The organism is Paenibacillus oryzisoli, from assembly GCF_001653565.1.
Lineage (GTDB): Bacteria > Bacillota > Bacilli > Paenibacillales > NBRC-103111 > Paenibacillus_E > Paenibacillus_E oryzisoli.
This window is the reverse complement of the sequence record NZ_LYPB01000091.1, coordinates 1-57671: the sequence shown is the minus strand read 5'-3', so window position 1 is coordinate 57671 and position 57671 is coordinate 1. Positions and strand designations below refer to the sequence as shown.

Annotated in this window: 48 protein-coding genes (1 of these 48 running past the window's edge); 41 read left to right on the top strand and 7 right to left on the bottom strand. The window is 44.8% G+C overall.

Features of this window, described 5'->3' with window-relative positions; translation table 11 throughout:
- Nucleotides 1-1394, top strand: partial view of a hypothetical protein gene (locus A8708_RS30450; RefSeq protein WP_068670117.1) — the 3' portion only. Its footprint begins 760 nt before the window's first position; 1394 of the gene's 2154 nt are visible here — the last part of the coding sequence; its start codon lies beyond the left edge, outside the window; it ends in the stop codon at nt 1392-1394.
- Between the two features lie 54 nt (nt 1395-1448).
- On the opposite strand, the gene A8708_RS30445 is transcribed toward A8708_RS30450, so the two are convergent.
- Nucleotides 1449-2027, bottom strand: coding sequence for a beta-class carbonic anhydrase (locus A8708_RS30445; RefSeq protein WP_068670115.1), 579 nt, complete (start codon nt 2025-2027; stop codon nt 1449-1451).
- Between the two features lie 51 nt (nt 2028-2078).
- A complete protein-coding gene (locus A8708_RS30440; RefSeq protein ID WP_068670114.1) occupies nt 2079-2402 on the bottom strand; it encodes an iron-sulfur cluster biosynthesis family protein in 324 nt (107 codons plus the stop codon).
- Between the two features lie 224 nt (nt 2403-2626).
- Between A8708_RS30440 and A8708_RS30435 the strand changes: the two genes are divergently transcribed.
- Nucleotides 2627-4147 carry a carboxypeptidase M32 gene (locus A8708_RS30435; protein WP_068670113.1) on the top strand — a complete coding sequence of 507 codons (1521 nt, stop codon included), beginning with the start codon at nt 2627-2629 and terminating at the stop codon, nt 4145-4147.
- Nucleotides 4148-4245: 98 nt separating this feature from the next.
- On the opposite strand, the gene A8708_RS30430 is transcribed toward A8708_RS30435, so the two are convergent.
- Nucleotides 4246-4698, bottom strand: coding sequence for a helix-turn-helix domain-containing protein (locus A8708_RS30430; RefSeq protein ID WP_068670111.1), 453 nt, complete (start codon nt 4696-4698; stop codon nt 4246-4248).
- A 677-nt stretch (nt 4699-5375) separates the two neighbouring features.
- Between A8708_RS30430 and A8708_RS30425 the strand changes: the two genes are divergently transcribed.
- The 16 genes from A8708_RS30425 (at nt 5376) to A8708_RS30350 (ending at nt 25054) form a co-directional block, all read left to right on the top strand.
- Nucleotides 5376-6389, top strand: coding sequence for an ABC transporter substrate-binding protein (locus A8708_RS30425; RefSeq protein WP_068670109.1), 1014 nt, complete (start codon nt 5376-5378; stop codon nt 6387-6389).
- A 55-nt stretch (nt 6390-6444) separates the two neighbouring features.
- Nucleotides 6445-7218, top strand: coding sequence for an ABC transporter ATP-binding protein (locus A8708_RS30420; RefSeq protein WP_068670107.1), 774 nt, complete (start codon nt 6445-6447; stop codon nt 7216-7218).
- Entirely contained in the window at nt 7211-8056 is an 846-nt protein-coding gene (locus tag A8708_RS30415) for an ABC transporter permease (protein ID WP_068670105.1), read from the top strand. Before A8708_RS30420 ends, A8708_RS30415 begins: the two co-directional genes overlap by 8 nt.
- A 77-nt stretch (nt 8057-8133) precedes the next feature.
- Nucleotides 8134-9093, top strand: a complete 960-nt coding sequence (locus A8708_RS30410) for an aromatic acid exporter family protein (protein WP_068670103.1) — start codon at nt 8134-8136, stop codon at nt 9091-9093.
- A 114-nt stretch (nt 9094-9207) separates the two neighbouring features.
- Entirely contained in the window at nt 9208-9777 is a 570-nt protein-coding gene (locus tag A8708_RS30405; RefSeq protein WP_068670101.1) for an outer spore coat protein CotE, read from the top strand.
- A gap of 152 nt (nt 9778-9929) precedes the next feature.
- The gene (locus A8708_RS30400) at nt 9930-11399 is read left to right on the top strand and encodes a putative amidoligase domain-containing protein (protein WP_068670099.1); all 1470 of its coding nucleotides are present in this window, start codon (nt 9930-9932) and stop codon (nt 11397-11399) included.
- A 248-nt stretch (nt 11400-11647) separates the two neighbouring features.
- On the top strand, nt 11648-14287 hold the full coding sequence (mutS, locus tag A8708_RS30395) for a DNA mismatch repair protein MutS (RefSeq protein WP_157265125.1): 2640 nt from the start codon (nt 11648-11650) through the stop codon (nt 14285-14287).
- Between the two features lie 88 nt (nt 14288-14375).
- The gene (locus A8708_RS30390) at nt 14376-15821 is read left to right on the top strand and encodes a S41 family peptidase (RefSeq protein WP_068670097.1); all 1446 of its coding nucleotides are present in this window, start codon (nt 14376-14378) and stop codon (nt 15819-15821) included.
- Nucleotides 15822-15825: 4 nt separating this feature from the next.
- Nucleotides 15826-17922, top strand: a complete 2097-nt coding sequence (gene mutL / locus A8708_RS30385; protein WP_068670095.1) for a DNA mismatch repair endonuclease MutL — start codon at nt 15826-15828, stop codon at nt 17920-17922.
- 4 nt (nt 17923-17926) lie between these two features.
- The gene (locus A8708_RS30380; protein WP_068670093.1) at nt 17927-18703 is read left to right on the top strand and encodes a class I SAM-dependent methyltransferase; all 777 of its coding nucleotides are present in this window, start codon (nt 17927-17929) and stop codon (nt 18701-18703) included.
- Entirely contained in the window at nt 18694-19665 is a 972-nt protein-coding gene (gene miaA, locus A8708_RS30375) for a tRNA (adenosine(37)-N6)-dimethylallyltransferase MiaA (protein WP_068670091.1), read from the top strand. The genes A8708_RS30380 and miaA overlap by 10 nt, the downstream gene beginning before the upstream one ends.
- A gap of 67 nt (nt 19666-19732) precedes the next feature.
- Nucleotides 19733-19972 carry an RNA chaperone Hfq gene (gene hfq, locus A8708_RS30370; RefSeq protein WP_056620871.1) on the top strand — a complete coding sequence of 80 codons (240 nt, stop codon included), beginning with the start codon at nt 19733-19735 and terminating at the stop codon, nt 19970-19972.
- A 244-nt stretch (nt 19973-20216) separates the two neighbouring features.
- Nucleotides 20217-22802, top strand: coding sequence for a transglycosylase domain-containing protein (locus A8708_RS30365; protein WP_068670089.1), 2586 nt, complete (start codon nt 20217-20219; stop codon nt 22800-22802).
- A gap of 181 nt (nt 22803-22983) precedes the next feature.
- A complete protein-coding gene (locus A8708_RS30360) occupies nt 22984-23631 on the top strand; it encodes a peptidylprolyl isomerase (protein ID WP_239696907.1) in 648 nt (215 codons plus the stop codon).
- 44 nt (nt 23632-23675) lie between these two features.
- Nucleotides 23676-24335 carry an alpha/beta hydrolase gene (locus A8708_RS30355; RefSeq protein WP_068670085.1) on the top strand — a complete coding sequence of 220 codons (660 nt, stop codon included), beginning with the start codon at nt 23676-23678 and terminating at the stop codon, nt 24333-24335.
- 5 nt (nt 24336-24340) lie between these two features.
- Nucleotides 24341-25054 (top strand): YdcF family protein, encoded by a 714-nt coding sequence (locus A8708_RS30350; RefSeq protein WP_239696906.1) that lies wholly within the window; start codon nt 24341-24343, stop codon nt 25052-25054.
- 47 nt (nt 25055-25101) lie between these two features.
- Here A8708_RS30350 and A8708_RS30345 read toward each other — a convergent pair whose 3' ends face one another.
- Nucleotides 25102-25968: an SDR family oxidoreductase gene (locus A8708_RS30345; RefSeq protein ID WP_068670083.1), complete on the bottom strand. Its 867-nt coding sequence runs from the start codon at nt 25966-25968 to the stop codon at nt 25102-25104.
- A gap of 39 nt (nt 25969-26007) precedes the next feature.
- Nucleotides 26008-26814 (bottom strand): GNAT family N-acetyltransferase, encoded by an 807-nt coding sequence (locus A8708_RS30340; RefSeq protein ID WP_068670081.1) that lies wholly within the window; start codon nt 26812-26814, stop codon nt 26008-26010.
- A 113-nt stretch (nt 26815-26927) separates the two neighbouring features.
- Between A8708_RS30340 and A8708_RS30335 the strand changes: the two genes are divergently transcribed.
- The 11 genes from A8708_RS30335 (at nt 26928) to A8708_RS30285 (ending at nt 40287) form a co-directional block, all read left to right on the top strand.
- Nucleotides 26928-27407 (top strand): GNAT family N-acetyltransferase, encoded by a 480-nt coding sequence (locus tag A8708_RS30335; RefSeq protein WP_068670079.1) that lies wholly within the window; start codon nt 26928-26930, stop codon nt 27405-27407.
- Nucleotides 27408-27420: 13 nt separating this feature from the next.
- Nucleotides 27421-28422 carry a lipoate--protein ligase gene (locus tag A8708_RS30330; RefSeq protein ID WP_068670077.1) on the top strand — a complete coding sequence of 334 codons (1002 nt, stop codon included), beginning with the start codon at nt 27421-27423 and terminating at the stop codon, nt 28420-28422.
- 125 nt (nt 28423-28547) lie between these two features.
- Nucleotides 28548-29525, top strand: coding sequence for an AAA family ATPase (locus A8708_RS30325; protein WP_068670075.1), 978 nt, complete (start codon nt 28548-28550; stop codon nt 29523-29525).
- A 183-nt stretch (nt 29526-29708) separates the two neighbouring features.
- The gene (locus A8708_RS30320) at nt 29709-31196 is read left to right on the top strand and encodes an FTR1 family iron permease (protein ID WP_068670074.1); all 1488 of its coding nucleotides are present in this window, start codon (nt 29709-29711) and stop codon (nt 31194-31196) included.
- Nucleotides 31197-31223: 27 nt separating this feature from the next.
- A complete protein-coding gene (locus A8708_RS30315; protein WP_068670073.1) occupies nt 31224-32390 on the top strand; it encodes an EfeM/EfeO family lipoprotein in 1167 nt (388 codons plus the stop codon).
- Between the two features lie 19 nt (nt 32391-32409).
- Nucleotides 32410-33669, top strand: coding sequence for an iron uptake transporter deferrochelatase/peroxidase subunit (efeB, locus tag A8708_RS30310; RefSeq protein ID WP_068670072.1), 1260 nt, complete (start codon nt 32410-32412; stop codon nt 33667-33669).
- 211 nt (nt 33670-33880) lie between these two features.
- The gene (gene hflX / locus A8708_RS30305; protein WP_068670070.1) at nt 33881-35209 is read left to right on the top strand and encodes a GTPase HflX; all 1329 of its coding nucleotides are present in this window, start codon (nt 33881-33883) and stop codon (nt 35207-35209) included.
- 31 nt (nt 35210-35240) lie between these two features.
- Nucleotides 35241-36461, top strand: coding sequence for a methionine gamma-lyase family protein (locus A8708_RS30300; protein WP_420848641.1), 1221 nt, complete (start codon nt 35241-35243; stop codon nt 36459-36461).
- 95 nt (nt 36462-36556) lie between these two features.
- Complete coding sequence (locus tag A8708_RS30295; protein ID WP_047676992.1) at nt 36557-36967, top strand: MerR family transcriptional regulator; 411 nt, start codon at nt 36557-36559, stop codon at nt 36965-36967.
- 45 nt (nt 36968-37012) lie between these two features.
- Entirely contained in the window at nt 37013-38353 is a 1341-nt protein-coding gene (gene glnA, locus A8708_RS30290) for a type I glutamate--ammonia ligase (protein WP_068670067.1), read from the top strand.
- A gap of 695 nt (nt 38354-39048) precedes the next feature.
- Nucleotides 39049-40287: an aminopeptidase gene (locus tag A8708_RS30285; protein WP_068670065.1), complete on the top strand. Its 1239-nt coding sequence runs from the start codon at nt 39049-39051 to the stop codon at nt 40285-40287.
- A 72-nt stretch (nt 40288-40359) separates the two neighbouring features.
- Here the strand turns inward: A8708_RS30285 and lexA are convergent, their stop codons facing one another.
- The gene (gene lexA / locus A8708_RS30280) at nt 40360-40977 is read right to left on the bottom strand and encodes a transcriptional repressor LexA (RefSeq protein WP_068670063.1); all 618 of its coding nucleotides are present in this window, start codon (nt 40975-40977) and stop codon (nt 40360-40362) included.
- 150 nt (nt 40978-41127) lie between these two features.
- On the opposite strand from lexA, the gene A8708_RS30275 reads away from it, so the two are divergent.
- The 3 genes from A8708_RS30275 (at nt 41128) to A8708_RS30265 (ending at nt 42688) form a co-directional block, all read left to right on the top strand.
- Nucleotides 41128-41523, top strand: coding sequence for a LysM peptidoglycan-binding domain-containing protein (locus tag A8708_RS30275; RefSeq protein WP_204787676.1), 396 nt, complete (start codon nt 41128-41130; stop codon nt 41521-41523).
- A gap of 143 nt (nt 41524-41666) precedes the next feature.
- Nucleotides 41667-41852, top strand: coding sequence for a DUF896 domain-containing protein (locus A8708_RS30270; RefSeq protein ID WP_056620911.1), 186 nt, complete (start codon nt 41667-41669; stop codon nt 41850-41852).
- A gap of 41 nt (nt 41853-41893) precedes the next feature.
- A complete protein-coding gene (locus A8708_RS30265; RefSeq protein WP_068670059.1) occupies nt 41894-42688 on the top strand; it encodes an HAD family hydrolase in 795 nt (264 codons plus the stop codon).
- Between the two features lie 86 nt (nt 42689-42774).
- Here the strand turns inward: A8708_RS30265 and A8708_RS30260 are convergent, their stop codons facing one another.
- Entirely contained in the window at nt 42775-43314 is a 540-nt protein-coding gene (locus A8708_RS30260; RefSeq protein WP_068670058.1) for a 1,2-dihydroxy-3-keto-5-methylthiopentene dioxygenase, read from the bottom strand.
- A gap of 215 nt (nt 43315-43529) precedes the next feature.
- Here A8708_RS30260 and metH point away from each other — a divergent pair, with 215 nt between their 5' ends.
- The 9 genes from metH (at nt 43530) to A8708_RS30215 (ending at nt 57536) form a co-directional block, all read left to right on the top strand.
- Nucleotides 43530-46967, top strand: coding sequence for a methionine synthase (gene metH / locus A8708_RS30255; protein ID WP_068670054.1), 3438 nt, complete (start codon nt 43530-43532; stop codon nt 46965-46967).
- Nucleotides 46968-47067: 100 nt separating this feature from the next.
- Nucleotides 47068-47997, top strand: coding sequence for a ribonuclease Z (gene rnz / locus A8708_RS30250; RefSeq protein ID WP_068670051.1), 930 nt, complete (start codon nt 47068-47070; stop codon nt 47995-47997).
- 305 nt (nt 47998-48302) lie between these two features.
- Complete coding sequence (locus tag A8708_RS30245) at nt 48303-51551, top strand: discoidin domain-containing protein (RefSeq protein WP_068670049.1); 3249 nt, start codon at nt 48303-48305, stop codon at nt 51549-51551.
- 159 nt (nt 51552-51710) lie between these two features.
- Nucleotides 51711-52484 (top strand): GNAT family N-acetyltransferase, encoded by a 774-nt coding sequence (locus A8708_RS30240; RefSeq protein ID WP_068670047.1) that lies wholly within the window; start codon nt 51711-51713, stop codon nt 52482-52484.
- Between the two features lie 17 nt (nt 52485-52501).
- A complete protein-coding gene (locus A8708_RS30235; protein ID WP_068670045.1) occupies nt 52502-53425 on the top strand; it encodes a lysophospholipid acyltransferase family protein in 924 nt (307 codons plus the stop codon).
- A gap of 17 nt (nt 53426-53442) precedes the next feature.
- Nucleotides 53443-54438, top strand: coding sequence for a metal-dependent hydrolase (locus A8708_RS30230; protein ID WP_068670043.1), 996 nt, complete (start codon nt 53443-53445; stop codon nt 54436-54438).
- 188 nt (nt 54439-54626) lie between these two features.
- Entirely contained in the window at nt 54627-55187 is a 561-nt protein-coding gene (locus A8708_RS30225; RefSeq protein ID WP_068670041.1) for a prepilin-type N-terminal cleavage/methylation domain-containing protein, read from the top strand.
- Entirely contained in the window at nt 55171-55707 is a 537-nt protein-coding gene (locus tag A8708_RS30220) for a PulJ/GspJ family protein (RefSeq protein ID WP_068670039.1), read from the top strand. The genes A8708_RS30225 and A8708_RS30220 overlap by 17 nt, the downstream gene beginning before the upstream one ends.
- Nucleotides 55708-55718: 11 nt before the next feature.
- Nucleotides 55719-57536: a hypothetical protein gene (locus tag A8708_RS30215; RefSeq protein ID WP_068670037.1), complete on the top strand. Its 1818-nt coding sequence runs from the start codon at nt 55719-55721 to the stop codon at nt 57534-57536.
- Nucleotides 57537-57671 lie beyond the last annotated feature (135 nt).

The following is a 57671-nucleotide window of genomic DNA, read 5'->3' as shown; positions in this document are numbered from 1 at the left end:
CAGCTGTACCTGCTTCACTGGATACGAATAAATTATCATTGTTGTTCTCGCCTAAAGGAAAAGTGAAAACAGCGCTTCTTGGTACGCTAAATGCAGCCAAAACGTTCTCAGTAGCTCGTCTTGGGGACAAAGTTACTTACCCGAACAAGGATGATAGCGGTGCATTGAATGGGCTAGTTATGTCCACTACATGGGCAGCAGCCATTCAGCAAACGGATGGATTACATGTACAAGCGAATGTGACACTAACGAACACGAGTGATGGCATTGTTTCAGTTCCTGCCTTGACCGGTGAATTCCAGGCGAGTCGTAGTAATGTTGGCGTAACTTCGAGTGATAATGCTGTTCGTTCTGCCTATTTATCTCCGAATGAGTCGACAACGTTTCATTTCCAAGGTATCATTCCTGCCTCGCTGAATGCTGAAGCCTTACAACTGGTGGTACTAGAGAAACAAGGCACGACAGCGTCAACAACAACTGGGACAGGTACGGGATCAAGTTCTGGATCTGGTACAGGGGCTGCTGGCAACAACTCGGATACTCCGAAGCAAGGGACATCCTTGCCCGTCGCAGTGACTTCACTTGCAGGTGCAGGCGTTGCTGGTGAAGCGACAACGTATGCTGCCGCGCAAGCATATAAGATTGGAGATCCATTTAAGCTAGCTGCTACGAATAGTATGGATTCGAATATGGATATGTCACTTGTTGAGCTTGGGATGAGTGTAAACACAGACTTCGGATATAAGACCGTTGTTGCGAAATATAAATTAACGAATAAAAGTACGACAACATTGGCTTTGCCTGATTTCCAAACCGAACTGACGAATGAAGAGGGCTACACCTATACAGGAGTTCGTCAAACCAATGTGGCCAAAAATATTGCACCAAACACAAGCTATGTGTTGAATTACTCTTACATGGTACCTGACACTGAGGATGCAGATAAACTTGCACTCAATCTGTATGACACGAATCGTTTGGCTATGGGGTCCTATAAAACCGAAGTGCAGCCAATCCCAGCAACGGGACCTATCTCTGTGTATCCATTTACAATCGACTTCGATGATTACTCACTTAGTGCTACCTACAACAAAGATAATTCCTATAGCTATCGACTGCGATTAGATCTAGATGTACAGCGACAAGCACAAGTCATCACGGATGCGAATTTCTCTTCGCTTGTGTTTGAGGTGGTGGATACGGAAGGACGCCTGCTGAGCTCCAAACCAATGACCTTTACGGGTCAGCAACGTATATTGTCCGGCGTTCAGTTCCTGGAATTTAACAATATTAGGTCTGAGCAAATTACTTCAGACTCGTATTTCAATATTTATGAGGTCATTACCACGCCAAATGGTGAAGCGAAACGCTTGATTCGTACGATTAGACCATAAGGGTTGCAAATAAAAAAGAGTAGATCCAGGAAGTAATTGGATCTACTCTTTTTATTATTCAAGCTCTGATTCAAGGGGATATGCCGAATCGATAAGATCTATGCGACCTGTTTCTGGGTCGATAATCATGCCGTGCACTGGTAAATTTTTGGGAAGTAAAGGATGATTCCGAATGATATTAACACTTTTCTCGATGCCCTCGCGCACATGCTCGAAACCAGTGAGCCAGCGTTTAAGATCAATGCCAGCATGTCCCAATGTTTCAATGACATCGTCAGAGATTCCTCTACTTTTTGCGTTGGCAATGACTGTTTCCGAGTTAAGACCTGTCATGCCGCAATCATAGTGCCCAATGACGAATACTTCATCCGCTTCCAGTTGATAGACAGCGACGATAATACTGCGCATTAGACTACCGAAGGGGTGAGAGATAATAGCACCGGCATTTTTCAGAATTTTGGCATCCCCGTTATGTAGATTCATGGCCTTAGGGAGTAATTCAACTAACCGCGTATCCATACATGTGACAACGACCATTTTCTTGTCCGGAAACTTCGTGGTTAGAAATTCTTGATATTGCTTCGTTTCTACGAAATCCTTGTTGTAGCTCATAATCTCATTGACTAAAGACATGGTATTCCCTCCAAGTAAGTTGATGTGCTGCATGTCTATGTTTGTGCAGCTTTATCGTTTATCGACTAAGCTCATACCCGCATTGTAAATCTGATTATTACTCTTCAGTATATAGGATTTATTGCCTTCGTGGAAGTCGATTTTCATATTGTCCTCGAAAAAAATCTCATCCTTGGCTTTATATATCAAAGGAATCGAATCGGTTACAGCGGAGGTATCATCTCCTTGAGCCTCTGAAACTAGCCACAAGGTGGGTACGCCATTCACGGAGCAGCCGCATCCTTCGGTATCAAAAACGAGCTTAAGCAACGTGTTATCGGTTTCTAACCACGGCGTTAATCGCTGCTTTGCAGTATCGGTAAATGTAATGTTCATAGGTCATCTCCTCACATAGTTGCTGATCATCCAGAATGTCAAATCAAGACTACCCTTTATTCTACCACAATCCCTTTGGAATTTGATTCTAACCTTAGTTGGAAGTATGATAATTATGAAACATTTGGAGCGATTGCTTCCGATGCTGGTTTTTCTATCGAAAAACTTTAAGTGATGCTTACGATGTTAGTTTTCTATCGAAAACTTTAAGGAGATGAACACACATGAGTGTTGGTGTTGTAAATGCCAAGTTGGCATCGTTCAAAGCTTATGTTCGTAAAATGAAGCAGTACGAAGAGGCGATCTCTTTGATCTATTGGGACATGCGGACGGGTGCTCCTAAAAAAGGGATCGAAACGCGTTCGGAGGTTGTCGGTGAGCTTTCCACCGAAGTATTTCGCATGTCTACGTCAGATGAGATGGGCGACTATGTGACATTCTTCATGCAGCCAGCTGAACTGGAGCAATTGGATCCCATTTCCCGCAAAATGGTGCAGGAATGCAAAAAAGAATATGATCGTAGCAAAAAAATTCCGGCTGACAAATATCAAGCCTATGTCGTGTTAACCTCACAAGCGGAGTCAGCATGGGAAGGTGCGAAACATAATTCAGATTGGGCTTCTTTTCAGCCATATTTGGAGAAAATCGTGGCAACTACGCAGGAGTTTATTGAACTGTGGGGCTATGAGGGGCATAAATATAACACATTGCTGGATATGTACGAACCAGGGATGACGGTTGACAAACTAGACGAGGTATTCGGTACGTTACGGGAAAAAGCAGTTCCGCTGCTTCAGCGAATTGCGGCTTCGCCGAATCAGCCGAATCGTTCGTTCTTAGATCAACAATTCGATATCGGCAAGCAGAAGCAATTCTCCCTTTCTATTTTGAAACAAATGCAATATGACTTTGAAGCGGGTCGCTTGGATGAAACAGTTCACCCATTCGCAACTGCTTTGAATCCAGGCGATGTGCGGATTACGACGCGTTACTTACCGAATGACATCACATCGGCATTGTTCGGAACGATCCATGAAGGTGGACACGCACTGTATGAGCAAAATATTTCTACTGACCTTGTCGGTACCAACTTATGCTCAGGTACCTCCATGGGCATTCACGAGTCGCAGTCCCGCTTCTGGGAAAATGTCATTGGCCGCAGCAAACAGTTCTGGGATCGCTATTACAGTGAACTTCAGACGACTTTTGCCGGGCAAATTGATGAAGTTGGGGTAAACGATTTCTATCGTGCGATTAACCACATTGAGCCTTCCTTGATTCGAATTGAAGCGGATGAGCTTACGTACAACCTACATATCATGATTCGTTATGAACTGGAAAAAGCATTATTCAGCGGCACACTTGCTGTGGCAGACTTACCTGCGGCATGGAATGCGAAATACGAGGAATATTTGGGAGTTACACCACCAAACGACGGTGAAGGCGTCCTGCAGGATGTGCACTGGTCTGGCGGTGCATTCGGTTATTTCCCATCGTATGCGCTTGGCAATATGTACGCGGCGCAATTCACGAACACCCTTCGCAAGGAGCTGCTGAACTTTGATAGCCTCATTGCCGAAGGAAACCTAGCACCAATTAAAGAGTGGTTAACGGAGAAAGTGTACCAGCACGGTAAACTGTTATCTCCGAACGAAATCATTCAACAAGTAACAGGTGAGCCGTTGAATCCGGCGTATTTGGTGGCGTATCTGGAAGAGAAATACTCGCAGGTTTACGGAATTTAATCATTTCGGAGCTCTATCGTAAGACCTATAACGCGTGAGATTGAACAGCTTTTTCCGACGAGGTTTCGTGGGGGAGCTGTTTTTTTGTTGTCGTTTGATTAGTCTTGTTTATATTTTTCTTTCATCATACCGGAGCCGATTCCCCCGACAACCATGAGAATCAAAGAACCGAAGTTCCAAAAGAAGGACCCGCCGTACAAGGTAATATCGAGCGTCGTCACTTTGTTAAGAACGAGGACAACGAGTTTGATCACTAACACTACAAGGCCTATTGAAACGAGTACATCAAATAGAAACTTCATTCTCGGGTAAGCCAATTGCTTGCTTGTTTTGATCACAGTTTTTGTCAACTCCTCGTCACTCTTTAGTAACTCATCGATCGTTATCCCAAATAGATCACTTATTTTAATTATGATTTCAATACTTGGGTAGTTTTGACCATTCTCCCATTTCGAAACCGATTGCCGGCTAACAAACAACTTCTCGGCCAATTCTTCTTGTGACCAACCCTGCTTCGTTCTTTCCGATTTTAACTTTTCCCCAAAGACCATAGCAGCAACTGCCTTTCTGCAATTTATAAGCCTATATTGGATCAAATACCTGCCGAAGTAAAGATCGCTATGGTTGCGCGGCCCCGCAACCTCACGTTGCGATCCATTTTAAGCTTGTAACGGGGGGGGCGTCACTCTAACGAATATGCATGTTGTGCACCCACTATCACGCTCCACGCACTTTCAAGTTCGAATCAGAACCCAACCCAGTGCTCAACAACGCCAAGGGCCAGTCACCAGTCACCTCCAAGCTCCCCATACCACCAAGCAAACGTCAAAGTTGCAAATAAGCATCTTTTTGTAGCTTCAACAGGCGGTTTGAGCGAAATTGATACAAATAGGCACTTATTTTTGCAAATATAACCATTTTAGATGGTATTGTTGGAAAATAGTTGCACTTTTGCACTTATTTCAATTTGACCCTCACAAAAGTAGGAAAAGGTGGCACTTTTGCACTTTAGCCGCAGGAGAGGGGAACTTCACCAATGAAACTCTCCGATTAGCTATCCTTGCAGGTATCAACCCCAACAAATCTTCGTGCATAGACACAAAAACTTCAGCTTTTTCGTCACAAAATCCAAATTTTATAACCACCACTAGCTTTTCTAGTAGAACCATTAACCGACGTCTGGGCACTTGCATAGGATACATTACATTTCAAATCGGAGGGACGTCCTATGAACAATCGGAAAAGATGGGGATTCACATTATCCGTCGTTCTGCTCTTAAGCTTAATCGCTTCAGCGTGTGGAACGAAGACGGAGGAAACAACCAAGGTGCGCATTGGTGAGGTAACGCGTTCCTTGTTCTATGCGCCACAGTATGTCGCGTTATCACAGGGATTTTTCAAAGAGGAAGGTCTCGATGTAGAGTTGACTACAACTCCTGGTGGGGACAAAACGATGACGGCGCTGCTCTCGAATGCGATTGATGTCGCGCTTGTAGGTTCAGAAACGTCAATCTATGTGTCTCAGCAAGGATCGGATGATCCTGTTATCAATTTTGCCCAATTGACCCAAACAGACGGTACCTTTCTTGTTGCTCGAACAAAAGTAGATAAGCTGGACTGGAATGCACTCAAAGGGAAAGTGTTCCTAGGACAAAGAAAAGGTGGCATGCCGCAAATGGCTGGCGAGTTCACGCTGAAGAAGCACAATATCGATCCACAGAAGGATTTGCAGTTGATACAGAATATTGATTTTGCCAATATCGTATCGGCATATGCTTCAGGAACTGGTGAGTATGTACAGCTATTTGAACCGCAAGCATCGATCATTGAGAAAGAGGGCAAGGGCTATGTGCTTGCATCTTTCGGTGTAGAGAGCGGGCAGCTGCCGTATACCGTGTTTATGTCGAAGCAAAGTTTCATCAAAGCCAACCCGGCTACGATTCAGAAGTTCACAAACGCGGTTCAACGCGCACAGCTCTGGGTTGCCGCGAAAAGTGTGGATGAAATTACAGAGGCGGTATTGCCGTATTTTAAAGATATCGATGTTGCGATTGTGAAAAGTGTTGTAAAACGTTACAAGGATCAAGGCTCCTTCGCAACGGATGGCATTGTGGACGAGAAAGAATGGAATAACTTGCTTGACGTGATGACTTCTGCTGGTGAATTGAAAGAGAAAGTGGCATGGAGCAAACTAGTGAACAATTCTTTCGCAGAAAAAGCGAAATCAACCGTAAAGAAATAAACGTATTGGCTATAGGTGCTTACCCATGATGAAGATAAGAGGAGGTTAGGGTACCATGGACAGGGCTGTGCATGTTGGAGATGTCACACAGGTTTATGTAACAGAGGAGCGGGCAACGCTTGCCCTGCAAGGAATATCATTTGACATTGCGAATGGTGAGTTCGTCAGTCTGATTGGACCTAGCGGTTGTGGCAAAACAACCCTCTTATCCATCATTGCGGGGCTACTTCCACCAACGTTAGGCGAGGTTACTGTGGCAGGGCAATACGTTGAGGGACCCTCGTCCAAAGTGGGTTACATGCTGCAGCAGGACTACTTATTCCCTTGGCGGACGATTGAAGCGAATGCATGTATGGGATTGGAAATCGCAGGTACTCTGACGAAAGAGAAGAAGCAGGGGGCGCTTCATTTGTTGGAGGAAATGGGTCTGCTCGCATTCAAAGATTATTATCCTGCACAATTGTCGGGAGGCATGCGTCAGCGAGTTGCCCTTGTACGAACGTTGGCAACCGAACCTGAGCTGCTTCTATTAGATGAGCCTTTCTCGGCATTGGATTACCAAACGAAGCTGCAATTAGAAGATTTGGTAGTAGAGACGCTGCGTGCCAAGAAGAAAACAGCGATTCTCGTCACACATGATATTTCAGAAGCAATTGCGATGAGTGATCGGATTATCGTGCTGGCTCCGAATCCAGGTCGAATTCGCAAAACCTTCCAGATGACTGAGGCAGTAAAGGCTGCTGTGCCATTCCAAGCGAGGGAATTGCCCGAATTTCATGTGCTATTTCGACAAATCTGGCAGGAGTTCGGAGGTGTGCAGCATGATTAATCGCGATGATCCCCCGTACATCCCATCCAGCCGATCTGATGAGCAATTAAAGCTGGACGTACACCAGCGGTTTTTGAAGGCGAGGAAGAGAGAGACGAAGTGGGTCCGACTCCTTCAAGCGGTTATCTTGATCGTGTTTTTATCGCTATGGGAACTGGCGGCACGTTTGAAATGGATTGATGTCTTACTTTTTAGCTATCCGACCAAAGTATTCGCGCTCTTGTGGGAGAAATTACTCGACGGGACACTCCTTCCACATGTTGCGGTTACCGTAGAAGAGACGATTATTGGATTTTTCTTGGGAACGATTCTGGGAACGGCACTAGCGGTAGTTATTTGGTGGTCGCCATTTCTATCGCGTGTGCTGGATCCCTACATTGTCGTGCTGAATAGTATGCCGAAGGTTGCTCTTGGACCTTTATTTATTGTTGGATTTGGTCCTGGTTTGCTTTCCATTATCGCAACAACCCTGTCCATCACGGTCATTATTACGACGCTTGTTGTTTATGGCAGCTTCAAGGAAGTTGATCATAACTATGTTAAAGTCGTGAAATTATTTGGAGGCAATCAGCGTAAAGTATTTCTCAAGGCGATTCTGCCATCCTCGTTTCCTGCAATTGTCTCTACGCTGAAAGTCAATGTAGGCTTGGCCTGGATCGGCGTCATTGTTGGCGAATTTCTAGTGTCCCAGAAGGGGCTGGGGTACTTAATTATATATGGCTTTCAAGTCTTTAATTTCACCTTAGTGATATCTACCCTATTCGTAATCGCAATCGTTGCAACGGTGATGTATCAGCTTGTAGCCAAATTAGAGAAGAAATTAACGAAGCATCGGTAATTAGGAAAGGCTTGCCATAACACTATGCAAAATGAAATAATGAGCCCATAGCAAAACCTGTAAAGAGGTGAAATACTATGGGCTTTCGTGTGCTCAAAACGGCGGTTGCGGTCATTATCGCTATGTATCTGGCGTATATTTTTGGCATTCACACGCCTGGAGCAGCGGGGCTTCTTGCCATCCTGGGCATTGAAGTGACGAAGAAGAAAGGCATCCAGAGTGCCTTGCACCGTATCGCGGCATCCATTCTGGCATTACTCATCGGTTCGGTCTTATTTAACCTTCTTGGGTTCCATATATGGGTCGTTAGTTTATTTATTCTACTTGTATTTCCAGTTCTTGTTCGACTGCGAATTACGGAGGGTGCTGTAACCGGTGCAGTTGTGATGCTGCATCTATATGCATATGAGTCCGCGGACTGGGCATCCGTTCTCAATGAACTAATTTTGCTCGTGATTGGCTTGGGTTCAGCGACAGTGATCAATATTGCCTATATGCCTAAGGCTGATGCCGGACTAATGGCGCACAAGAAACAAATCGAGCGATTATTTTCTGACATATTTGTCAACATTGCCAAGCATCTACGGGATAATACAGTGATTTGGGATGGTAAAGAGCTTCTTGAAGTCAGTGAAGAAATTGAACGCGGAGCGAGCTTGGCCAAACGGTCGATGGACAACACCTTGTTATTTGGCTGGGATCCCTATTGGCGAGTTTATTTCTTCATGAGAGGCGAGCAGCTTGATTCCATCCATCGCATGATTGATCTCGTAGCTGGCGTGTATCAGACACTGCCCCAAGGAGAACTAGTCGCTGCGATCTTCGAAGATATTAGCCAAACTGTGAAGGAAGACTATTATACAGGGGAAGCAGAGAAAGAATTACAAGAGCTGAATGCCCGTTATAAGGGGATGCCTCTGCCAGAGAGTCGGGAAGAATTCGAAGTGAGATCAGCGATTTTACAGCTTAACAGAGAGTTAATGCAGTACTTAGCGATTGCCAAAAAGCAAAAAAAGCACCGTCCAGAAGCGGGTTGACTCTGACAGATATCCATATTTTTAAATGCTAAAAATAATATAAAATAATTGTCACTCTAGACTACTGTCCTGCATACACTTGTAATGAATGATTGTATGGAGGAGGTTGAAAGGATGTCATTAGATAAAGATTTGCAATGCAGAGAGATCATTACAAAGGCTGTCTGCGGTAAAGGGCGCAAATTTTCTCATGTAAGTCATACCGTGACTCCGCCTTATTCTCCAACCAGTATTTTGGGCGCTTGGATTATTAATAACCAATTCGAGGCTGTCCATTCATCTGGAGAGGGCGTAGAGGTAGTTGGTACTTATGATATCAACATCTGGTATTCTTACGATCGTAACACCAAAACAGACGTAGCAAAAGAAACCGTATCGTATGTAGAAATCGTTGGACTAAGCTACTTGGACAAAAAACATAAGTCGACGACAGCCGAAGTCTCCGCTGTCGCCACGCAAGAGCCCAACTGTGTAGAGGCTAGTATCTCTTCAAGCGGCGACGGCGTCATTATTCGGGTGGAACGCGAGTTTCAAGTTGAGCTCATTGCCGAAACAAAAGTCTGCGTAGTCGTTTGCAGTGGCGGCTGCAATGACTTCGACGACAAGCACGTGGATTTCGATGACAGTGGCGATGGTGATTTTGAGGATCTGGACGCCGATCTGCTCGAAGATGAATTGGATTAGGGGATCTTATACGCCATTATATGCGGGCTAAAGAGGTTCGGCAGAGGGCATTTGCCCTCTTTTTTGTTGTATTCGCACAATTGGGCATTGCCTATGCATGAAGCGCGGTCAGCGTCAATGACAGTGTGAATAGGTGATCGGGAGGTGTAAGCATGGAAACCTTCTTCCTGCACGCACAGGAGAAAGATGCACGGGAGTTAGCTGAACGAATCCATATTCCGAGTGGGAGCAGGCTCCCCGAGAATTGGCAGGGGCGGATGATTATTCATTGGGGTGCCGCACATGATGAATATCCGAACCAACTGGCTCTGCAGCCCATTAAAGCCATCATACGCGCGCAGAATCGAAAGAAGCGGGACGATTTGTTACAGCTGCACGGTTTGAAAACGATCGCGACACAGGCAGCCAACGCTCGAGGGAAAAAGGAATCTGTCCTTTTTACCCATAAATACAAAGTAGCCCTGTTTCATCTGCAAACCCTTCTTATATATGAGAAAAAGGAGACCGTTCTGCTTTCAGAGAAATCCTTACAGCATCAAAGACAAGGAAATGAGAATGCTCCTTACATAGAGGTAGGACCTGGTCAAATCAATTTCCACGCTCGCAGGGCAAGTCGTGAATCCGTCAAAGCGATCTATGCACTTGGCTTGGATTATGGCCTCGTGACCATCGGCATCACACCAACGGGGCATACGCTCGTGCTTGACGTCGATCCCGTTCCGAAGCTGAACGGGAGAATGGCGCAGCTCTTCGCGCAAGCGATGGATCTCTACGATCAATCGCTTGCGAAAGAGCTGGAACGCAAAGAGCGAGCGATGCTCGGCTGCGATCCCGAGTTCCTGCTCGTTAACCCGCAGGGCAAGGTCGTCTTCGCCGACCGCTTCCTAACCCGCGATGGCGCTGTTGGCAGCGACGCCATCGTACTGAGCGGCCATCGCGTGATTCTGCCGCTGGCTGAGCTGCGCCCGCAGCCTAGCGTGGACCCGCTTCAGCTCGTGAAGAACGTGCGGGTAACCATGGGGCTCGCCGCACGCAAGATCACAGACCAGAGCCTCGCCTGGTGCTCAGGCGGCATGCCCGTGCGCGGCTATCCGCTAGGCGGCCACCTGCATTTTAGCCGCTGCTGGATGAATGGGCATCTGCTGCGTGCGCTGGATAATTATCTCGCGCTACCGCTGATCTTGATCGAGGACGAATCCACACGTGGTCGGCGCCCCCGATATGGGTATCTGGGAGACTTCCGTAAGAAGTCGCATGGAGGGTTTGAATACCGGACATTACCAAGTTGGCTGGCTTCTCCAGTCATCACGCGAGGCGTATTCGCGTTAGCGGCGCTTATCGTGAATAACTATTGGCTGTTAACCCAGAAGCCACTGCAAGAACCAGATATCCAAGCAGCGTATTACAACGGTGATAAACGAAGGCTTCAAAGTGAAGTAGCACAGCTTTGGAAGGACTTAGAGCAACTTAAGGGGTATGAGCTCCATGCTGGCATATTGGAAGGTCTTCGTTCTCAAATTACCTCGATGTCGTCCTGGGACGAAAAGGCGGATATTCGGCTTACTTGGAAAATTGCACCCGGGGTGCGGAAAGAAGCTTTTGAGGAAGGAATCATGTTATAATGGATTATCTATCTTATCATAGAGTTAGTGAAGTTTAAGAGATGATTAGTAGTTGGAAATCGTGTTGACAAAGTATGAAATGTGAAGGCTGTACACGAATTTCGTTGTTCTGCTTGTTAGAAGCCACTAGGGCACGCTGCAAGCAGAATGACTTCTATTACACTGATATTGGATGAAAAAAAGAATGATAGTTTCATAGAGTTCACGACTATCACTACTCATTACGGAATAGGTTGGAGGAACACAAGTTGGCTACATATACGCCGATGATTCAGCAGTACTTAGCCGTGAAGGCACAGGTTCCAGATGCATTTTTATTTTTTCGTCTCGGCGATTTCTATGAGATGTTCTTTGAAGATGCGATCAATGCTTCACGTGAATTAGAGATTACTCTAACAGGCCGTGAAGGTGGCAGTGAAGAGAAAATTCCGATGTGTGGTGTCCCTCATCACGCGGCGGAAAATTATATGTCCCGTTTGATTGAAAAAGGGTACAAAGTTGCCATCTGTGAACAGGTGGAAGATCCTGCTGAGGCCAAGGGTGTAGTACGCCGTGAAATTGTGCGGATCGTAACACCAGGGACCGTGATGGACAGCAAACTGCTAGGTGAATCCGTCAATAACTATATCGTGTCTTTGGTCAACCAAGCGGATGGCTATGCATTTACAGCCTGTGATATTTCGACAGGTGAGCTCTATACAACGCAGTTAGCTAATTCCTGGGAACTCGTCGTCGATGAGTTGAATGTTTATAATCCTTCTGAAATTGTGACCAATCAAGCGTTGCTAACAACAATTCGCGAGTCCGGTGCTGCATGGGGCCGCAATATGGTGCTAACGGAGTGGACAACAGCGGATGAAACCCTGTTAGATGAGCATTTTGCAGAAGACACTGCCCTATCGAACTTATCTAGCATCAGTCGGCAAGGTGTCGCTTCGTTGCTTGCTTATTTGAAAGAAACTCAAAAAAGAGCGTTAACGCACGTGAAGCACATTCGTATCTATGAACCCGATCAATTTATGACCATGGATCCATTTACACGTCGTAATTTGGAACTAGTTGAAACCGTTCGTGAGCGTGCCAAAAAAGGGTCGTTATTGTGGCTTTTGGACAAAACGGTAACGGCCATGGGCGCGCGTATGCTGCGCCGATGGATCGAGAAGCCGCTGATGAACGTAGCTCGGATTGAGGAACGATTGGAAGCCGTAAATTTACTCTACAATCAATTGATTGTGCGCGAAGATGTGAAGCAAGCCCTGAAGGAAGTCTATGATTTGGAGCGTTTGGTTGCTCGTATCTCGTATGGCAATGCCAATGCCCGCGATATGATTGCGCTGAAGCACTCCTTGCAGCAAGTTCCGATGCTTCAGCAGTTATGTGCGGCATCTGGGTCCGAAACGCTGCGCAAACTCGTTGAAAATATGGACGTTTGTGATGACGTGATGTCTTGGATTGCTGGTGCTATTGAGGATGAGCCGCCGGTTTCCATTCGTGACGGTGGAATGATCCGCGAAGGATACCAGCCTTACCTGGATCAGCTTCGTGAAGCTAGCAAGAACGGGAAACAGTGGATTGCCGAGCTGGAGCGCCAAGAACGTGAAGCAACGGGCATTAAGTCACTCAAAATCGGCTACAACAAAGTATTTGGTTACTTTATCGAAGTGACCAAAGCCAACATGTCCGCCCTGCAAGAGGGGCGCTATGAGCGCAAGCAGACGCTTGCGAATGCAGAGCGCTATGTGACGCCAGAGCTCAAAGAGAAAGAAGCGCTCATTCTGGAAGCGCAGGATAAAATGATTGATCTGGAGTATGAGCTATTCACGGAGCTGCGCGACCGGATCTCGAAACATATCTCCAGATTGCAGAAACTGGCGGAAGTCATTGCTACCGCCGATGTGTATCAATCGCTGGCGGCGGTCTCCGCGGCGCATCACTTCCGCAAGCCGGAGATCGGCGAAGGCTTCGATCTTGCGATTGAAGACGGCCGACACCCCGTGGTGGAGGCTGTCATTCAAGACGGCTCGTTCATCGCGAATGGGACGAGCCTGCTGCAAGAACAGGGCCGCATACTACTCATAACCGGGCCGAATATGGCCGGGAAGAGTACGTATATGCGGCAAGTCGCCGTGATCTGCCTCATGGCGCAGATCGGCTGCTTCGTGCCTGCGAGAAGCGCACGTATTCCCGTCACGGACCGGATCTTCACGCGGATTGGTGCTGCCGATGATCTGATCGGCGGTCAGAGTACATTCATGGTCGAGATGATGGACATTCAGGTCATGACGGAGAAAGCGACGAATCGGAGTCTTGTCATTATTGACGAGCTGGGCCGTGGTACTTCGACAGGGGAAGGCATGGCGATCGCTCAGGCGGTCATTGAATTCCTTCACGATCGGATTGGCTGCAAGACGCTCGTCTCGACGCATTTCCATGAGCTCGCCCATTTGGAAGAGAGCCTTGCCCATCTGCGCAATCACTGCATGGCCGTCAAAGAAAGCGGCAGGCAGGTAACCTTCCTGCGCAAGCTCATCCCTGGAGCAGCCAGCACGAGTTACGGCATCTATTGTGCCGAAATCGCCGGGTTGCCTGACGCGATCATTCAGCGTTCGTATGCGTTGCTGAATGGCTTTGAAGAGCGTGCTGCTGCGGCAGCTGTCCCGCAAGCCGCTGCGACGGCTGCGGTTGCCACAGTTGCAGCCACTTCGGCAGCACCCATCCGCCAGCTGTCCCTCTTCGAAGAGGACAGCTCAGCTGAAGTTGCCGTCAAGAAGAAGCCTGACAGCAAATCCCAAGGCGTGCTTGACCAGTTGAAGGGGATTGATCTCATCAATATGACGCCACTTCAAGCGCTTAATTTAGTCTATGAATGGAAGCAGAAGCTGCAATAAACGAAGATGGCCTAATGCAATTATTTTAAGAACATTACGCTCCATTACTTGCCATTGATAGTAGATCATACCGAACGGAGATACCTATATGAGATTGAGATTATCAACATTGAACAAGAAAGCTGTGAAAGCAACTTTGGCGCTCGCATCGGCTCTAGCTGTCGTGATACCTGTAAATGCCATGGCACAAGAGGATTTGCAAACCGTTATGGTAAGAAAAACACTGGTCGAAAACCATGTGAGCGGTGTTTCCCTCGAAGCACTGGAAAATCAGACCATCGAACAGATGATTGCTGGTTTGAAGGATCCTTATACCGTGCTGTTCACACCTCAAGATTACGGTCAATTCTCCAATTCACTTGAAAACAGTTTTGAAGGGATTGGCTGTGTCATTGGTCTTGATGATCAAGGTGTATATGTGACGAGAACAATTCCTGGTTCCCCAGCAGAAACTGCGGGGCTGCTCCCTGATGATTATATAAGAGCCGTGGACGGTGTTCCTGCCTCGACGACTTCGATTGATGCGGTTCGGGATAAAATTATTGGCGTCGCAGGTACGAAAGTGAAGGTTACCGTGTTGCGTGGAGATAAAGAAATAACGTTCGAGCTTACTCGCCAATCCGTCAATTCTCCGGAAGTGTACAGCAAAAGCTTCTCCAATGGCGTAGGTTACGTTCAAATCACGGATTTCTCGGATGAAGCTGATGAAGAATTTGATAAACAATTAAGTGAGTTGCAAGCTAAGGGACTGAAGTCGTTAATCCTTGATGTTCGAGATAATCCGGGTGGTTATCTAGAAACAGCTCGTAACATTGCCAAGCATTTTGTCAAAGAAGGCGTCCTTATTCATACACAGAACCGCGAGGGTATCGATGATCCAGTGACGATTGCAGGGGGCAATCCACTTGCCATACCTGTTTATATTTTAGCCAATGAGAATAGCGCAAGTGCGTCCGAGGTGCTCTCAGGTGCCTTACAGGATTACGGAGTAGCCAAAGTGATTGGTATGCAAACATACGGCAAGGGAAGTGTACAGCAGCTTTTCGAGCTTCCTGATCAAAGTGTTTTGAAGGTTACAGTTGAAGAATACTTAACTCCCAAAATGCGAAAAGTGAACAAAGTTGGCATTACCCCTGACTTGAAGGTTGATGGTGTGGCGGCACAGCTCATTACTGCACTACATGAAACAGGCATTTCGGATATCCAAGTATCGTTCTCCAAACATAATGTTACGTACAACGGTGTTGATCTTGGGTTTGGTTTTGGCAGTTTCAATGAAAAAGGTCACTTCTATGCTTCAGCACGTGGGCTAGCAGCGCTTATCGGGGCTACAATCACATGGAACGATGTGAATCATACGGTGGATATCACAGATAGCAAGGGAACACAGGCATTTGCGATTGAAGCTGATAAACTGATGATTGTTAACGGCATGAGCTATGTGAACGTCGATGTATTCAAGGATTCTTTCCCGCAACTGAAGGTTAGTCATCAAGGGGAGAACGTTTCTATACAGGCTACAAAGGGGAATTGAGACCATGGGTAAAATTCAGCTCTTAAGCGAGCATATTGCGAACCAAATTGCAGCAGGTGAAGTGGTAGAACGGCCTTCATCGGTCGTGAAAGAGCTGGTTGAGAACTCAGTTGATGCGGGGAGTACCCGTGTTGATGTCACGATTGAAGAAGGCGGCCTCACCTTAATTCGGGTAACGGATAACGGCTCAGGCATGGCGCTTGAGGATTGTGAACTAGCATTCCAACGGCATGCGACGAGTAAAATAGCAACGAGCAAGGATCTGTTCTCGATCCGCACGCTGGGCTTTCGAGGTGAAGCCTTGCCAAGTATTGCTTCTGTCTCCAGGCTGGAGTGTGTAACCAGTGCGACGGATGATGGGTTGGGACGCAAAATCATCATCGAGGGCGGCACGATTCGCGCAGTGGAAGAAACGGCGGCATCGCGCGGAACGGAAGTGACGGTGCGTGATCTATTTTATAACACACCTGCTAGATTGAAATACATGAAAACGATCCAAACGGAGCTTGGTCATATTTCCGATTATTTATATCGTCTTTCGCTCGCTCATCCCGGTATTGCATTCACGCTCAAACATAATGGAAACGTGCTGCTCCAAACGCTGGGCAATGGCGATCTGCTCCAAGTCATTGCGGGCATCTATGGCACCGCAATTGCCAAGCAAATGCTTCCTCTCCAAGTGGAAAGCTTGGATTATACAATTTCGGGCTTCGTGGCCAAGCCCGAAATGACGCGCGCGAATCGCGGCGGCATCTCGACCATTGTCAATGGTCGGTATGTGCGCAACTTCGCGCTGAATCAAGCCCTGCTGCAGGGGTATCACACCCTGCTGCCCATCAACCGCTTTCCCGTGGCTGCGCTGCACATCGGGATGGACCCTGCGCTCGTGGATGTCAACGTACATCCATCCAAGTTGGAGGTCCGCTTCAGTAAGGAAGCGGAGCTTACTGCTCTGATCGAAGCCGAAGTGAAGCGGCTATTCGGCAGGCAAGTGCTGATTCCTACAGGTGTCAAGTCATCAGCACCGAAAGGTGCTTACGTGCAGGAACAATTGGAGCTCACGCGTACCGTGGAGCCGCCAAAAGAACCCCGTAGTCCCTCTATGGAACTCGATGCCGAGTTTTATAGGGACCACAAGGAAACAGAAGAGATGAAGGGCTTGCCGATTGTACATAAGGAATCACTGCCTAGTCAGAGGGCGGATGATTCCAAGTGGATTCTCCCTCAGATCAAAGAAGCCCCACCTGAGTATCGTCAGGCAGCGCCTGTTCCATCAACGTCACCATCAACAACGTCAGCTTCACAAAAGCTGCCGTTTGAGGTGCCTACTGCGAGAACAGTTTCACCTTCCGTTAACGGTAGTGCATCCCAAAGAACGCCAGCGGCTAGTCAGAGCTACGCACCTGTACGTGATGCAGCGTTCCGGAATACCTCCATTCAACAGCAACGACGCACGAATGAGGCCTTCATGGATCTAATGCCATCGAGTTCGGAGGGCGATGCCCCTAAGCTTCCAACGTTTCCTCGATTGGATCCGATCGGACAAATGCATGGCACCTATTTGATTGCTCAGAATGAAACAGGCTTGTATTTAATTGATCAACATGCGGCGCATGAACGTATTAATTATGAATATTTTTATGAGCATTTTGGCAATCCTGCTGAGGCGAGCCAAGAATTGCTTGTTCCGATAACGTTGGAATTTACACCGTCTGAAGCAGGTGTTATTGCGGATAAGCTGGCTTTATTTGAACAAGTTGGCGTGTATATGGAAGCCTTCGGCGGCAACACATTCCTGGTACGTGCGCATCCTCATTGGTTCCCGTCTGGGGAAGAGAAAGCGATCGTCGAAGAGATGTGTGAACTCATTATTGCTGATCGTAAAGCATTGGATATCGCCAAACTGCGAGAAAAGGCAGCAATTATGTGCTCGTGTAAGGCATCCATTAAGGCGAATCAAAGTCTAAGTATGTTAGAGATGGAGACATTAATCGATCGTCTCGCAAGCTGTCGCAACCCCTATACGTGTCCGCATGGACGGCCAATCGTCGTAAGTTTTACAACCTATGAGTTAGAAAAAATGTTTAAGCGAGTGATGTAACCCTGTGTTAGTAACAACTTCATATAACCCGTCCGCTGAATTGGCGGTGGAAGCCGCACGCCTATCAGCTTTATATGGTGGCCGAAATGTGCCCCGGAAGAAGTATTCTTTGGAACTTCTTAGGAGAAATTATAAGGATAGTTCTGTTCTGCTTGTGACGAGAGAAGAGATCAGGTACTATGAAGAAGACCACCCTGCAACTTTTTTCCACCCAAGTATGTCTCTCGTTCGTGTGAAACGGATGCAGAGAGGGGAGACTGACTTACTCATTGAGGCATCAGGAGCAGCTTCCGGCGATTCTGTTATGGACTGTACAGCGGGACTCGCGTCCGATGCCATCGTATTCTCTTATGTGGTGGGTAGGGAAGGGCGTGTTACAGCGCTTGAAAGCGAGAAGATTCCGGCTATGTTAATCCAAGAAGGATTGGTACAGTATCAATCGGAAATACCGGAATTAAATGATGCAATGAGACGCATTGAGGTTAGGCATACGCATCACCTACCCTATTTGCAACAGTTAGACTCGCAGAGTGTGGATGTGATCTATTTTGATCCCATGTTTCGCAGTCCGATTGAGGAATCGCAGGCGATATCCCCACTTCGGCATCGTGCGAACGATGAAGCCGTAAGTTTGGCTTCGATCGCTGAAGCAAGACGCGTTGCCCGCAAAAGTATTGTGCTTAAGGAAAACCGAGACAGTTCTGAATTTGCTAGGCTCGGGTTCGAGCATGTACTACGTTCAACAACGAAAACAACGTATGGAGTGATTCGATTGTGTTAGCCCCATCTTCCAAGCCGAAATTACTCGTGCTACTTGGTCCTACTGCTGTTGGCAAGACGAAGCTTAGCTTGGAAATTGCACAGCGCTTTAATTGTGAAATTATTTCCGGTGATTCGATGCAAGTGTATCGTGGCATGGATATCGGTACCGCCAAAGCAAGCCAGGCGGAACAACGAATCGTCCCGCATCATTTGATTGATATTCATGACCCATCGTATTCGTTTTCTGCTGCAGAGTTCCAAGAGCGAGTAAAGGGTTTAATTCAAGACATTCACTCGCGTGGCAAGCTGCCTTTTATTGTAGGCGGCACAGGATTATATATCGAATCCGTTTGTTATGACTATCAATTTACGGATGTCAGCATGGACGAGGCGTTCAGGCAATTGCAGGAAGAATTCGCAAATACGCATGGAGAAGAAGCTCTTCATGACAAGTTGCGTCAAATTGATCCAACGAGTGCCGACCGTCTGCATGCAAATGATCGTAGGCGGGTCATTCGAGCTCTTGAGATTTTCCATATATCTGGAGAAACCATGACCGCTCATTTGGCCTCCCAGAAAAAAGAATCTCCTTACGAACTATGTATCATTGGATTGTCCATGGACCGAGCGCTGCTCTACAAGCGGATTGAAGAACGCATCGATGCTATGATTCAGGAAGGTTTAGTTGAGGAAGTACAGGCGTTACTCGCTAGTGGTACTCCGAAGTCTGCCATCTCGATGCAAGCCCTTGGTTACAAGGAGATCGTCAGTTATTTGGAGCATGAGCTCAGTTTTGAAGAAGCCGTGATTCTGCTCAAGCGGGATACACGTCGATTTGCGAAGCGTCAATTGTCTTGGTTTCGGCATATGAAGGACATTGATTGGATGGATGTGACAGATACAGCAAATTTTTCTGCCCATTTCCAAATGATTAGTGATATACTAGCAGGAAAGTTTGTACATAAAATAGAATATAATTAACCCATATCACCAACAGAAAATAGCGCCGTTTGGGCGAAAGTTTCATTCCATTAAGGGGGACATACTGATGAACCGATCCATTAATATTCAGGACAATTTTCTAAATCAGCTGCGTAAAGAAAGCATTCCCGTAACCGTATATTTAACGAATGGCTTTCAAATTAGAGGACTTATTCGTGCATTTGATAACTTCACCATCATTATTGACAGCGAAGGCCGTCAACAAATGGTGTACAAGCATGCGATCTCTACCTTCACACCACAGCGTGCTGTTTCATTAATGGCGGCTGCAGAAGCAACGGAATAATCCCCATATCGCTTCAATTTTGCAACTTTTTAATGGACTGAAACGTCTAACCGAATAGAAACTTTTGGGAGCAACCTTGTATAAAGGTTGTTCTTTTGTTGAAATTCAGAAGATTTTTCTTTTGGATATGATAAGAAGACTACATTTATGGGTAAACATATTCGACTGATAAGGTCGGTATATGTGTTTATTGCAGTTCCAACATCAATCTAGAGAGAAATGAAACGTAAGGGAGTTGGTGATTATGGATAAACCTACTAGAAATCCATCCACGCCGCAAACCAAGCCAAGGGAGTCCACACAGAGCAAGAAGAAGGGACCTAAGAAGAAAAAATTTAATGCACGCAAACTCATTATGGGCTCCATCATTGCTGCAATTGTTGCTGTTATCTGTGCAACAGGGATCTATATTATTGTCATCATGAGCGGTTTCAAAATTTTGGATGCGAATATTGATAAAATTATTTCTACAACAGAGTCGACCCTTATTTATGCCCAAGAAGAAGGTAAAGATAAGGATGGGAAAGATAAACCAGCGACTGAGATTTCGAAAATTTATCGGGGTGAAAATAGAGAAAGCGTCAATATCAAGGATGTTCCCGAACGGCTGAAGCAAGCATTTATCGCTACGGAGGATCGTCGTTTCAAAGAACACTCCGGAGTTGATTTAAGAGCAATCGGTCGCGCATTAGTCACGGATATCATCCACATGAGTGCAGTTGAAGGCGGGAGTACCATTACGCAGCAACTTGCCAAGAATGTATTCTTAAGCTCGGAGAAGACAGCTTTCCGTAAAGGTACGGAGATGTCGATTGCGTTCGCGCTCGATGAGCGGTTTACTAAGGATGAGATTCTAGAGAAATATTTGAATCGCATTTTCTTCGGTAGTAACGCTTATGGCATTAAAGCGGCAGCCAAGGTGTACTTTGGCAAATCGAATTTGAACGATCTGGAAGTGTGGGAGATGGCGACACTTGCCGCGTTACCTAAAGCGCCTTCCCGTTACTCGCCATTAACCCATCCGGATTTATCGAAAGAACGGCGAGCAGTCGTTCTGAGGCTGATGACGGATCAAGGTTACATCACAGAGGCAGAGCGTGCCAAAGCCGCAGCAGTCGATTACGTGCCACCAACAACAGGAAGTACGGGGACGAAAGAGTATGCTTCTTTCGTGGATTATGTCGTGAATGAAGCGGAAGATATGTATGGCATCGAGGAAGATGAGTTGTTGACCAAAGGTTACCGGATTTACACTACGATGAACATCACAGCTCAGAAAACCATTGAGCAAACGTATGCGGATCCGAGTTTCTTCCAAAAGGATGCTGCAGATGGACAGAAAATTCAGAGCTCCATGGTTATTCTGGATAATAAAACTGGCGGTATTATGGGATTAATAGGTGGCCGGGATTATAAAACCAAAGGGTTTAGCCGTGTGTATTCCAAAAGGCAACCAGGGTCGTCTTTTAAACCAATTGCTGTCTATGCACCTGCTTTAGATAGTGGGAAATATACACCGTATTCGTTATTGGATGACACGCAGACGTCTTTCGGTTCCTATACGCCACAAAACTATGATCGCCAAACTCACGGGCAAGTTACGATGTTTGAAGCGGTTAAGAAATCCTACAATTTAGCACCTGTTTGGTTACTGAGTAAAATAGGCGTGGGGACGGGAATCTCATTTGCCAATAAGCTGGGTACCACCCTGAATCCTCAGAAGGATCAGAATTTAGCTGTTGCACTAGGTGGTCTGACGGATGGTGTATCGCCACTGCAAATGGCTGGAGCTTACACAGCTTTTGCGAATGCAGGGAGTCAGAACAAAACGCATGCAATTTTACGTATAACCGATGCACAAGGAAAAGAAATTGCGGCATATAAGCCGGAGAAGAAGCAAGTTATGCAGCCGAGTACAGCCTACTACATGACTCTGTTGCTACAGGGTGTTGTGGAGACAGGTGGTACGGGTGTGAAAGCGAAGTTCAACCGTCCGGTTGCTGGGAAGACAGGATCAACAGGACTTGATATTAAGGGGATCGAACAGTACGATCGGGATGTATGGTTTGTTGGCTATACCCCTGAATGGACTGCGGCTGTCTGGGAAGGTTTCGATAAAGTCGACTCCAAACATTATGTGACGGTGGGAAGCGGCAGCACGGCTGCAATTTTCAAGACAGTCATGTCAAAAGCGCTAGCAGACAAGCCGATTACAAACTTCGTTAAGCCAGCCAATGTGGACGATTTGAAAGAACCGCCTAGTGGCATTTCAGATGTTACGGCCACTTATATTCCAGAATCAAAACGTGTTAAAATTGAATGGACCTCTCTTGGAGATAAAGTTAGTTACGAATTGTATCGTAAAGGTTCGACGGAGCCTGAAGCAAAAATGATAATTCAAACACCGAAAGTAATGGTCGAGGATACGACGATAAATAGCGCAGAAACTTACCAATATTATGTAGTGCCACTGGCGTCGGATTCGAATACACCAGGTGCGAAGTCAAATGTTGCTACAGTCGTCATTCCGAAGGACGATTCACTTCCGAATGGTGGAATTACGTCACCATCTCCGTCGGTATCGCCGTCACCATCGCCAGGGAACGGGGGGAATAATCCGAATCCATCCCCATCACCTAGTGGAAAACCTGTTCCTTCGACTTCACCAGGGGCAACGATTAAGCCAGGTACGGGCACAGATACGGGAACAAGTCCAACACCTTCTCCAACGCCAACGCCAAGCCCATCTCTAAATCCTAAGCCGAGTCCAACTCTCTCTCCACCACCGGTAAATTTGCCGAATGAGGAGAAGCCAAAGATTGGTACTTAACTGAAGTGAGAGCATTATGGAGGCTCAGAAAGAGTCTCCTGGCTCCCGCAGGTCAAGGCGGACAAGCCGTAATCATTGCTATGTAATGGCATTTGATTGCATGTCCACACTATTGCAACTGATGAGATGATAACAACCAAAATGAACTGGAGGAAATACAATGAACCTAGCTGCCAAATCCATGAAAACCAAAATGCTTCTGACTGCTTCTTTACTTACATTAACCCTTATCGCCTCCGCGTGTGGTAACAAACCTGCGGAAACTCCTGCGGCATCGACATCGACAACAGGTGCGAAACAATGGAGTCAAGCACCAGAGATGAAGATTGATACGAACAAAACATATCAGGCAGAAGTAACAACGTCCAAGGGAACATTTACAATCGATTTGTACGCTAAAGAGGCACCGAAAACGGTGAACAACTTCGTCTTTTTATCCAAAGAGGGATTCTATAACAACGTGACGTTTCACCGCATTATCAAAAACTTCATGATCCAAACGGGAGATCCTCAAGGAACAGGCAGAGGGGGTCCAGGTTATAAATTTGCTGATGAACTGAAAACAACACATAAGTATGAGCCAGGTACGGTGGCAATGGCAAACTCAGGTGCGAACACGAATGGCAGCCAATTCTTCATTTGTTCAGGTGCGGATTGCGCTAATTTGAACAGTACGCCGAATTATTCGATCTTCGGAAAAGTCACAGCAGACAGTATGGCCACAATTACGAAAATCGCTGAAACACCAGTAGAAATGGGTGGGGAATCTACCCCAAGTAAGCCGAAAGAAAAGGTAACCATTAACACCATTGTGATCAAAGAAAAATAAACTAACATGAAGAATATTTTCATTAAAAGATAGGAGTGGATCTCATGAAACAACCGTGCCTATTGTTCCATGGATTTACAGGTGGACCTTATGAGGTTGAGCCGTTAGCTCGGCATTTGCGAGAGCGTGGTCAGCTATGTGAGGTGCCAATCCTACCTTGGAATGGAGAAAGCCGTCATCAGCTTCACGCTTCACGTTGGGAAGATTGGGTGGGGGCAGCTGAAGGGCATGCCGCCAAAATGACGGAAACGTATGGGTCATTCGATATGGTTGGATTCTCAATGGGAGGTTTACTGGCAGCTTACTTGTCAGTTCGTTATCCTGTGCGGAGACTCATACTATTAAATACCGCGGTCATTTACGTCAGCCCAGGCCGGCTCTTGAGTGTCCTTCGTGAGGAATGGAAGTATCAACGCAAAATTACGTTAATTAAGGGGAAATCTACCCCACTCGTTGCAACCTGGCAATTTACGAGACTCGTCCGACACCTGAAGCCGGAGCTCAGTTTAGTGAATAAGCCAACCCTGATAGCGCAAGCGGAGCGAGATCAAGTGATTCATCCGCAGAGTGCGCGGTATATTTATAGCAAGCTCAGAGGACAGCGAGAGCTTCACTGGCACGCCAAATCGGATCATTTAATCTGTTTGAGCGAAGACGCCCCAGCCTTATTTCGGCAGGTAAGTACATTTCTGGATAAGGAGTAGGAAGGATGCCGGCTAAGCCTAGCATGAACAAAAAACAACGCGCTATCGAACCTGCACCAATGAAGAAGAAGGCTAGTGCGTCCAAAGGAAAAAAGCCATCCAGATTGTATCGCTTATTTGTAAGAACATTTCAATTCGTTCTCATCTCTTTTGCTTTGCTGGTGAGTTGGGTCGTGTTTATCCAATGGAAAATACAGTTAGGACCGAATCAACCAAGTTTGCCTAAGCAAGTCGATGTCGGGATCGTACTAGGAGCATCGCTGCGCAATGATATCCCAAGTCCTGGGTTGCAAGAACGGCTGGACTTGGCTGTGGAGTTGTACAAGCAGGGGCGATTCAAACAACTTATTGTATCCGGTGGTTTGGATCATAATGGTTCTAAGCTGACAGAAGCTGAGGGCATGAGGGACTACTTGGTGAAGAATGGAGTGCCGAAGACAAGCATACTTCTTGAGCCTATGGCAACGAGTACATATGAGAATTTACTATTCAGTAAACAAATTATGGATGAGAAGTCGCTTGTTAGCTCAATCATCATCACACATAAGTTTCATAGCTCACGGTCACTCGATATCGCAGAAACGATTGGTTTCAAAGATCCGCTGGTGTCGGGGGCCAAGTCTGATGTGCTATTCATGCCTTATCATGACACGAGAGAAACACTTGCTTACTCGAATTGGTATTTGACCAAATTACAATTAAAACTCGGGTTGAAATGAAGAAAGCATGACAGATGGCGGGATACCGCTATCTGTCATGCTTTTTCTTATCCATTTACGATGGTACCACCATTGACATGAAGAATTTGCCCTGCCATGTAAGAGGCATCTTCACTTGCTAGAAACACATAGCTGGGTGCTAATTCACTAGGCTGTCCGGCACGTTGCATCGGGGTCGTAGAACCGAAGACCTCAACTTCCTGCGCTGTAAATGTAGAGGGAATTAACGGTGTCCAGATGGGACCAGGAGCAACACCGTTCACTCGGATTCCTTTGGCGCTCAATTGTAAGGAGAGTGAGCGGGTGAAGGTAACTATGGCACCTTTCGTTGATGAATAATCAATTAATTGTTCGTGACCATGGTAAGCCGTGATGGAAGCGGTGTTAATAATCGCACTACCCCGTTTAAGATGCGGAAGAGCGGCTTGCGTCATGTAAAAATAGGAGAAAATATTCGTGCGGAATGTGCGTTCAAGCTGCGCTGACGTAATATCCGCTATACTTTGCTGAGGATGCTGCTCAGCAGCATTATTAACAAGAATGTCCAGTTTGCCGAATTTTTGAATAACTTGGGCAACGACCTGTTTGCAGAAATGCTCATCGCCGATGTCGCCTGCAATATGTGAGCATTCACGGCCCGCTTGTTCCACATGTTGCTGAGTTTCCTCTGCGTCCTTGTGCTCATTGAGGTAAACGATAATGACATCGGCACCTTCTTTGGCGTAAGCTACGGCAATTGCCCGTCCGATCCCACTGTCACCTCCCGTAATGATGGCAACTTTATCCTTCAATTTGCCAGCGGGCTTATAGCTCTTATTCTCAAATTCGGGAAGTGGCTTCATTTCGGCTTCAATGCCGGGTTGATGATTCTGATGCTGCGGGGGAAAAGTCGGTTTTTCTTTGGTGGCAGTCATTTGATGTAATGGGCTCCTTTCATCCTAAGAAATTCTTAGTTAGGATGATACAAGAGCCTCCAAATCATACTTCACTCGGTAATGATAGCCATATGTCACTTGGTACCCTAGCTTCTCGTATAACGTAACTGCGGGGACATTGTCCGCAATCACTTGCAAATATTGTTCAGTCGCCCCTTGGGAGATGCTCCAACTCGTCATTGCATGAAGAATGGCATAGCCATATCCCTTGCCGCGGTATTCTTCATGTACGATCACATTGACGAAACCAGCCCATGATCCTTCTACAATTGCTGTGCCAAGTGCGACAATCTGACCTTGGTTCTTCAATGTGATGAAAGCTTTCGGTTCCGGCATGCGATCACTTAATCCTTGATAGAAGCTCCGACGCTCCTCTGGGTATTTCTCTAAAAGGAGGAAGGCATCCAGCCACTCAGTAGTTACAGCATGTGTAATTTCTATTTTGAGAGATCGTGCTGACGGGTATCGCTTCTGAAGACGTTCTTCCGCGTGATCAGCTACTCGTTGGCATTTGGCCGTCATCAGATAACATGGTGTATCTAGTTCGTAGCCCTGGTCTTGCAGCAAGTTGTCTAATTGATCAGGAGAGGCAGTACTTATATGAAAAATGGCAGGTAACCCATGACTATGGTAAAATTGTTCAACATAGTTCAGCCATTTGTCATCACTCGGGTATGGTCCTATAGCAAACACGCTGTTTGCTCGCTTCGTTATCCCGTTAGATACTCTAATGCGCCATTGATCAACCATTGTAGTACTTTCAGCTGGCCATGTATTTGCAGCGATGCGATCAAGAAATTCGAAATAACCGTGTTCTGTTTTCATGAAAAGGCCCTCCATCCTCACTTATATGTTACATGAATATACAATTTAATGCATAAAAATTCAATCATTAATACCAACTTTGTACCCATTCATGTTAAAGGAGGAAGACTTTGATGGAAGTGCGACTTCGAACGGCAACAGGGGAAGACTACCATGCTGTGAATGCGATTATTCGCGAAGGCCAGGAAGAGCATGCAGAGGCATTGCCAGACCGATTTGCCAAACTCGATCATGTTGTGGCAATGGGCTGGTATCGAAGCTTCTCGGATCGGACGGATAAAGAAATTATTGTTGCAGAGATTGGCTTGCATATCGTCGGTGTCGCAATGCTAGAGATGAAGCGAAGCCCAAACTATGAAGCACTAGTATCACGCAAGTATGCCTATTTAAATGAACTTGCCGTTGCCGCTGCATATCAGCGTCAGGGAATTGGTAAGCGACTCTATCAGGCGTCTGTTGATTGGGCACGAGCTCGTGAAGCTGAATCACTCGAGCTGAATGTTTGGGAATTTAATGAACGTGCTTTACGTTTCTATGCATCCCTTGGGATGCAGACCTTAAATCGTACGCTGACGACAAACTTATTGAAATAGAAGGAGAATCCCTATGCTGTTTATCGATAATGAAGGTATCACAGATCCGAGAATCAATCTAGCCATCGAAGAATTCGCCTTACGCAAGCTACCAGCGGGAGAGAGTTATTTACTTTTTTATATAAACGAACCTTCGATTATTATTGGCAAGAACCAGAATACGTTAGAAGAAATTAATCCTGAGTATGTGAAAGCAAACAAGCTGCATGTGGTACGCCGGTTGTCTGGTGGAGGTGCGGTATACCATGATTTAGGAAATTTGAATTTCAGCTTCATTACCCAAGATGACGGGAATTCGTTTCATAATTTTCAGAAGTTTACGGCGCCTGTTGTTGAGGCATTGCAGTCACTTGGTATCGGAGCTGAATTAACAGGTCGCAATGATATTCAAGTAGGGGAACGCAAAATTTCAGGCAATGCGCAATTTGCAACCAAGGGTAGAATGTTCAGTCATGGGACCCTGTTATTCGATTCAGAGATCGAAAACGTCGTTTCGGCTCTGCGTGTCGATCCTGATAAAATTCAATCCAAAGGAATTAAATCAATACGAAGTCGAGTCGCAAACATCGTGGAGTTTCTGGAGGTACCAATGACGATGGCAGCCTTTCGGACGAAGTTGCTTCTTTCCATTTTCGGAGCTGAGGAATCTAAGGTGCCTACATATAAATTAACTGAGGAAGATTGGACGCAGATTCATCAGATTTCAGAGGAACGATATCAGAACTGGGATTGGAATTATGGCAAATCACCTAAAAGCACCATTCAGCATGCCAAAAGAATTGAAGGTGTTGGCAGGGTAGATATTCGATTAAACATCGAAGAAGGTCATGTTCAGCATGTTAAAATATTTGGCGATTTCTTTGGTGCCCATGATGTCGCTGAGCTCGAAAATAAGCTGAGTGGCGTGCGATATGAGGAAAGTGCGGTTCGCGAACGATTGGCAGACGAGGAATTGAAGCGCTACTTTGGTGCTTTGGATAAGGAGACATTCGTGACTTTGCTTATGCTAACTTAATTGGGATTGAAGTAAATATGCAAAGACTATGGAATTCGGGCAGATGCTGCGGTCTAAATTGGTGTTTACAAGCGTAGGATGGTGGATACGTACTAATTAACCATCATGTAAACGAGGTGATCCTCATGAGTGGTAGAAGCTTGCCATCCAGACAAATCAACATCGTTTTACGGCAGCCGGAACCTGGCAGTCAGCGGCGAACTGTTGAGGGAGCAGGCGGGCAGTCAGGCGCTTCACCCCTTGCCGACGCCGAGCCGATGATCTCTGGCAAAAGGACGCCGATGGAGGGTCCGCTATCGGATGTGTTCAAAGAATTGAATGGGCTGATTGGCTTAGAAAATGTCAAAGAATTGGTGCATGAAATCTATGCGCTGCTGCAGATCTCGCAATTTCGAGTTGAAGCCGGTCTTATGAGCAATGCTCATGTGTACCATATGATTTTCAAGGGCAGCCCTGGAACAGGGAAGACGACAGTAGCACGATTGTTAGGACGTATGTTTCATGCAATGGGCGTACTCAGTAAAGGGCATTTCATTGAAGTGGAGCGTGCAGACCTCGTAGGTGAATACATTGGACATACTGCACTTAAAACGCGTGAACTCATGAAAAAAGCGATGGGCGGCGTCCTATTTATTGATGAGGCATATAGCTTGGCACGCGGCGGCGAGAAGGATTTTGGGAAAGAATCAATTGATGCTTTGGTCAAAGGAATGGAAGATAAGAAAAATGATTTCATCCTCATTCTAGCGGGATATAGTGAGGAAATGGAGCAATTCCTAGCCACGAACCCTGGACTTCCTTCACGCTTTCCAATTCAGATTGATTTTGAGGATTATGCCATCGATCAATTAATACAAATTACTGAACTTATGGCGAAGGAACGGGAATACGTGTTGCTGCCGCAAACCCTTGCGAAGCTAAAGCAACATCTTGCCGAAGAGAAAGCGATGACTTGGCGTTCATTCAGCAATGCGAGGTACGTGAGGAATATTTTGGAGAAAGCGATGCGGCATCAAGCTGTACGTTTGTTAAGTCAATATGTGAATGCTCCTTCCAAACTTGAGCTGATGTCGATTCGACCAGAAGATGTGAAATTTAAATAACAGCACATAGAGCTAATTAACTTATTTAAGTTAATTGGCTTTTTTTATATAGAAAGCAATTGACAGATAAGAGGATTGGAGTAAAATAAACAGAGTAATTATTACGGTGATAATGATTATCAGTATTATTTATAAATGAGTGTGAGAAGGTAACGTGTTACCACGCAGAAGGAGTTGACAGGATTGCGGAAAGTTCTTGTAACCAGCTGGATAGCACTGCTATTGATGCTTTCTGTGCCTATGATCGTTAGTGCCAAACCGCAGGATGATCTGGCCAAAGAAGATGTAGGCATCGTTAATGCCATTCAAGCTGCAGAAAACGGCAATATTGAGCAAGCGACGAAATTGTTTGAAGCTTTTCAAATCAATTGGCTGAGCTATGAAGATGGGATTAAGGAACAATCCTTAGCAGCGTATCAGAAAATAGAAGGAGCCATGGGCGAAGCTTCACTGCAAACGATGAAGCAACCAGTCGACGCTGTGAAGCTTGCGGCAAAGTTGAAGGATTTACATACGCTGAATACGTATTTCGTAGAAGGCAATCTCACCGTGTTCGGTTCATCAGCCCGGAGTGATAGTAAGGTGACTGTTGCGTCGCTAGTTACGTTGTTGGAGAAAGCAACAGATCAAGTGAAGCAGAACGATACGGAAGGGGCTTCCGAAAGTATTCAAACCTTGCGTAATTCGTGGTTACTTATTGAGGGAATCGTTTTGACACAGTCACAAGCAGTATATACCTCGATGGAGAGGGATATGGTGACAGCCTACGCTCAGCTTTCAGCTAGTCCGCCTCAAATGGAAGCTGCCGCTGGGACGATTGCACGCATGCAGGCAGACCTACAGCCATTAGCGTCCAAGACAAGCTATACGATGCTAGATGCGACCACAATTATTTTGCGGGAAGGGTTAGAGGCTCTATTAGTCATTATTGCATTGCTCGGGTTTCTCAACAAATCGGGTCATGGCGACAAGAAAAGATGGATCTGGTTTGGAGTTTATGGCGGACTAGTTGTCAGTCTGGGGCTAGGCATTGTGGTCAAGCAGTTGTTCTCGGCTAGTGCTTTTGGAAATAACAACTTTCTGATTGCTGGTTGTACGGGAGTTTTTGCCGCTCTTATGCTCTTGTACATGAGTTATTGGCTGCATAGCAAATCAAGTATTTCCAATTGGCAATCCTATATTCGTAATCAAAGCGTAAAGGCGTTGGCAACTGGCAGTTTGACCTCACTAAGCATACTTGCCTTTCTAGCTGTGTTTCGAGAAGGAACAGAGACGGTCTTATTCATGATCGGAATGGCATCTTCGATTTCTCTCGCTTCATTGCTTGGCGGGATCGGGATTGGTGTAGGCATGCTTCTCATGATTGCATTTCTCATTTTGAAAATCGGATTACGTATTCCAATGCGACCATTTTTCTTAATTTCAAGTGTGTTTGTATTCTACTTATGTTTCAAATTTGCCGGAATGGGCGTTCATGGACTTCAATTAGCGGGTTATCTGCCGGCAACGACAGCCGATTGGCTGCCTAGCTGGGATGCTGTTGCTCTTTATCCAACCTTAGAGAGCGCAATCCCACAATTCATCCTATTGCTTCTGGCACTCTTTGCTGTGGTCAGAGATCGTCTTCAAACCATAGCTAATCGAAATGTGACTATTCAGAGTAAATCCTAATTAAAAGATAAGTGGAGGGTATTTCCCATGAAAAAAAGATATCAAGTTATGATGTTAGCAGCAGCAACCACGCTTGTCCTTGCAGGTTGTGGCAAATCAGAACCAACCGAGGTTGCAAAGGTACCATTTAAAGATGGTTCGACGACTTTAGTGACAAGTGTCGATAACTTAAAAGTTCAAATAGAGGCTTCAAAAGTGAAAGATGCCAAGAAACTTGCTGATCAACTAGAAGATCAATGGGCGAGCTTCGAGGATGAAGTTAAACCTAAATTCCCAGAATTGTATTTTAAAGTTGAAAAATTTCTGACTCCGCTTGAAGCGGGATTGAAGGAAGATAAGTTAGACTACCCTACTTTAAAGGCTTTGAATACGAATCTCAAAGCAGCGTTGACGGAGCTGACAACTTCATTTGCCGACAATAAAGGTGCTGTTAACAAAGACGTCATTGAAGCATCTGCAGCGATGAAGGATGCAGCCAAAGCTTATAATAAATATGTACAAGACCAGGGTAACCAATTGGTGACTTTGCTCGATCAATTGAACACAGCTATTAAGAGCGGCGATTTGAAAAAAGCATCGGAAGCATATGGACTAGCACGCATGCCGTATGAGAGAATCGAACCGATCATCGAAACGTTCGCCGAACTGGATGGCGTGATGGATGCTCGCGTAGATGATTTCAAAAGCGAGAAGGATCCTGCTTTTACTGGTTATCACCGAATCGAATACTTATTGTTTGTGAAGAAAAACATCAAGGATGCCGAGCCATTTGCAGCGCGTTTGCTTGAAGATGGCAAGAAAATGCAACAAGCGATTGCAGCGACAACGATTTCACCTACAGATTTTATCGCAGGTGTAGGGGAATTGATGGAAGAAGCCCAATCTAGCAAGATTACAGGTGAAGAAGAGCGTTGGAGTGGTGCAACAGTGCCGGTAATCCGAGCAAATGTAGAAGGCGCCCAAGCGATCTATGATCTTGTGAAAGTGGAATTGAAGAAGAAAGATGCGGCCTTGGATGATAAAATCAGCAAAAGTTTAGCAACTGTTATTGAAACGATGAACACACTTTCGCCTGTTGGACCAACATGGACGGATTTCAGTAAATTAGAGCAATCCAAACAAGTTGATTTGAAAAATAAGCTAGAAGCATTGGCTGAACCACTTGTTAAAATGCCAGGGACGCTAAGCAAATAGAGGAAAGAGGTTAAGCGGTATGTCTGACAAAATGAATCGTCGAGCCTTCTTAGGAATGACCGCTGCAGGTGCGGCGGGCGTTGTTTTGGGAGATTTACTGGGGAAGGTCCAAGCCGCACATCCAACGAATAAAGCCGCCGCTACCGTAACCAATGAGACACACGATTTCTATGGCACTCATCAAACAGGGGTAGTTACACCTCAACAGAACTTTGCTAATGTGGCGGCTTTCGATATAACGACAAGCGATCTGTTGGAACTGAAAGCACTGATGAAGCAATGGACAGAGATTGCAGCAACCCTTATGGCAGGAAGTCCCCTTGCGGTTGAGCCGCAGGATGCGGCATTTCCTCCAACGGATACAGGCGAACAGCTTGGTCTTGATACGGGGAAATTGACGCTTACCTTTGCGGTGGGAGCCTCTCTATTTGAGAAGGAAGGCGTTGATCGATTTGGTCTTCGCTCCCGCAAACCATCAGGACTGACCGAGATGCCAATCTTCCATAAAGATTCCTTGCAGGAGCAATTGACACATGGAGACATTGTCGTCCAAGCATGTTCAGATGATCCGATGATTTGTTTCCACGCGATTCGTAATTTATCCAAAGCAGCTAGAGGTGTTGCCCACCTGCGTTGGCAGCAAACCGGTCAACTTGGCGTGAAAGCGCAAGGGACGAAACGGAATTTATTCGGATTTAAAGATGGTACGGCAAATCCTTCTGTGCAGGATGATTCTTTTATGAAAAGTAACGTTTGGATCGATTCTGGAGATGGAGCCTCATGGTTAGCTGGTGGCACTTATATGGTCGTTCGCCGCATTCAAATGAGGATTGAAACGTGGGATCAACAAACATACTCTGATCAAGAACAGATTATTGGCCGTCAGAAAGTTTCCGGAGCACCTATGGATGGTAGCGATGAGTTCGATACGCCACAGTTTGCTTCAGACGCCGAAGGCAAAGTAACGCCTTTAGATTCGCATATTCGTTTATCCAATCCGCGTACGGGGGAGAAGTCTGAGCGTGAACGCATTTTGCGGCGAGGTTATAATTTCATGGAAAATCTGGACAGTGTAGGTCGCATCAATGCAGGACTCCTATTTGTCTGTTTCAATCGGAATATCCAAACACAGTTTGAATCCATTCAGCAACGATTGACCAATCCCAAAATGCCGGATCAAATGCTGGCTTATACGGATACAACAGGCGGCGGCTATTTTGCAGTATTGCCAGGAGTTGCAACGAAAGGAACGTATCTAGGTCAGGCTTTATTTGAGTAAAATAAGCTTCGTGAGGCAGGGTTGTTGCGCGAGTAGAGTGATCTACTTGTGGCACTTCCCTGTTTTTTGTTAGCAAGACAGTTATAATCGAATTTTCCTGTGCGTCAAATTGACTTTCCTAATCATTTCCTCCACAATGATGAAGGAATAGGCCATGTAGGCCTTATTTCAGTCCTAATAAGTAATCTGATGGAAGTTAAAGGAGACGACTATGAAAACTACTTCACATATGGTTGAAAAAGAAATTGATGACAGAGCAGTACTCGTCAGTTTGATTACACAGAAGCAGAAGAAGAATGAATTACTGGCAGAATATTCGTTGCAAGAGCTTGTGAAACTGGCTGAGACAGCGGGTGTGCAGGTCTTGGAAACGATGACACAGAACAAAGAAGCCAAGGATACCAAATGGTTTATTGGGAAAGGGAAGGTTGAAGAGTTAAAGCTGATGTTGGAAGAGCTTGGCGGGAATACGGCGATCTTCGATCAAGAGCTTTCCGGTGCGCAGGTTCGCAATCTAGAAGCAGCGCTTGATGTGAAAATTATTGATCGCACACAACTTATTCTGGATATATTCGCACAGCGTGCCAAAACACGCGAAGGGATTATTCAGGTTGAATTGGCGCAGCTTAGCTATCTCTTACCTAGACTTTCAGGGCAAGGGAAAAACTTGTCGCGTTTAGGTGGCGGTATTGGGACAAGAGGACCAGGGGAATCGAAGCTGGAAACAGATCGTCGGCATATCCGCGGGCGTATTGACGAGTTGAAAGCGCAGCTGGAAGAAGTTGTTCGTCACCGTACGTTACATCGGGAACGTCGTAAGAAAAGTGGCGTTTTCCAAGTTGCTTTAGTGGGGTATACCAACGCAGGAAAGTCTACATTGTTGAAACAATTAACACAAGCAGACGTCTATATTGAGAATCAACTATTCGCAACATTGGATCCGACTTCACGCACAATGGTACTGCCAAGCGGCAAAGAAATCGTCCTCACAGATACAGTTGGATTTATTCAAAATTTACCTCATGATCTCGTCGCTTCGTTCCGCGCCACATTAGAAGAGGCGAATGAAGCAGATTTGATTCTGCATGTTGTAGATAGCTCTACGGATATGCGTAACGAGCAGATGCGCATTGTACAGGAAGTATTAGAGGAGCTTGGCGCTCATCAGAAAGAACAAATCACCATTTTCAATAAAATTGATCTCTGTCCTACAGCTGATCTGGAGTTGCTTTCAACAGAAGGCGAATTCATGAAAATGAGTGCCTATACGCCTGAAGATTTGGAACGTCTTCGCATCACAATTGAGAATAAGCTCATGGGTGATAGTAAAGAGTTCCGCATTCCTGCCAATAAAGGGGATATCATTGCTCTCATGTACCGCATTGGTGAGGTGCTGGAGACAGATGTGGATGGGGAAGACATGGTTTTCAAGGTAAGGGTGAACAAAGAGGATTATGTGAAACAAGCTTATTTGCTTGTTGATTATGATCAATCGACAGCCATGCCAGGGCAGGACGAGAACGAGGGAGAGAGCAACTAAGATGCATTTCGGGGAAAAAGTAATGGATAGAATGGCAAGGGCGGAGCAGCGTGTAGAGAGCGCATTTCGCCAAATCGAGAAAACCATCGACATCAATCAATGGAAGGTGATTCGCGCCTTTCAGGAACATAAAGTAAGTGATTATCATTTTGCTTCTTCGACAGGTTATGGGTACAATGATCGAGGCAGAGAAGTGCTTGACCTTGTCTATGCGGATGCAATGGGAGCAGAGGCAGCACTTGTTCGTCCGCATTTTGTTTCAGGGACACACACCATTGGTACCGCTTTGTTCGGTGTTTTGCGTCCTGGCGAACACCTACTTTACATCACAGGTAAACCCTATGATACGTTGCACAAGGTTATTGGCAAGCCAGGCGATGGCACGGGCTCCTTACAAGACTTTGGCATCGGCTACGGTGAAGTCGCGCTCTTAGAGGATGGTTCGCCAGACTGGCAGGCGATCGCAGCAGCCATACAGCCGAACACGAAGGTGATCGGCATCCAGCGTTCACGCGGCTACTCGTGGCGGCCGTCGTTCACCGTCGAACAAATCGGCGAAATGGTCCGATTTGTCAAAGAGATCAACCCAGAGCTGATTGTCTTCGTGGACAATTGCTATGGCGAATTCACAGAGCCGCAGGAGCCGACGCAGGTAGGCGTCGATCTGATGGCCGGCTCGCTGATCAAGAACCCCGGCGGCGGCATCGCCCCTTCGGGCGGCTATATCGCCGGGCGGCGCGACCTCGTGGAGCTCGCCGCGTACAGATTGACCGCCCCCGGCATCGGGGGCGAGGTCGGTGCCATGCTCGGCGCGACGCGAGCGATGTTTCAAGGGCTATTCCTTGCCCCGCATTTGGTGGGGCAAGCGGTCAAGGGCTCGGTCTTCGCGGCGGCGATATTCGAAGACCTCGGTTTCGTCAGCTCTCCGCGCTGGGATGCGGCGCGAACGGACTTGATTCAAGCGATCCGCTTCACGTCGGCGGAGCATTTGATTACCTTCGTGCAAGGCATCCAGAAGGCGTCTGCTGTCGATTCACATGTCGTACCTGAACCTTGGGACATGCCTGGGTATGAGCATCCTGTTATCATGGCTGCAGGAACGTTCATTCAAGGAGGCAGCTTAGAACTATCCGCAGATGCGCCAATTCGTGAACCTTATATCGCTTATATGCAAGGTGGCTTGACCTATTCACATTGCAAGTTAGGTGTACTAACTGCCCTCCAACATATGGAAGATAAGGGATTACTGTGAAAAATTAAACTGTGAACAAACCTGACACTCCTTGACACGTTTTTGTTAGAAAGGTACAATGAGAATGAGGTACTTACTGACCAGGAGTGATTAGCATGAGTGATGAAATACGTAGGAATATGGCGTTATTCCCCATAGGGATCGTCATGAAGCTAACAGATTTAACAGCACGACAAATTCGTTACTATGAGCAGCACGAATTAATCATCCCAGCTCGAACCGCCGGTAATCAAAGGCTCTATTCGTTTAATGACGTAGAACGTCTTCTTGAGATTAAAGATTTGATTGAAAAAGGCGTGAACATTGCGGGTATCAAGCAAGTTCTTATTCCTGTGGATAAGGACTCCGAAGATGCAACGATTTTAAACGAGCACACCGAAGTGAAACGGAAAGAATTAACCGACTCTCAATTGCACAAAATGCTGAAGCAACAATTGATTGGCGGAGGGAAACGTCCGGATCAAGTTTCTTTGATACAAGGCCAGTTGTCCCGATTTTACAAGTAAATTCGGTAGTTTAAATTCCTTAACATTCGAGAGGAGAATGCGCACGTGACCTATAATAATAACTATAGTAAAGATGATATTCTTCGCATTGCCAAAGCTGAAAACGTTCGCTTTATCCGTTTGCAATTCACAGACTTGATGGGAAGCATTAAAAACGTTGAAATTCCTTTAAGCCAACTTGAGAAAGCGCTTGATAATAAAATGATGTTCGATGGTTCTTCTATCGAAGGGTATGTACGTATTGAAGAATCAGATATGTATTTATATCCTGATTTGGATACATGGGTTATCTTCCCGTGGGTTACAGAAAGCAAAGTCGCTCGATTGATCTGCGATATCTATATGCCTGACGGTACTCCGTTTCCTGGAGATCCACGTGCCATTTTGAAGAATGCATTGAAACAAGCAGAAGAAATGGGCTACACAGCGATGAACGTTGGACCTGAGCCAGAATTCTTCTTGTTCAAAACAGATGACAAAGGCAACCCAACGACTGAATTGAATGACCAAGGTGGTTACTTCGATTTGGCTCCGATGGATCTTGGGGAGAACTGTCGTCGGGATATTGTGTTAACACTGGAAGAAATGGGCTTCGAAATTGAAGCTTCTCACCATGAAGTAGCGCCTGGTCAGCACGAAATCGATTTTAAATATGCGGATGCGATTAAAGCTGCCGATCAAATTCAAACGTTCAAACTTGTTGTTAAAACAGTAGCGAGACAGCACGGTTTGCACGCGACATTTATGCCGAAACCGTTGTTCGGAATGAATGGTTCAGGTATGCACTGTCACCAATCCTTGTTCAAAGGTGAGACGAATGCCTTCTACGAGGAGAGCGACAAATTAGGATTAAGCACAGTTGCAAGACAATATATGGCTGGTGTTCTGCGTCATGCGCGTTCTTTCGCAGCAATTACGAACCCAACTGTTAACTCATACAAACGTTTAGTTCCTGGTTATGAAGCTCCTTGTTATGTAGCTTGGTCTGCTAGTAACCGTAGCCCAATGATTCGGATTCCGGCTTCCCGTGGTCTTAGCACACGTGTTGAAGTTCGTAACCCAGATCCAGCGGCAAATCCTTACCTCGCGCTTGCTGTTTTGCTTGCAGCTGGATTGGATGGCATCAAGAACAAAATGCAGCTTCCTCCGCCAACAGATCGTAACATCTATGTAATGACGGAAGAAGAGCGTGAAGCAGAAGGCATCCCTAGCTTGCCTCTTAACTTGAAACAAGCGCTAGATGAGTTGCTTCGCGACGATGTCGTTTGCGACACACTTGGTGAGCATGCGCTAGCGCATTTCTACGAGTTAAAAGAAATCGAGTGGGATATGTACCGCACGCAAGTTCACCAATGGGAGAGAGATCAGTATCTGTCTCTGTACTAGAATAATTGGAACCCTCGACGCTGAGCGTTGGGGGTTTCTTTGTTTTTATCACTATCCTAATCTGTTAGCGGTGTGAGCTAGGAAGGAGTTAACCTATCTTAATAGGGGGGAGACTGCTACATCATCTGCTTATATACCTCCATTTATGCGTGCGGTGAGAGCTGAGTGGAAGTGAGCGCTGAATCAATGAGAAGTCTATAGATTAAATGTAAGAACGGGGTGTAGATTATTCATTTAAACCAATAAATAAATGAACAGGGAGGAATCTACTGTGATCTCAGCAATTAAATGGATTTTCTACAGCTAAAGTAGAGAAAATAGAGAGAATTCGCAATATAAATGGATTTCCTACATTTAATTTTATCTATTTAACTCGATTTGATCGATAAAGTTAAAAATAACTACATATTTTCCATCTAAGTAGATTTTTTGAAGGATTTTAGGTCAAATTACTGTATGTTTTCCAGCTAATTCGAGTTGCTTAGTAGTTTCTGCCCCAAAACCATCATTTCTGCAAGTCAAGTCTTAGCACCTCAGCACCCAAGCACTCTACTAACCGAGCAACTGTGCCCCATTCATTGCCAATGACTAATTAGGTATTGTATGATTAGAGGGACAGCTAGATACGTATTGCCCTTCAGTCTCGCATGGAATGTACTGATGGGCTTTTTAACGCGAAGGAGAGTAATTGAACAATGGACAATTTTAAACGTAATTTAGAGAAGTATGCAGAGTTAGTCATTCGAATCGGTGTTAACTTAAATAAAGGTCAAGATTTGTTGGTGGAAGCTCCCATTGAGACATTGGATTTAACAAGATTAATCGTTCAGAAAGCGTACGAGGCTGGAGCAAATTTTGTCCATGTGCATTGGCAGGATGATGTGGTAACTCGCAATAAATTTGATTATGCCTCCGAGGAATCAATGGATTATTATCCGGAGTGGTATACGACGATGCTCGAACGTTTTGTAGAAAACGGAGGAGCTTTATTGAACATTAAAGTACCGAATCCGAATTTATACGATGGTATAGATGCCAGTTTAATTTCTCGAGCATCGAAAGCCGCTTCAACAGCTAGAAGCAAGTATCAGCAATATGTGCGAACAGGTGAGTTCAGTTGGTGTTTAATTAAAGCTCCTACGGAGGCTTGGGCTTCAATTGTGTATGGAGATCTGCCCGAGGAGCAGCGAGTTCCTGCGATGTGGGATGCTATTTTTAAATTCAACCGTGTCTATGAAGAAAATCCTGTTGAGGCTTGGTTATCACATTTGAATACACTGAAAGCTACACATAGCTTGTTGAATGAAAGAAGTTACAAAGCTTTACGTTACCGGGCTACGGGTACGGATTTACGTGTCGAACTGCCGGAAGGACATATTTGGCTAGGTGGAGATAACGAGAACTCGCGCGGTATTCGCTATGTAGCCAATATGCCGACGGAAGAAGTGTTCACCATACCTAATCGCTCAGGTGTTAATGGTACTGTGGCAAGTACGATGCCATTAAATATTAATGGGGCGTTAGTGGATCGGTTCTCTTTTACTTTCGAAGATGGAAAGGTCGTAGATTTTCAAGCAGAAGTGGGTTATGACCACTTGGCACGTTTATTGGATATGGATGAAGGCGCGCGTTATTTAGGTGAGGTTGCACTCGTGCCATTTGATTCGCCGATTTCCAATGTGAATCGTATTTTCTACAACACAGGTATTGATGAGAATGCTTCTTGCCACTTGGCGTTGGGTAGTTGTTACCCGATTAATCTCAAGGATGGAACCAAGTTATCGAATGCAGAATTGAAGGCACGCGGAGGGAATAGCTCATTAATTCATGTAGACTTCATGATCGGGTCAGCAGAACTTGAAATCGATGGGGAACTAGAAGATGGTTCGATCGAACCAATCTTCCGTGCAGGGAATTGGGTATTGACGTTTTAAATGTAAAAAAGCAAGGCTCTTAAGTGAAGTTCACTTAATGAGCCTTGCTTTTTTGTGTCGTATCTGCCGTACTTACATATCCCGGAACAAACCAATTACTCGTCCAAGAATCGTTACATTCTTTAATAGGATAGGTTGTAAAGCAGAGTTCTCTGGTTGAAGGCGAATATGATCCTTCTCTTTGTAGAAACGCTTTACAGTAGCTTCATCATCTTCCGTCATCGCGACAACGATATCACCGTTATTCGCCGTTTGTTGTTGTTTGACAATAACATAGTCACCATTATGAATACCAGCTTCAATCATACTGTCTCCCATAATGCTTAGCATGAACACGTTGTTGTCACCAACCATACTTGTTGGAAGTGGGAAGTAATCTTCGATATTCTCTGTAGCTGTAATAGGAACACCAGCTGTTACTTTACCAACAAGGGGAACACGAGCAACGGAGACAGCGAATTGAGATTCTGCACCATCGAGCCCTAGAATTTCAATTGCACGCGGTTTGGTAGGATCTCGACGAATCATGCCTTTTTTCTCAAGACGTTCCAAATGGCCGTGTACGGTAGAACTGGAGGCAAGTCCAACAGCTTCGCCGATTTCTCGAACAGATGGCGGATAACCCTTATCTTTCACTTCGCTCTTAATGAATTCCATGATTGCTAGTTGACGCTGCGAAATTTTACTCATAAGATATCACTCCAATACTGGTAATCATTACCCAAAGTATAACATAGAACCCGAGTTCGTACAAACATAAGTTCGAGAAACTGTTGACTCAAACATGTGTTCGTGTTATTCTAAGAACAGAACAAATGTTTGGGGGATGATATTATGTATATGGCTTATTCACAATCAAATGGAAGAACAACACTTCAAGGTACTGCTCATGCATCCAAAGGGATGACGATTAAACGGGGTTATGCGAAACTACTACTTCGTTTCTTAGTGATAGCAGTAATTCTTGGAACTGTGTTTTCGTTCGGTGCGATCGTACAAGCCTATGCAGGTGATGGCAGTGTAACTGTGTCTACACCGATCCCTTCCGCACAACCAATTGCCGATGCTACGCAACACGAGAAGGTTGTTATTCAAAGTGGTGATACACTTTGGGGGATTGCAGAAACTCACAGAAAGAAAGGCAAGAACACACGTTCTTATGTCGAGAAATTGAGAGCATTTAATCACTTATCCAACAGTTCCTTACAAGAAGGGCAAGTTCTATTACTACCTTAATGAGCTAATTAATTGTGCTTGTTATAGATGTTTGTTCGAGGCATAGCTGTTTGTTGCTATGTCTCTTTGTGTTGTTTCCTTGACATTCCTAATCGGTGATGGCAAAGTAGTATTCATATGAAATTTTGACTGGGAGGATTACAATGAGTGACAGCATGGATAAGACAATTGAACGAATCAATGAACTAGCTCGGAAGGCAAAGACAGTTGGCCTAACAGATGCAGAGATTGATGAGCGAAATGAGCTAAGGAAAATCTATATTAATGCATTCAGGGGTAACCTGAAGGTTCAACTAGACTCCATTAAGTTTACTGACGAAGAGAAATAACCTTACTACAATAGATACTACATTCAAAGGGGAAATGAATGATGACGTTAAAAGCTGTGCTATTTGATTTAGATGATACGCTGTTATGGGACGATCGAAGTGTGGAGGAAGCATTTGCTGCAACTTGTGCAGAAGCGGCGAAGCATGTGAATGGCTTGAATCCAGAGGAATTAGAAGCATCAGTTCGTAAAGAAGCTAGGAGTTTATATGAATCTTACGAGCCGTTCCCATTTACCAAAATGATTGGAATTAACCCGTTTGAAGGACTATGGGCTAATTTCACGCAAGGCAAAGATGAGAACTTCCGTAAATTAGAGAAATTAGCCCCTGGCTACCGAACTGAATCTTGGACTAGAGGGCTTGCTGGATTGGGGATTGAAGATCGTGAGTTAGGGTACAAGCTTGGTGAGTTATTTGCAGCCGAACGCCGTAGTCGTCCCTATGTATATGAAGAAACCTTCCGAGTATTAGATGCGTTGAAAGGGAAATACAAGCTTCTTCTTTTAACCAATGGTTCTCCTGACTTACAAAAAGAGAAATTAGCAGGCGTGCCTGAGATTGCTTCCTATTTTGACCACATCGTGATTTCTGGTGAATTTGGGCAAGGGAAGCCAGCTCCAGCAATCTTCCATTATGCTTTGAGTCTTCTTGATATTACTCCAGAAGAAGGAATTATGATCGGGGACAAGCTGACAACAGACATTTTAGGATCTGGAAGCATCGGCATGCGCAACATTTGGATTAATCATCACGGACTCAAGAGTGGCGATGAAATTGTACCTGCTTATGAAGTGACGCGTCTTCAGGATATTTTACCGATTATCGATAAAGGTTAATTTCGAGTAGAAATAAAGCCCAACAGCTACTTAAGACGCAATGGTCTAAAGTGCTATTGGGCTTTATTGTTTGGTATGAAGCTGTATTAAGCTTTGATAAAGTCAGGATCATCAATGTTATAAGCGACCCAGCCATCTTTTTCGATGAAAAGGCGAACAGCGACGATTTCACGGTTTTCCATTAAGGTGAAGAAATGGTTCGTGTTCTCGGGTACGGAAATCACATCACCTGGCTCAAGCTCAACATCGAAATAGCCAAGCTCTTCGGATTTGATGATGAATATCCCTTTACCAGATACGATTGCGCGGATTTCATCTTCCGTATGCGTGTGTACTTGTTCGAATTTTTTCAATAACTCTTCGATATTCGGAGTTACGTCAGATAGGGAGATAACATCCCAAATTTCGTAACCGCGTCGAGCAGCTAGATCTTTAATTTCAGCTTCATAAGTGGAAATGATTTCTGCTTTCTCGTCATCGCTAAGGATGAATTTCTCACGAAGTGCTACAGGAAGCTTGTTCGCATCCCAATGTTCGTATACAACTTCTTGACTATCTAAGAAGGCTTTAACTTCCGCTTCGCCCTCGATGCGCTCATTAGTGTTACGGATTCTAATCTGTGCCATGTGATATCCCTCTTTCATAAATAAATATATACATATTATAGTGGATATCAAGCTAACTGTCGATGGAAGGAAATAAATTTTTCCGATAAAACCCATAGGAATAAATGTTAATTCAAAATCTTTTCATAGAAGCCGTATTCTGTTACACTAAATCTTAACATAATTTGTCGTTTTTTATGATTCTGCGTTAGGAAAAGTTGAAAGGGAGTCTAGTCATGAAGAAACCACCGATTCAAGAACAACTTAAGAAGAAGATTATGATCCTAGATGGTGCCATGGGTACGATGATTCAGCAAGAGGATTTGACTGCTGAGGATTTCGGAAGCGATGACCTGGACGGATGTAATGAGATTCTATGTGTCACACGCCCAGATGTTATTCAAAAAATTCATGAAGCTTATTTCGCCGCTGGCGCTGATATGATAGAAACGAATACGTTCGGAACGACCAGTGTCGTACTGGCAGAATATGATTTGCAAGACCGTCATCGCGAGTTGAACATCGCTGCTGCGAAATTGGCGATTGCTGCCGCGGAGAAATATTCAACACCAGAATGGCCGCGTTATGTTGTGGGTGCAATGGGACCGACGACGAAGACCTTGTCCGTGACAGGTGGTGTTACGTTCGAGGAATTGGAAGAAAGCTACTATCAACAAGCGCTAGCACTTGTCGAAACAGGCGTAGATGCCATGCTGTTAGAGACTTCTCAGGATACACTGAACGTGAAAGCAGGCAGTATCGGAATTCGCAGAGCTTTTGAAACATTAGGTGTAGAACTTCCTATCATGATCTCGGGTACGATTGAACCAATGGGGACAACGCTTGCTGGTCAGAATATTGAATCCTTCTATATTTCTCTAGAGCATTTGAAGCCAATTTCCATGGGATTGAACTGTGCGACGGGGCCGGAATTTATGAGGGATCATATTCGTACGCTTTCTGGCATTGCGGATACAGCCATTAGCTGTTATCCGAACGCAGGTTTGCCAGATGAGAATGGGCATTATCATGAGTCTCCAGAATCTTTGGCCAAAAAGATGGCTGGCTTTGCTGAACAAGGTTGGCTTAACATCGCTGGCGGTTGCTGCGGTACGACGCCTGACCACATAAGAGCAATGGCAGAAACACTTGCGAACTATACACCACGAGCAGCATACGGCACACATCCACCTGCGATATCAGGGATCGAGACCGTTTATATTGAACCAGAAAATCGTCCCATCATGGTTGGTGAGCGAACGAATATCTCGGGATCCAGAAAGTTTAAGCGTCTGATTAAAGAAGGTAAATGGGAAGAGGGTTCGGAAATCGCCCGTAATCAGGTGAAAAATGGCGCTCATGTGATCGACATTAACCTGCAGGATACAGATATTGATGAAGCTTACGCGGTAGAAGAATTCATGCAAGAAGTGGTAAAAAAGGTTAAAGTTCCGTTGATGATCGACTCGACTTATGACCATATTATCGAACTTGGACTCAAATATTCCCAAGGAAAAGCGATTATTAACTCCATTAACTTGGAAGATGGCGAGTCGAAGTTTGCGGGGATTCTTCCTCTCATTCATCGATATGGTGCATCGGTTGTTTGTATTCTTATTGATGAACGTGGGCAGGCGGTATCACGTGAAGCCAAGATCGAAGTTGCGACACGTTCGTACGAACTCTTGACTGGCAAATATGGTATGAATCCAGAAGATATTATTTTTGATCCCAATATGTTCCCTGTAGGGTCTGGTGATCCGCAGTACATTGGTTCTGCTGTAGAAACTATTGAAGGCATCAAGCTGATCAAAGAGAAGTATCCACTCGCCAAAACGATTCTAGGTCTAAGCAACATTTCATTCGGTTTGCCGGATGCAGGTCGTGAGGTTCTGAACTCGGTTTATTTATACCATTGTACCAAAGCTGGACTTGATTATGCGATTGTCAATACGGAGAAACTAGAGCGGTATGCATCGATTCCTGAGACAGAGCGTCAGTTAGCAGAGGAGCTCATTTATAATACGAACGACGATACATTGGCCCGGTTTGTTGCCCATTTCCGTGAGAAGAAGGTCGAGAAGAAGGAGAAGATTTCGAATTTATCTCTGGAAGAAAGACTGGGTTCTTATGTAGTTGAAGGTACGAAGGAAGGCTTAATCCCGGATTTGGAGATTGCACTTCAAACGTATTCCCCACTAGAGGTCATTAACGGGCCGCTCATGAAGGGTATGGAGGAAGTTGGTCGATTATTCAATGGTAACGAACTGATCGTTGCTGAGGTACTTCAAAGCGCTGAGGTCATGAAAGCATCCGTAACTTATTTGGAGCCTTTTATGGAGAAATCGGAGACTGCGGTTAAAGGGAAAATCATCCTGGCAACGGTCAAAGGGGACGTTCATGATATTGGGAAAAATCTCGTTGAGATCATCCTCTCCAATAATGGCTACAAAATTGTCAATTTAGGGATCAAGGTACCGCCAGAACAAATTATTGAAGCTTATCGCAGAGAGCAAGCGGATGCGATTGGACTATCTGGATTGCTCGTTAAATCTGCGCAACAAATGGTTATCACTGCACAGGATTTACGGACTGCAGGTGTCGATGTACCGATTCTCGTCGGTGGGGCTGCGCTCACTCGGAAATTCACGAAGACGCGCATTCAACCAGAATATGAAGGTGTGGTACTCTACGCCAAGGATGCGATGGATGGTCTTGATATTGCGAACAAACTGAGCGACCCTGAGCAGCGCAAACGGTTGATTCAAGAGCTTCGTGATAGCCTGGAATCTGATGTCATGGATACTGGACGAAAAGAAGAGAAACTACCACAGCTTACACGTGTGAGTTCTTCTGCGGTTTCTAAGGATCTGCCTGTTCAGGTGCCGCAAGATACGGATCGTCATATTTTACGTGATTATCCGATTAGCCATCTAATGCCTTATGTGAATATGCAGATGCTGTTAGGACATCACTTAGGTTTGAAAGGTAAAGTTGAGCAACTGTTGAGTGATAAGGATTCCAAGGCACTTCAGTTGAAGGATACGGTAGATTCCATTCTTCATGCTGCCCAACATAACGGTATCATTAAGGCTCACGGTATGTATCGTTTCTTCCCTGCGCAGTCGAATGGGAATGATGTGATTGTGTATGATCCTGCGGATACTAGCAAGGTGCTGGAGACATTTACATTCCCTCGTCAAGATAAAGAGCCATATCTCTGCTTGGCAGATTATTTGAAATCCGTAGAAAGTGGAGAAATGGATTATGTAGGATTCCTCCTCGTGACAGCTGGACACGGTATTAACGAATTGGCAAAAGAATGGCGTGACAGCGGGGATTATTTGAAATCCCATGCGTTGCAAGCGACAGCGCTTGAAGTAGCGGAAGGTTTCGCGGAGCGCGTTCATCACATCATGCGTGATGTCGTGGGCATTGCAGACCGTGTCGATATGACAATGCAAGAAAGATTTGGGGCCAAATACATCGGACAACGATTCTCATTTGGATATCCAGCATGTCCTGATCTCGACGATCAAGCGAAGCTCTTTAATTTGCTGAAGCCTGAGGATATCGGCGTTGAGCTGACGGAGTCGTTCATGATGGAACCGGAAGCTTCCGTGTCTGCAATTGTTTTTGCGCATAAAGAAGCGCGTTATTTTAACGTAGGATAAGAAGGCGAGAGCGAGGCAGCTCGTGTGAACGATTAGGTTCCGCGGCATCCTCGCTTTCCGTTTTGGCGAAGTGATATTGAGATAGAATGGGGTTTGTTTTGTGGACTTGTATTTTCTAGGAACGGGGGCAGGTATGCCCTCCAAACAACGCAATGTAACCTCAATCGCCTTTAATTTATTAGACGAACGAGGAACCTATTGGCTTTTTGATTGTGGTGAGGGGACGCAGCAGCAGATTTTGAATTCTCCTGTGAAGCTCGGACGAACGGAGAAAGTGTTCATCACACATTTGCATGGTGATCATCTGTATGGGCTCCCAGGATTATTGACGAGCCGCTCTTACTTAGGCGGAGATACGCCGCTTACCCTATATGGTCCCCGCGGGCTCAAGCAATTCGTAGAAACTGCGCTGCAAGTCAGTGGAGCTCATCTGAGTTATACCCTTCATCTTGTAGAGCTTGAGGAAGAAGGAGTTATTTTCGAAGACGATAGCTTTCTTGTAGAGACGGCTCGTTTAGAGCACCGAATTGAATGTTTTGGTTTTCGCATCGTAGAGAAGGATCAACCCGGCAAGCTATTAAATGAAAAACTAAAGGCGATTGGTGTACCTCCAGGTCCAATCTATGGACAGCTGAAATTTGGGCACACAGTACAACTTGAGGATGGTCGGACGATACATGGGCAAGATTTCTTAGGAGATCCAGTTGTTGGTCGCGTGGTCGTTATTTTGGGAGATACACGCTATTGCGAGGGGGCTAAAAGGTTGGCACGAGGTGCCGATGTTCTTGTTCATGAAGCGACTTTTGCCATGGATAAGCAGGAGCTCGCCTACGCCTTCGATCATGCAACATCGACGGATGCAGCACGGACTGCACAGGAAGCTGGTGCGAATGCACTGATTATGACCCATCTAAGTTCGCGATACCAAGGGGAAAGTGTAACTGAACTGCTTCATCAGGCGCAGCAAATTCATCCGAATAGTCACTTAGCAAGAGACTTCTGGAGTTATGAGATACCGCGAAAAGTATGAATCTATAAGCTTCTCCTATTCAATATGAATGGGAGAAGCTTATTTTTGTATCCGAATGTCAATTTTTTATGTTCATCTCATACACTAAACAAAACCAGATGAAATCGAGGTGAAGGTATGGAAATTACACTTGGTGAAGTGCTGCTTTCTATCTTTATATCCTCGATCTTCTTCATTATGATTAAAGAAATAAGAAAATCGTATAAAGATTCAGAATAGTTAGAAGATTAGATCGAAAGCCCTATACGCAATGATAGGGCTTCTGATAAAATAAATGTAAACGCTTAACATGATAGGGGGTGGACATGACGTATCCGGTTTACAGAGCGACTGTATGCCAATTTGCCGTACTCATTTTTACTGTAGTCATAATAGGAATTCTAAATCTATCGAGTGATACGTATGCCGCTGAAATACCTGTCTCTCAAGGTAAATCTGCTGTGGCATCCTCTGTTACAGGGGCTACATATAGTGCGAATCAAGCTGTGGATGGTTTCATTTATACCAAATGGGTAGCTAGTAATATACAACTTCCTCAATGGTTAACCGTAGATCTTTCGCAAAATGTACATGTTTCACGTGTCGAAACTGTATTTGAGCACGTAAATAGTTCCTATGCGTACAAGATTGAATCTTCATTGGATGGTATCAATTGGAGTATTTTCGCAGATCGTTCTGCAAATACTGCTGTCAATTTCCCTTATTACACGGACAATGGCGATGTTCTTGCAAGATTCGTCAGATTACAAGTAGTAGGTGTTGGCTCACCAGGAGATCAAGCCAGTGTGTTTGATTTTCGCGTATATGCAACGAATGAGGCACTGACGCTTCTATCACAAAATAAGACGACGGTTGCCCTATCTAGTTTTTCAGGTTCCTGGGGATCTGACAAGGCTGTGGATGGTCAATTGTTGACGAGTTGGGCACCTAGCGGTACATCATTGCCTCAATGGCTGATTGTGGATCTGGGGCAACTTCGCAATGTTCAGCGCTTTGAAACAACGTATTCAAATATCCAGGATATATATGGTTATAAAATTGATTTCTCCATAGATGGCATTACATGGTATACCTTTACGGATCGAACGGGGAACATGCAAGCAGGAGATCCGCGCTATGTGGATGAAGGGAATGTCACGGCACGATACTTTCGATTAACTACTACGCGTGTAGCCTCAGGAGGGTATGCAAGCGTGGCGGAATTTCAAATATACGGACCAGATGGAGGTTTGAATTCGAATTCCAATCCACAAACGCTATCACGTATATATTTGGATAATGAAGGTTATAGTCTGCAACCAAGTGAAACGAAAGCTAGTTACTTAACCGGAGTTTACGCGAATGGTAATAGCTTTACAATCCAATCTGGAGCCACCTACAGAATTACGAATACAGCTGTTGCTACAGTCAATACAAATGGCGTTATCACGGGAGTTGCCCCTGGTTCAACAACGTTAACGGTAACTTTTAACGGACAATCGACGACAGCCAGCGTAACGGTATCCTCAGCTTTGGCAAATTTGAATCGGATAGCTTTTGACTCTTATTCGTATTCACTCCAATCAGGTGCAATTCGTTCTCCTTATGTAACTGGGTACAAAAATGATAACAGTACACAAATCTTGACAACGGGTCTGACTTATACAAGTTCAAATCCGGCTGTGGCTAGTATAAATTCAAATGGCATGGTGACAGGCATTTCACCTGGTGTAACGACGATTACAGCATTTTATGGCAGTTACACAGCATCGGCGAGTGTGAATGTGACAACGACGGTTAGTCGAATTGAAGCAGATGAAAGTTCGATTAATCTGGAAGTAAATGGGTCACAGTATCTTCAAATAACTGCGTATGACTCGCAATATAATGTCAATGACGTAACTTCTAATACGAGCTTCACAAGTTCAAATTCATCTGTCGTTACGGTAAGTAGTAACGGTTATATCACAGCATTAAGTGCGGGGAGCGCTATCATTACTGCAACTTATAATGGACTCTCTACAACGATTTATGTCACAGTAGGCTTCAAAGACATAGCAGCTCCAACTTGGAATTATGGCTCCAATGTAACAGTTGCACCAGGTTCGGGTTCATCTGTTACGTTAACTTGGTCGGCAGCAACAGACAATGTAGGCGTTATTTCTTATCGGATATATAAGGATTCGGAGCTTCTAACAACGGTGAGTGGAAGTGAGCTCAGTACGCAATTAACAGGCTTGGCGGCAGGTGCCAATTTGAGTTTTAAAGTTGAAGCCGGAGATTTAGCGAATAATTGGTCCACTACGGGACCTAGTGTAAATTACACGTTAACAGGAGTTGCGAGGTCTTCGGGTTCACTGGCACGCCTTATTACCAGTCAGCGCGTACGTGAAGCAGCTCCTGATGGCAGTATGCTCTCTAGATTCCATACCGATGTAAGTGAGTTGCGTGAGGCAGTTATCGCATTAAATGAGGGGACGGCTTCCTCATTGGTGTTACCAATTCAAGATGATCATGATACGACAATCGTCGAATTTGCATCCAATGTATGGAATGATTTGCAAGCTATGAACGGGAATATCCAATTGGATATGAATGCTATTCAGTTTACAATTCCATTGCTCCTTTTCAAAAATCATATAGGAGAAGCAGAAGCTTCTAATGGCATTTTCTCTGTGATTATCCGACACGAAGCAAATCAACTTGCAGAAACGCTGAAAGAAAGAGCTGCTGCCGAACAAACGGCTTTGCTGCTGACCAATCCAATTGAGTTTGACATTCAAGTTGGTGGTGTTCCGCTTCGTCATTATGAGAACATGCAAGTGGAGAGGTCGATCACTCTTCCAGGTACTTCTTATTCAACGAATGTAACTGCTGTTCGCTTACATGTCGAAACAGGAGAGGTAACCTTCGTGCCATCACTCTTAACAGGAAGCGACGGAGCGTGGAAGATGGTTATTAAAGATCAATATGGTGGATTATATACCATCATTCAGAAGGATAAGCATTTCGAAGATATGAAGATGCACTGGGCACGAGAAGATGTTGAGAAACTGGCTTCCAAAAGGATCATTACTGGGGTAGATGAGCAAAATTTCGCACCTGAGAAGGAAATTTCTCGTGCTGAATTTGCAACCTTGCTCATTCGTGCCCTAGGTATCGAAGTAAACGGATCGGATGCTGGAACCTCTGCTTTTCAGGATATTAAAGACAATGATTGGTATTCCCAGATGGTCAATACAGCAGCTAAAGCTGGTCTGATCGAGGGGTTTGAAGATGGAACCTTTCGCCCCTTACTGCAAGTGACCCGTGAACAGATGGCGGCCATGATCAATAGAACGATTCAAATCACAGGCAGCCAGCAAGTAAATGATGCCCAGGATACCGTTCTTACGCCATTTGTAGATCAACATGCAATCGACAACTGGGCAAGGCAAGCAATGGCGTTCACCCTTCAAACCGGATTAATCCAAGGTGTCACAGAGACACAGCTTAACCCCAATGCCTATGCGACTCGAGCGCAAGCGGCGGTCATGTTGAAGCGATTACTAATTTATTTAAATTTTATCAATTGATAAGTTCTACGAAAACAATTCGCCTTTGGCGGATTGTTTTTTTTGTTTTTTCACATCAAAATCTCAAAGCTTACAAAACCTTCACAACCAGCATATCACCAGAAAATAAAGCTTTGCTAATCTGGATTTGTAAACTCTAGTTGAGAGGCGTGAGGAAGAATGAATGGAGTACCTCTATTGACGGCGCCACAACCTGCCAAGCTGATGGTGAAGCTTGCGAGGAATTCACAAGAAATTGAGCAAGCGATGCGATTGCGTTATCAGGTTTTCGTGGAGGAAGAGAAAAATTTACGTCTACGAAATGAAAGTAGATTGGAAATGGATGCCTACGATGAATATTGTGATCACCTCATTGTTAAAGAACTAAAGTCAGATCAGGTAATAGGCACGTATCGTCTGCTTCCCGGTAATCGGGCATTGGAGACGATCGGTTTTTACTCGGAAACGGAATTTAATTTGGATAGCTATAGCAGTTTGAAAAAGCAGTCCTTGGAATTAGGCCGAAGCTGTATAGCGCCTGAACACCGCGGCGGTAGAGCGATTGGCATGCTGTGGGAAGGGATCGCAAGTTATATTCACAATAGCTCATATACACATTTAATCGGTTGTGCAAGTGTTCACATCCCGACGATAGAAGAATTGAATGAAATTTACACCCTGCTTCTCCGAAAGCAAGTATTGACGGATCGCTATGGGATTAAGCCTCTTGAGACGCATCGGATCACTGGTTTATCTCAGATTGAACTAGCTGGCAATGAAAAAGAACTGTTTCGGAAGCTGCCTCCTTTGATGAAAGGTTACCAGTGGCTTGGGGCAGAAATTGGTGGGGATCCCGCCTACGATGTGTTATTCGGAACAGTAGATTTTTTCATTATTTTTCAAAAAGATAAAATTACAAGTCGATATAAACGACACTTTCTGCCAGCTGACTGAGACGAGGAGGACTTATCTTGTACGAATGGATTGCCAAACTAACTTTGGATAATGGTAGACAAAGCCGTTTGGCGCGCGTGTTGCCAATCTTTCCATTGTGGCTGATGTCCTTCTTTTGTGCCGTGCTAGCCGCATTATTGTGTGTAGTTTCGCGTAACGAGTTTCTAAAGCGCGTGGAACAAAATCTGGCTGATCTTCTATTCCCGATTTCCAAACGGAAGCTAAGGTCAATTAGAAGGCGTTATGTACGAAATGTCGTTTACTCGCTTTGTGAAATTCTGTTAATGTCGGATCGCCTGCATGAAAGTAATTTTAAACTGCAAGGAGAAGAGTACTTGCAGGAAGCGCAGCAATTAGCCAATGGGAAAGGGTTTATCATTTATGCGCCGCATGTAGGCAATTTCTTCAGTTATTATTGGTATTTTACGAAAAGGTATAATTGTCTTACTGTGGCTTCGGCTGGCAGTCCAGAATTGTTGCCTTTGTATATGAAATTCGCAGAATTAGGATGTAAAGGCTTGGATTACGATCGTGTTCCTCCGCTGGAGTTATATCGGACTTTGAAAAAGCACGTACAATCCGGTGGCGTTGTGTTTCTGCTAGGCGATTTCTGGAGATCTTCCTTTCCTGTATCCAAATTATTCGGTAGAGTTACCCGAACACCTGAAGGTGCGGCAATGTTAGCACTTGAGCAGCAAGTGCCAATTGTTCCTTTTTATGGATACAGAAAGCGAAATTTTAAGCATCAACTTATCGTTGGCTCTCCATTAAATCTGCATGCCCAAACCGCTCAAGCTGCTTCGCGTTCGGCTAGGGCAGATACGAATCTTATTCTGAATAACTTTATCGAACGGGTTATTCGTGAACAGCCAGCTTCTTGGTTTTATTGGTTTAATGCCCATGAGAGATGGGAGAACGTGCACCAGCAAGCAAGAGCATAAGGACGGAGGGGTTCAGAATGGATTCAGGAAGCCACTTATTATTTGGCATTAGTCTTGCAGGACTTGCGTGTTTGGCACCTGGCGTCGTTCAAGAGCCAACACTAGTACAGGCAATTCTAGCTGGGACTCTAGTGGGGTCGTATGCACCGGATTTTGATACAGTAGCCCGCTTGCGAGGATATGGCAGCTATGTTCGCATTCATCGAGGTGTGACACATTCATTACCAGCATTATTCATATGGCCACTATTGATTAGCTTGCCGCTCGCCGCGGTGTTTGGTGTATGGGAGCATTACTTTAGCTTATTTCTGTGGACGTTTCTAGCAGTGGTCTGCCATGTTGGGTTAGATGCGTTGAATGTCTATGGAGTCCAATGTTTGCGGCCTTTTACGAAAAAGTGGATTCATTTGGATACACTGTGCCTATATGATCCTTTCTTGTTTGTGCTTCACGCGGTAGGTGCAATTTTATGGTTTGTCGTTTGGCGGGGAGAGGCAGGCAGCCATATTGGTGAGATGTATGCGCTGATATTCGCAGCCACGATTTTGTATATTGCGACGCAAGCCTCTCAACGGAAAGCTTTGGAGAAGCTTGTGCAGAAGGAGTTAAAGCTAACTACAGGGGTTTGTCGTCTCGTGCCCAGTTTAAGTTGGTTTTATTGGCAGTTTATTTATGAGAGTGACACTAGTTTCTATCTGGGTGAACTTCGCTCAGGGAAGGTCATTGTTCTTGAACAGTATAGCCGGAAAAATTACAATTCTCAGGGCTCTCATCCAATTGTGAAAGCAACCATGAGTACAGAAGGTGTTCGTTCTTTCCTCCATTATGCTCAAAATGTATATGTGAGCTGGAAAGAAAAGAATGGCGGTTATGAAGTACAGTGGCGAGACATGCGCTTCTGGTATAAACGCAAATTATCTTTCGGAGTGGACGTGCAGTTGGATGGTAATATGAATGTGGTTAGTGATCGAATCGGGATGGATAAAAAGGCTTGGGATCCACCGTACGTGTAAAATAAGCAGGAAAAGCTTCACTCCATAAGGGAGTGAGGCTTTTTGGTATTGGCGGGAAATACGAAGAGTGCCCGATTTGTCATTTTATAAGGAGGATACATGGCTGTTTATATTGGGTATATGGTATAATAGTCCTAGGTATATAGTTGCATTTATTCGATAATATGAGAAATGGGAGTCCGATAGAGATGAATAAACGAAAAGCGAACGATGAGGGTTTCACGCTTATTGAAGTGTTAGCTGCAACTGTCATTCTGTCGGTGGCTTCACTTGCTATGATGTCCTTTTTCATCAACGCCATGTCGTTTAACAAAGGTAATCAGAATAAGACTGTGATGGTTAATTTGGCGCGTAACGCTTTATTTTATATGGAAAAGCAGCGCTTTACGGATGTGAGGGATTATTTTGCTAATGTGGACGAAGTGGAAGACGGGAATCCAGTTATTACGTTTGCAGGTTGCTCATATGACAGTGCATTACATTGTTCGCAAAGTAAAAAAAGAGACTATCTAATGAACTTTTCTGGTATACAAAATATTTTGTCGCCGAATATTAATGGACGCGATTATGAAATTACCATTACTTATCAGAAAAAAATTGATCAGGAAAATTCACAAAAAAGTGCATTAAACGGGAAAGCGATTCAATATTTGATTCCAATTCGCGTGAATGTTAAATCAGCGTCAGATCCCAATCGGAGAAATGAAGCATTCGTAGAGGGGTATGTCATCAATGAGCAAATTCGTTAAATTAATTAAAAATGATCAGGGAATGACCTTGATTGAGCTTATTGCCACTTTAACGATACTATCTCTTGTCATGGGGTCGATATATGGTGTTATCACCTTTGGGTTTACGGCTTACAACAAAGTGACAGTTGAGAATTCCTTGCGTGATGAAGCAGACATCCTCATGTCGACTATTATGTCCGAGTTATATACGTATGGTCCTACTTCTGTTCGAAACAATGTGAATGATAATGGTTTAACGTTAGAACGTAAGGGGACATTCGTTACAGAAACCGTGCCTAATAAACAAATTCTAATAAAAAATGGGACCCTCTTTATCAAGAATGATACCGATGCAGAGGGGATAGGAGCTATTTCAGATCTGAAGTCACACTTGTTGGCGGGTTCCAAAATCGAATTGGATTGTGGTAGGGCCACCTCGTGTACGGATGGATTAATCAGTATTGTTCTTGTACTTCAACAGAGTGACCAGAAGCAGCAACTACATCAGATAACGACAGAGAGTCGATTTGGATTCTAGGAGGGGAACTCGTGAATCGCTGGAAAGATGAACAAGGTGCAGCACTGTTAATCGTTCTTTTTATGATTATTGTATTTACTATGCTGGGTATGGCTGTTCTTAGCGCAAGTTTAGGGGGGGCGATAAGAACGGAAACAAAGCAAAGGGATGTGCAAAGTTTACATCTTGCTGAGAAAGCATTGAATGAAGCAGTAGCAATTCTTAAAGCTAATTTAGATGGTGAGGATATTAGTCCAGATGCGATTTCGTATCAAATTAGAGATGAAATTCTGCCCATTATTAATGGGAATATTATGGAGACGGACTATCAAGAGAAACCTGTGATTAATGCAAGTGTCAGCGGTAACCCACCTGTCGTCCTCGTAGAAGCTACAGCTACCGTAAACGGCGTGAAAAGGACACTTAAACAGCAAATAACAATTAATACCTATCCGGATATGCTGAATTATGCTGCAGGTTCGGAAGGGAATCTCATCCTGAATGGTTCACCTTATTTTCTGAATGGTGATTTGTATGCAGGTGATAAACTGAAAATTAAAAATGAAGCTAACTATCTCTATAACGACCCAAATGAAAAAAGTGAGTCAACAAAGTTTCCGGTTTTAAATGGAAGAGCCTTTGTACAATCCTTTGATAAATTCACCTATTGTGATGGGAAGAATGGAACAATAGATTGCACCAACAATTATATGTCTATAAGTCATACGTCGGACTCGGGTGTAACAACAATTCCTGTTATCCTGAACACGGAGAAAGATAATGTGCAATTTAAGTCAAAGGAAAGCTTTGTTCAGCTGAATATGGATGAATCATTTATAGATAAGGTAACGGAGGCTCTACACGGGGATAGTGCTTTAAGAACACTTGTCCAAAGAAAGTACTATGAAAGTATCCCTAATTTAATAACTTATATCGATGATAGTTTACCTGAACCGCAGAAGTTACCAAGTTTGCCGCTCAATCCAGAAGTTGACGATGTAAAAAACTATAATACTAGGCTTCAAACGTTTATCGATACGATAAACACATTCGAGCTAGGCGGTATTACTGTGCTCTACAAAGGTAATTTTAATATGGGTATAGGGGGAACATTTTCGCAACTTATATATACCCCTGATGCGAAGGGGAGCCGAACAGGACATTTATCAAATGCTGCTCCTTGTTTAGAAACCTATTGTAATAGCAATTGGTTTATTATTGATGGTGACTTAAACATCGAGCCTACAGCAGATAATTCGCCAATAAAAATCAGAGGGAATATTCTAGTTACAGGGAATGTGAATATTCAAGGGAACGTCGATATTGATGCTACGATCTTTTCGCTTAGTAATTATCAAGCGACTTCTTCGGATAGTAAAGCAGGTGTTGTTCCATTGAAAATTACCACTGGTGTGGAAATCAGTGATGCGAGTATTAAAGGTCTTAACAATAAAGAGTTGTTGCTCATGTCAAAGGGTAAAATATTAATTACTCGTGTGAATTCGTTTAAACCTCTTCCTTCTTCTGGATATCCTAGTACAAGTGATGATATTACTAGACTAGATGCTTTCTTTTATACAGAGGATGATGCTGAGTTGTATGGAGTAGGCTCAGTGTTCTGGATAAAAGGCGGATTCTTTGCGAGGGGAGATCTAACGATTAATGCTTTAAGAGGAAATACCGAGCCGGATATAAACTCTAAAATTGTTGCCTTAGGACAAACCAATGATGAAAAATTTTCACGCTTTATCATTGATTACAAACAGGACATTTTCACTAACCAGAATGTTGGCCTTCCACGTGTAAGAGGGATTAACCTGAAAACAAGCAAGAAAGTTCAAACGCACTAGAACAAATCAATGTTAAAAAAGGCTATTCCGAGATTTCCTCGGTATAGCCTTTTCTGTGTGGCGTGCCCAGAGGCACGCATTATCTAGTTGGTGAAAGTCCAACCAAGGGAGGGGCCAGGCCACCTTTGTAGCTAG

What these genes read in the sequence shown, in the direction of transcription:
- A8708_RS30445 (WP_068670115.1), bottom strand. Translation starts at nt 2,027, where the DNA reads ATGTCTTTAGTCAATGAGATTATGAGCTACAACAAGGATTTCGTAGAA.
- A8708_RS30440 (WP_068670114.1), bottom strand. Translation starts at nt 2,402, where the DNA reads ATGAACATTACATTTACCGATACTGCAAAGCAGCGATTAACGCCGTGG.
- A8708_RS30435 (WP_068670113.1), top strand. Translation starts at nt 2,627, where the DNA reads ATGAGTGTTGGTGTTGTAAATGCCAAGTTGGCATCGTTCAAAGCTTAT.
- A8708_RS30430 (WP_068670111.1), bottom strand. Translation starts at nt 4,698, where the DNA reads ATGGTCTTTGGGGAAAAGTTAAAATCGGAAAGAACGAAGCAGGGTTGG.
- A8708_RS30425 (WP_068670109.1), top strand. Translation starts at nt 5,376, where the DNA reads ATGAACAATCGGAAAAGATGGGGATTCACATTATCCGTCGTTCTGCTC.
- A8708_RS30420 (WP_068670107.1), top strand. Translation starts at nt 6,445, where the DNA reads ATGGACAGGGCTGTGCATGTTGGAGATGTCACACAGGTTTATGTAACA.
- A8708_RS30415 (WP_068670105.1), top strand. Translation starts at nt 7,211, where the DNA reads ATGATTAATCGCGATGATCCCCCGTACATCCCATCCAGCCGATCTGAT.
- A8708_RS30410 (WP_068670103.1), top strand. Translation starts at nt 8,134, where the DNA reads ATGGGCTTTCGTGTGCTCAAAACGGCGGTTGCGGTCATTATCGCTATG.
- A8708_RS30405 (WP_068670101.1), top strand. Translation starts at nt 9,208, where the DNA reads ATGTCATTAGATAAAGATTTGCAATGCAGAGAGATCATTACAAAGGCT.
- A8708_RS30400 (WP_068670099.1), top strand. Translation starts at nt 9,930, where the DNA reads ATGGAAACCTTCTTCCTGCACGCACAGGAGAAAGATGCACGGGAGTTA.
- A8708_RS30390 (WP_068670097.1), top strand. Translation starts at nt 14,376, where the DNA reads ATGAGATTGAGATTATCAACATTGAACAAGAAAGCTGTGAAAGCAACT.
- mutL (WP_068670095.1), top strand. Translation starts at nt 15,826, where the DNA reads ATGGGTAAAATTCAGCTCTTAAGCGAGCATATTGCGAACCAAATTGCA.
- hfq (WP_056620871.1), top strand. Translation starts at nt 19,733, where the DNA reads ATGAACCGATCCATTAATATTCAGGACAATTTTCTAAATCAGCTGCGT.
- A8708_RS30365 (WP_068670089.1), top strand. Translation starts at nt 20,217, where the DNA reads ATGGATAAACCTACTAGAAATCCATCCACGCCGCAAACCAAGCCAAGG.
- A8708_RS30360 (WP_239696907.1), top strand. Translation starts at nt 22,984, where the DNA reads ATGAAAACCAAAATGCTTCTGACTGCTTCTTTACTTACATTAACCCTT.
- A8708_RS30355 (WP_068670085.1), top strand. Translation starts at nt 23,676, where the DNA reads ATGAAACAACCGTGCCTATTGTTCCATGGATTTACAGGTGGACCTTAT.
- A8708_RS30350 (WP_239696906.1), top strand. Translation starts at nt 24,341, where the DNA reads ATGCCGGCTAAGCCTAGCATGAACAAAAAACAACGCGCTATCGAACCT.
- A8708_RS30345 (WP_068670083.1), bottom strand. Translation starts at nt 25,968, where the DNA reads ATGACTGCCACCAAAGAAAAACCGACTTTTCCCCCGCAGCATCAGAAT.
- A8708_RS30340 (WP_068670081.1), bottom strand. Translation starts at nt 26,814, where the DNA reads ATGAAAACAGAACACGGTTATTTCGAATTTCTTGATCGCATCGCTGCA.
- A8708_RS30335 (WP_068670079.1), top strand. Translation starts at nt 26,928, where the DNA reads ATGGAAGTGCGACTTCGAACGGCAACAGGGGAAGACTACCATGCTGTG.
- A8708_RS30330 (WP_068670077.1), top strand. Translation starts at nt 27,421, where the DNA reads ATGCTGTTTATCGATAATGAAGGTATCACAGATCCGAGAATCAATCTA.
- A8708_RS30325 (WP_068670075.1), top strand. Translation starts at nt 28,548, where the DNA reads ATGAGTGGTAGAAGCTTGCCATCCAGACAAATCAACATCGTTTTACGG.
- A8708_RS30315 (WP_068670073.1), top strand. Translation starts at nt 31,224, where the DNA reads ATGAAAAAAAGATATCAAGTTATGATGTTAGCAGCAGCAACCACGCTT.
- efeB (WP_068670072.1), top strand. Translation starts at nt 32,410, where the DNA reads ATGTCTGACAAAATGAATCGTCGAGCCTTCTTAGGAATGACCGCTGCA.
- hflX (WP_068670070.1), top strand. Translation starts at nt 33,881, where the DNA reads ATGAAAACTACTTCACATATGGTTGAAAAAGAAATTGATGACAGAGCA.
- A8708_RS30300 (WP_420848641.1), top strand. Translation starts at nt 35,241, where the DNA reads ATGGCAAGGGCGGAGCAGCGTGTAGAGAGCGCATTTCGCCAAATCGAG.
- A8708_RS30295 (WP_047676992.1), top strand. Translation starts at nt 36,557, where the DNA reads ATGAGTGATGAAATACGTAGGAATATGGCGTTATTCCCCATAGGGATC.
- A8708_RS30285 (WP_068670065.1), top strand. Translation starts at nt 39,049, where the DNA reads ATGGACAATTTTAAACGTAATTTAGAGAAGTATGCAGAGTTAGTCATT.
- lexA (WP_068670063.1), bottom strand. Translation starts at nt 40,977, where the DNA reads ATGAGTAAAATTTCGCAGCGTCAACTAGCAATCATGGAATTCATTAAG.
- A8708_RS30275 (WP_204787676.1), top strand. Translation starts at nt 41,128, where the DNA reads ATGGCTTATTCACAATCAAATGGAAGAACAACACTTCAAGGTACTGCT.
- A8708_RS30270 (WP_056620911.1), top strand. Translation starts at nt 41,667, where the DNA reads ATGAGTGACAGCATGGATAAGACAATTGAACGAATCAATGAACTAGCT.
- A8708_RS30265 (WP_068670059.1), top strand. Translation starts at nt 41,894, where the DNA reads ATGACGTTAAAAGCTGTGCTATTTGATTTAGATGATACGCTGTTATGG.
- A8708_RS30260 (WP_068670058.1), bottom strand. Translation starts at nt 43,314, where the DNA reads ATGGCACAGATTAGAATCCGTAACACTAATGAGCGCATCGAGGGCGAA.
- metH (WP_068670054.1), top strand. Translation starts at nt 43,530, where the DNA reads ATGAAGAAACCACCGATTCAAGAACAACTTAAGAAGAAGATTATGATC.
- A8708_RS30245 (WP_068670049.1), top strand. Translation starts at nt 48,303, where the DNA reads ATGACGTATCCGGTTTACAGAGCGACTGTATGCCAATTTGCCGTACTC.
- A8708_RS30240 (WP_068670047.1), top strand. Translation starts at nt 51,711, where the DNA reads ATGAATGGAGTACCTCTATTGACGGCGCCACAACCTGCCAAGCTGATG.
- A8708_RS30230 (WP_068670043.1), top strand. Translation starts at nt 53,443, where the DNA reads ATGGATTCAGGAAGCCACTTATTATTTGGCATTAGTCTTGCAGGACTT.
- A8708_RS30225 (WP_068670041.1), top strand. Translation starts at nt 54,627, where the DNA reads ATGAATAAACGAAAAGCGAACGATGAGGGTTTCACGCTTATTGAAGTG.
- A8708_RS30220 (WP_068670039.1), top strand. Translation starts at nt 55,171, where the DNA reads ATGAGCAAATTCGTTAAATTAATTAAAAATGATCAGGGAATGACCTTG.